Source organism: Serratia proteamaculans, assembly GCF_004684015.1.
GTDB lineage: Bacteria > Pseudomonadota > Gammaproteobacteria > Enterobacterales > Enterobacteriaceae > Serratia > Serratia proteamaculans_F.
Genome location: NZ_SRIA01000001.1, coordinates 57,672 through 115,342, shown reverse-complemented (window position 1 = coordinate 115,342; position 57,671 = coordinate 57,672). Strand labels below are relative to the sequence as shown.

52 protein-coding genes (2 of these 52 cut by a window edge) are annotated in these 57,671 nt (G+C 57.3%); 25 read left to right on the top strand and 27 right to left on the bottom strand.

Annotation, left to right across the window (positions count from 1 at the left end; genetic code table 11):
* The 5 genes from xylA to E5C26_RS00525 all read left to right on the top strand — a co-directional run.
* Window positions 1-674: the 3' portion of a xylose isomerase gene (gene xylA, locus E5C26_RS00545; protein ID WP_135314621.1), read on the top strand. 646 nt of this gene lie to the left of the window's left edge; only the last 674 of its 1,320 coding nucleotides appear in the window; the start codon falls outside the window, past its left edge; the stop codon is at window positions 672-674.
* Window positions 675-718: 44 nt separating this feature from the next.
* Window positions 719-2,170: a xylulokinase gene (gene xylB / locus E5C26_RS00540; protein ID WP_135314620.1), complete on the top strand. Its 1,452-nt coding sequence runs from the start codon at window positions 719-721 to the stop codon at window positions 2,168-2,170.
* 146 nt (window positions 2,171-2,316) lie between these two features.
* Window positions 2,317-3,711, top strand: a complete 1,395-nt coding sequence (locus tag E5C26_RS00535) for an amidohydrolase family protein (RefSeq protein WP_135314619.1) — start codon at window positions 2,317-2,319, stop codon at window positions 3,709-3,711.
* A 100-nt stretch (window positions 3,712-3,811) separates the two neighbouring features.
* Complete coding sequence (locus tag E5C26_RS00530; RefSeq protein WP_135314618.1) at window positions 3,812-4,390, top strand: cysteine hydrolase family protein; 579 nt, start codon at window positions 3,812-3,814, stop codon at window positions 4,388-4,390.
* Window positions 4,366-5,289: a GlxA family transcriptional regulator gene (locus tag E5C26_RS00525; RefSeq protein ID WP_135314617.1), complete on the top strand. Its 924-nt coding sequence runs from the start codon at window positions 4,366-4,368 to the stop codon at window positions 5,287-5,289. The genes E5C26_RS00530 and E5C26_RS00525 overlap by 25 nt, the downstream gene beginning before the upstream one ends.
* Here E5C26_RS00525 and E5C26_RS00520 read toward each other — a convergent pair.
* Complete coding sequence (locus E5C26_RS00520) at window positions 5,284-6,276, bottom strand: acyltransferase (RefSeq protein WP_135314616.1); 993 nt, start codon at window positions 6,274-6,276, stop codon at window positions 5,284-5,286. The genes E5C26_RS00525 and E5C26_RS00520 overlap by 6 nt on opposite strands.
* A 219-nt stretch (window positions 6,277-6,495) precedes the next feature.
* Between E5C26_RS00520 and E5C26_RS00515 the strand changes: the two genes are divergently transcribed.
* The gene (locus E5C26_RS00515; RefSeq protein ID WP_135314615.1) at window positions 6,496-7,743 is read left to right on the top strand and encodes an MFS transporter; all 1,248 of its coding nucleotides are present in this window, start codon (window positions 6,496-6,498) and stop codon (window positions 7,741-7,743) included.
* A 27-nt stretch (window positions 7,744-7,770) separates the two neighbouring features.
* On the opposite strand, the gene darG is transcribed toward E5C26_RS00515, so the two are convergent.
* From darG to fdnG, 11 genes are all read right to left on the bottom strand, one after another.
* Complete coding sequence (gene darG, locus E5C26_RS00510; protein ID WP_135314614.1) at window positions 7,771-8,847, bottom strand: type II toxin-antitoxin system antitoxin DNA ADP-ribosyl glycohydrolase DarG; 1,077 nt, start codon at window positions 8,845-8,847, stop codon at window positions 7,771-7,773.
* Entirely contained in the window at window positions 8,844-9,500 is a 657-nt protein-coding gene (darT, locus tag E5C26_RS00505) for a type II toxin-antitoxin system toxin DNA ADP-ribosyl transferase DarT (RefSeq protein ID WP_135314613.1), read from the bottom strand. The genes darG and darT overlap by 4 nt, the downstream gene beginning before the upstream one ends.
* The gene (locus E5C26_RS00500; RefSeq protein ID WP_135314612.1) at window positions 9,487-10,080 is read right to left on the bottom strand and encodes a DarT ssDNA thymidine ADP-ribosyltransferase family protein; all 594 of its coding nucleotides are present in this window, start codon (window positions 10,078-10,080) and stop codon (window positions 9,487-9,489) included. The genes darT and E5C26_RS00500 overlap by 14 nt, the downstream gene beginning before the upstream one ends.
* Window positions 10,081-10,154: 74 nt before the next feature.
* Window positions 10,155-11,996 carry a selenocysteine-specific translation elongation factor gene (gene selB / locus E5C26_RS00495; RefSeq protein ID WP_135314611.1) on the bottom strand — a complete coding sequence of 614 codons (1,842 nt, stop codon included), beginning with the start codon at window positions 11,994-11,996 and terminating at the stop codon, window positions 10,155-10,157.
* The gene (selA, locus tag E5C26_RS00490; protein WP_135314610.1) at window positions 11,993-13,384 is read right to left on the bottom strand and encodes an L-seryl-tRNA(Sec) selenium transferase; all 1,392 of its coding nucleotides are present in this window, start codon (window positions 13,382-13,384) and stop codon (window positions 11,993-11,995) included. Before selA ends, selB begins: the two co-directional genes overlap by 4 nt.
* Window positions 13,385-13,452: 68 nt before the next feature.
* Window positions 13,453-14,058 carry a glutathione S-transferase gene (locus E5C26_RS00485; protein ID WP_135314609.1) on the bottom strand — a complete coding sequence of 202 codons (606 nt, stop codon included), beginning with the start codon at window positions 14,056-14,058 and terminating at the stop codon, window positions 13,453-13,455.
* 34 nt (window positions 14,059-14,092) lie between these two features.
* Complete coding sequence (locus E5C26_RS00480) at window positions 14,093-14,740, bottom strand: DcrB-related protein (RefSeq protein WP_135314608.1); 648 nt, start codon at window positions 14,738-14,740, stop codon at window positions 14,093-14,095.
* A gap of 139 nt (window positions 14,741-14,879) precedes the next feature.
* The gene (gene fdhE / locus E5C26_RS00475; RefSeq protein WP_135314607.1) at window positions 14,880-15,809 is read right to left on the bottom strand and encodes a formate dehydrogenase accessory protein FdhE; all 930 of its coding nucleotides are present in this window, start codon (window positions 15,807-15,809) and stop codon (window positions 14,880-14,882) included.
* Window positions 15,809-16,444, bottom strand: coding sequence for a formate dehydrogenase cytochrome b556 subunit (gene fdoI, locus E5C26_RS00470; RefSeq protein ID WP_135314606.1), 636 nt, complete (start codon window positions 16,442-16,444; stop codon window positions 15,809-15,811). The genes fdhE and fdoI overlap by 1 nt, the downstream gene beginning before the upstream one ends.
* On the bottom strand, window positions 16,441-17,340 hold the full coding sequence (fdxH, locus tag E5C26_RS00465) for a formate dehydrogenase subunit beta (RefSeq protein ID WP_135314605.1): 900 nt from the start codon (window positions 17,338-17,340) through the stop codon (window positions 16,441-16,443). The genes fdoI and fdxH overlap by 4 nt, the downstream gene beginning before the upstream one ends.
* 12 nt (window positions 17,341-17,352) lie before the next feature.
* The gene (gene fdnG / locus E5C26_RS00460) at window positions 17,353-20,400 is read right to left on the bottom strand and encodes a formate dehydrogenase-N subunit alpha (RefSeq protein ID WP_167796586.1); all 3,048 of its coding nucleotides are present in this window, start codon (window positions 20,398-20,400) and stop codon (window positions 17,353-17,355) included.
* A 171-nt stretch (window positions 20,401-20,571) separates the two neighbouring features.
* Between fdnG and fdhD the strand changes: the two genes are divergently transcribed.
* The 5 genes from fdhD to E5C26_RS00430 all read left to right on the top strand — a co-directional run bounded on the left by fdhD (window position 20,572) and on the right by E5C26_RS00430 (window position 25,844).
* Window positions 20,572-21,381 (top strand): formate dehydrogenase accessory sulfurtransferase FdhD, encoded by an 810-nt coding sequence (fdhD, locus tag E5C26_RS00450; protein WP_240775885.1) that lies wholly within the window; start codon window positions 20,572-20,574, stop codon window positions 21,379-21,381.
* A 127-nt stretch (window positions 21,382-21,508) separates the two neighbouring features.
* Window positions 21,509-22,129, top strand: coding sequence for a superoxide dismutase [Mn] (sodA, locus tag E5C26_RS00445; protein ID WP_135314602.1), 621 nt, complete (start codon window positions 21,509-21,511; stop codon window positions 22,127-22,129).
* 127 nt (window positions 22,130-22,256) lie between these two features.
* The gene (locus E5C26_RS00440; RefSeq protein ID WP_135314601.1) at window positions 22,257-24,185 is read left to right on the top strand and encodes a methyl-accepting chemotaxis protein; all 1,929 of its coding nucleotides are present in this window, start codon (window positions 22,257-22,259) and stop codon (window positions 24,183-24,185) included.
* A 93-nt stretch (window positions 24,186-24,278) separates the two neighbouring features.
* On the top strand, window positions 24,279-24,950 hold the full coding sequence (yiiM, locus tag E5C26_RS00435; RefSeq protein WP_135314600.1) for a 6-hydroxyaminopurine reductase: 672 nt from the start codon (window positions 24,279-24,281) through the stop codon (window positions 24,948-24,950).
* A gap of 114 nt (window positions 24,951-25,064) precedes the next feature.
* The gene (locus E5C26_RS00430) at window positions 25,065-25,844 is read left to right on the top strand and encodes a class I SAM-dependent methyltransferase (RefSeq protein ID WP_135314599.1); all 780 of its coding nucleotides are present in this window, start codon (window positions 25,065-25,067) and stop codon (window positions 25,842-25,844) included.
* 31 nt (window positions 25,845-25,875) lie between these two features.
* Here the strand turns inward: E5C26_RS00430 and E5C26_RS00425 are convergent, their stop codons facing one another.
* The gene (locus tag E5C26_RS00425; RefSeq protein ID WP_135314598.1) at window positions 25,876-26,238 is read right to left on the bottom strand and encodes a YibL family ribosome-associated protein; all 363 of its coding nucleotides are present in this window, start codon (window positions 26,236-26,238) and stop codon (window positions 25,876-25,878) included.
* Between the two features lie 72 nt (window positions 26,239-26,310).
* On the bottom strand, window positions 26,311-27,777 hold the full coding sequence (locus E5C26_RS00420) for an aminotransferase-like domain-containing protein (protein ID WP_135314597.1): 1,467 nt from the start codon (window positions 27,775-27,777) through the stop codon (window positions 26,311-26,313).
* A 138-nt stretch (window positions 27,778-27,915) separates the two neighbouring features.
* Between E5C26_RS00420 and E5C26_RS00415 the strand changes: the two genes are divergently transcribed.
* Window positions 27,916-28,524, top strand: a complete 609-nt coding sequence (locus E5C26_RS00415) for a LysE family translocator (protein ID WP_135314596.1) — start codon at window positions 27,916-27,918, stop codon at window positions 28,522-28,524.
* On the opposite strand, the gene E5C26_RS00410 is transcribed toward E5C26_RS00415, so the two are convergent.
* From E5C26_RS00410 to glyQ, 6 genes are all read right to left on the bottom strand, one after another.
* Window positions 28,521-29,072 carry an MltR family transcriptional regulator gene (locus tag E5C26_RS00410; RefSeq protein ID WP_012004547.1) on the bottom strand — a complete coding sequence of 184 codons (552 nt, stop codon included), beginning with the start codon at window positions 29,070-29,072 and terminating at the stop codon, window positions 28,521-28,523. The genes E5C26_RS00415 and E5C26_RS00410 overlap by 4 nt on opposite strands.
* Before the next feature lie 94 nt (window positions 29,073-29,166).
* Entirely contained in the window at window positions 29,167-30,318 is a 1,152-nt protein-coding gene (locus tag E5C26_RS00405) for a mannitol-1-phosphate 5-dehydrogenase (protein ID WP_135314595.1), read from the bottom strand.
* 58 nt (window positions 30,319-30,376) lie between these two features.
* Window positions 30,377-32,296: a PTS mannitol transporter subunit IICBA gene (locus E5C26_RS00400; protein WP_135314594.1), complete on the bottom strand. Its 1,920-nt coding sequence runs from the start codon at window positions 32,294-32,296 to the stop codon at window positions 30,377-30,379.
* Window positions 32,297-32,843: 547 nt separating this feature from the next.
* The gene (locus E5C26_RS00395; protein ID WP_135314593.1) at window positions 32,844-33,563 is read right to left on the bottom strand and encodes a DUF3053 domain-containing protein; all 720 of its coding nucleotides are present in this window, start codon (window positions 33,561-33,563) and stop codon (window positions 32,844-32,846) included.
* A gap of 391 nt (window positions 33,564-33,954) precedes the next feature.
* Window positions 33,955-36,024 carry a glycine--tRNA ligase subunit beta gene (gene glyS, locus E5C26_RS00385; protein ID WP_135314592.1) on the bottom strand — a complete coding sequence of 690 codons (2,070 nt, stop codon included), beginning with the start codon at window positions 36,022-36,024 and terminating at the stop codon, window positions 33,955-33,957.
* Window positions 36,025-36,033: 9 nt separating this feature from the next.
* A complete protein-coding gene (glyQ, locus tag E5C26_RS00380; protein WP_012004542.1) occupies window positions 36,034-36,948 on the bottom strand; it encodes a glycine--tRNA ligase subunit alpha in 915 nt (304 codons plus the stop codon).
* A 262-nt stretch (window positions 36,949-37,210) separates the two neighbouring features.
* Between glyQ and E5C26_RS00375 the strand changes: the two genes are divergently transcribed.
* Entirely contained in the window at window positions 37,211-38,548 is a 1,338-nt protein-coding gene (locus E5C26_RS00375) for an MFS transporter (protein WP_135314591.1), read from the top strand.
* Between the two features lie 10 nt (window positions 38,549-38,558).
* On the opposite strand, the gene E5C26_RS00370 is transcribed toward E5C26_RS00375, so the two are convergent.
* Complete coding sequence (locus E5C26_RS00370; RefSeq protein ID WP_135314590.1) at window positions 38,559-40,547, bottom strand: autotransporter outer membrane beta-barrel domain-containing protein; 1,989 nt, start codon at window positions 40,545-40,547, stop codon at window positions 38,559-38,561.
* A gap of 198 nt (window positions 40,548-40,745) precedes the next feature.
* Here E5C26_RS00370 and E5C26_RS00365 point away from each other — a divergent pair, with 198 nt between their 5' ends.
* The 8 genes from E5C26_RS00365 to ghrB all read left to right on the top strand — a co-directional run bounded on the left by E5C26_RS00365 (window position 40,746) and on the right by ghrB (window position 48,177).
* A complete protein-coding gene (locus tag E5C26_RS00365; RefSeq protein WP_135314589.1) occupies window positions 40,746-41,309 on the top strand; it encodes a DNA-3-methyladenine glycosylase I in 564 nt (187 codons plus the stop codon).
* Window positions 41,285-41,743 (top strand): N-acetyltransferase, encoded by a 459-nt coding sequence (locus tag E5C26_RS00360; protein WP_135314746.1) that lies wholly within the window; start codon window positions 41,285-41,287, stop codon window positions 41,741-41,743. The genes E5C26_RS00365 and E5C26_RS00360 overlap by 25 nt, the downstream gene beginning before the upstream one ends.
* Window positions 41,744-42,010: 267 nt before the next feature.
* Window positions 42,011-42,673, top strand: a complete 663-nt coding sequence (locus tag E5C26_RS00355) for an OmpA family lipoprotein (RefSeq protein ID WP_135314588.1) — start codon at window positions 42,011-42,013, stop codon at window positions 42,671-42,673.
* Window positions 42,674-42,810: 137 nt separating this feature from the next.
* Complete coding sequence (locus E5C26_RS00350) at window positions 42,811-43,827, top strand: LacI family DNA-binding transcriptional regulator (protein ID WP_135314745.1); 1,017 nt, start codon at window positions 42,811-42,813, stop codon at window positions 43,825-43,827.
* Between the two features lie 183 nt (window positions 43,828-44,010).
* The gene (locus E5C26_RS00345; RefSeq protein WP_135314587.1) at window positions 44,011-44,763 is read left to right on the top strand and encodes a sugar phosphate isomerase/epimerase family protein; all 753 of its coding nucleotides are present in this window, start codon (window positions 44,011-44,013) and stop codon (window positions 44,761-44,763) included.
* 6 nt (window positions 44,764-44,769) lie between these two features.
* Entirely contained in the window at window positions 44,770-45,729 is a 960-nt protein-coding gene (locus E5C26_RS00340; protein WP_135314586.1) for a sugar kinase, read from the top strand.
* Between the two features lie 97 nt (window positions 45,730-45,826).
* Window positions 45,827-47,095, top strand: coding sequence for an MFS transporter (locus E5C26_RS00335; RefSeq protein ID WP_017891160.1), 1,269 nt, complete (start codon window positions 45,827-45,829; stop codon window positions 47,093-47,095).
* A 104-nt stretch (window positions 47,096-47,199) separates the two neighbouring features.
* Window positions 47,200-48,177, top strand: a complete 978-nt coding sequence (gene ghrB / locus E5C26_RS00330) for a glyoxylate/hydroxypyruvate reductase GhrB (protein WP_135314585.1) — start codon at window positions 47,200-47,202, stop codon at window positions 48,175-48,177.
* 44 nt (window positions 48,178-48,221) lie between these two features.
* Here ghrB and E5C26_RS00325 read toward each other — a convergent pair whose 3' ends face one another.
* A complete protein-coding gene (locus E5C26_RS00325; RefSeq protein ID WP_135314584.1) occupies window positions 48,222-48,509 on the bottom strand; it encodes a type II toxin-antitoxin system RelE/ParE family toxin in 288 nt (95 codons plus the stop codon).
* On the bottom strand, window positions 48,499-48,747 hold the full coding sequence (locus E5C26_RS00320; protein WP_135314583.1) for a CopG family ribbon-helix-helix protein: 249 nt from the start codon (window positions 48,745-48,747) through the stop codon (window positions 48,499-48,501). Before E5C26_RS00320 ends, E5C26_RS00325 begins: the two co-directional genes overlap by 11 nt.
* Before the next feature lie 188 nt (window positions 48,748-48,935).
* On the opposite strand from E5C26_RS00320, the gene E5C26_RS00315 reads away from it, so the two are divergent.
* Window positions 48,936-51,002, top strand: a complete 2,067-nt coding sequence (locus E5C26_RS00315) for an alpha-amylase (protein ID WP_135314582.1) — start codon at window positions 48,936-48,938, stop codon at window positions 51,000-51,002.
* A gap of 134 nt (window positions 51,003-51,136) precedes the next feature.
* Entirely contained in the window at window positions 51,137-52,390 is a 1,254-nt protein-coding gene (locus tag E5C26_RS00310; protein ID WP_017891156.1) for a valine--pyruvate transaminase, read from the top strand.
* Window positions 52,391-52,444: 54 nt separating this feature from the next.
* Here the strand turns inward: E5C26_RS00310 and E5C26_RS00305 are convergent, their stop codons facing one another.
* The 3 genes from E5C26_RS00305 to ibpA form a co-directional block, all read right to left on the bottom strand.
* Window positions 52,445-54,103: a putative transporter gene (locus E5C26_RS00305; protein ID WP_135314581.1), complete on the bottom strand. Its 1,659-nt coding sequence runs from the start codon at window positions 54,101-54,103 to the stop codon at window positions 52,445-52,447.
* 167 nt (window positions 54,104-54,270) lie between these two features.
* Entirely contained in the window at window positions 54,271-54,699 is a 429-nt protein-coding gene (ibpB, locus tag E5C26_RS00300; protein ID WP_135314580.1) for a small heat shock chaperone IbpB, read from the bottom strand.
* 109 nt (window positions 54,700-54,808) lie between these two features.
* Window positions 54,809-55,222 carry a small heat shock chaperone IbpA gene (gene ibpA, locus E5C26_RS00295; RefSeq protein ID WP_004950577.1) on the bottom strand — a complete coding sequence of 138 codons (414 nt, stop codon included), beginning with the start codon at window positions 55,220-55,222 and terminating at the stop codon, window positions 54,809-54,811.
* Between the two features lie 305 nt (window positions 55,223-55,527).
* Between ibpA and E5C26_RS00290 the strand changes: the two genes are divergently transcribed.
* Entirely contained in the window at window positions 55,528-55,872 is a 345-nt protein-coding gene (locus E5C26_RS00290; RefSeq protein ID WP_135314579.1) for a YceK/YidQ family lipoprotein, read from the top strand.
* Window positions 55,873-55,905: 33 nt separating this feature from the next.
* Here E5C26_RS00290 and E5C26_RS00285 read toward each other — a convergent pair whose 3' ends face one another.
* A complete protein-coding gene (locus tag E5C26_RS00285; protein ID WP_135314578.1) occupies window positions 55,906-57,186 on the bottom strand; it encodes a DUF3748 domain-containing protein in 1,281 nt (426 codons plus the stop codon).
* Between the two features lie 206 nt (window positions 57,187-57,392).
* Here E5C26_RS00285 and E5C26_RS00280 point away from each other — a divergent pair, with 206 nt between their 5' ends.
* A protein-coding gene (locus tag E5C26_RS00280) for a helix-turn-helix transcriptional regulator (RefSeq protein WP_135314577.1) crosses the window boundary here: on the top strand, window positions 57,393-57,671 show its start. It continues 327 nt past the right edge of the window; 279 of the gene's 606 nt are visible here — the first part of the coding sequence; the start codon lies at window positions 57,393-57,395; its stop codon lies off the right edge, out of view.

Sequence of the window (57,671 nt, the reverse complement as noted above, 5' to 3'; positions counted from 1 at the left end):
TGGTGGAACACAAGCATAAAACCGGTTTCCAGGGCACCTTGCTGATCGAACCCAAACCCCAGGAGCCGACCAAGCATCAATACGATTACGACGTCGCTACCGTTTACGGCTTCCTCAAGCAGTTCGGTCTGGAAAAAGAGATCAAGGTGAATATCGAAGCCAACCACGCCACGCTGGCAGGCCACTCGTTCCACCATGAAATAGCCACCGCCATTGCGCTCGGCATCTTTGGTTCCGTCGATGCCAACCGGGGCGACCCTCAGTTGGGCTGGGATACCGACCAGTTCCCAATCAGCGTGGAAGAGAACGCATTGGTGATGTTCGAAATTCTCAAGGCCGGGGGCTTTACCACCGGCGGGCTGAACTTCGATGCCAAGGTGCGCCGCCAAAGCACCGACAAATACGACCTGTTCTATGGCCATATTGGGGCTATGGATACCATGGCGCTGGCGCTGAAGGTCGCGGCAAAAATGGTGACCGACGGCCAGTTGCATCAGCAGGTATCAAACCGCTATGCCGGCTGGAATGGTGAATTGGGCCAGCAAATTTTGCAGGGCAAACTGTCGCTCGAGGCGCTGGCGCAGTACGCTGAAGGACATGCACTGGCGCCACAGCACGTCAGCGGTCGCCAGGAACAGCTCGAAAACCTGATGAACCGCTATCTGTTCGGCTAACTGACCCCCGCGCGGCACTCGCCGCGCCTTTAAGGATCTTTTCCATGTATATCGGCATCGACCTCGGTACGTCCGGCGTAAAAGTCATTTTGCTCAGTGAGCAGGGCCAATTGCTCGCCAGCCACGGTGAGTCGCTGCCCATCTCCCGCCCGCATCCCTTATGGTCAGAGCAGGCCCCGCAGGATTGGTGGCACGCCACCGATCGCGCCATGCTGGCACTGGGCAAACAACACAGCCTGCAACAGGTAAAGGCCATCGGTCTCAGCGGCCAGATGCACGGCGCCACGCTGTTGGACGCACGGCAACAGGTGCTACGCCCGGCCATTTTGTGGAATGACGGCAGAAGTGGCGCGCAATGCCAGGCACTGGAACAGGCAGTGCCGCAATCGCGACAAATTACCGGCAATCTGATGATGCCGGGCTTCACTGCCCCTAAACTGCTGTGGGTGCAACAACATGAACCCCAGGTGTTTGAACACATCGATAAGGTGTTGTTACCCAAAGATTATTTACGCTGGTGCCTCACCGGCGACTTCGCCAGCGACATGTCGGACGCCGCCGGCACCGGCTGGCTGAACGTGGCGCAGCGCGACTGGAGCGACGAGATGCTGGCCGCCTGCGGCCTGACCCGCCGCCAGATGCCGCAACTGTTCGAGGGCAATCAGGTCACCGGCCAAACCCATACCGAACTGGCCCGGCGCTGGGGCATGTCCCCGGTACCTGTCGTGGCCGGTGGCGGTGATAATGCCGCCGGGGCGATCGGTGTGGGGCTGTACCAGGCCGGGCAGGCAATGCTGTCACTCGGGACCTCGGGGGTTTATTTTGCGGTCAGCGACGGCTTTCTCAGCAACCCGGCCAGTGCGGTGCACAGCTTCTGCCATGCGCTGCCCGACACCTGGCACCTGATGTCGGTGACCCTCAGCGCCGCCTCCTGTCTAGACTGGGTCTGCCAACTGACAAACGTCGAAGACGTCGCCACCCTGCTGCGCAATGTTGAACAGGCCCCCCCGGCGGCGGCTCCGCTGTGGTTTCTGCCCTATCTGTCCGGCGAACGGACGCCGCATAACAATCCGAACGCCAAGGGGGCATTCTGGGGCCTCACCCACCAACATGGGCCGAACGATCTGGCTCGTGCGGTGCTGGAAGGCGTCGGTTTCGCCCTGGCCGAAGGCATGGACGTGCTGCACGCCAGCGGTCTGCAACCCTCCAGCATCACCCTGATTGGCGGCGGGGCGCGTAGCCCGTTCTGGCGGCAAATGCTGGCGGATATCAGCGGTCAACGGCTGGAATACCGCACCGGTGGTGACGTCGGCCCGGCATTGGGCGCGGCACGGCTGGCGCAGATCGCACTGAACCCGCAGCGTCCACTCGGCGAACTGCTGCCTGAGTTGCCGCTGGAGCAGGTACACATCCCAGATGCCGAGCGCCACCAGCAGTACGCTAAGCAGCGCAGTACCTTCCGCGAACTCTATACTCGCTTGTTGCCGCTGATGTAAAACCAGAGGGGGCATTAGCGTTGCCCCCTTATTATTGCCAAATCGAATAGTCTCCAGTGGCAAATGTCACTGCCAACCCGTCGGCTCCTCTCCTAAATTGGTGGCTGTCTTTTGACGCACTTCACCTCTGGATTAAGGAACTGAACGTGGAAAAAAACCAACAACAAAGCCGCAGAGCTTTCCTCAGCCAAACCGGCAAAATTACCACTGCCTGCGCGGTGATCGGCCTGACTGGCGGCGTGGCACAGGCCGCCGTACCGGCTGGCAGCCCTTGTTTACCGGAGGCCCAACCCATGACCCTGACCGACAGCCACTACTGGCTGAGTGACGTGCGGCTGGAAGAGGGTTTCGAGTACGATGGCGACACGGTGACAGGCACCCGCACCGCGCTCTATCAGCTTGAAATCAAAGACGGCAAGATTGCGGCTATCCACCCGAAGGATGCAGCGGCACCCGCCGGCGTCCCGCGCTATCAGGCGCAGGGCCAGTTGCTGCTACCGGCATTTCGCGACATGCATATCCACCTGGATAAAACCTTTTACAGCGGCCCCTGGCAGGCACCGCGCCCACGCCAGGGCAAAACCATCATGGATATGATCGCGCTGGAACAAACATTAATCCCCAAACTGTTGCCGACCTCGCAACAACGTGCGGAAAACCTGATCGCCCTGCTGCAATCCAAAGGCAGCACCGTGGCACGCAGCCACTGCAATATCGATCCGGTCAGCGGGTTGAAAAGCCTGGAACACCTGCAACGGGCACTGGAAAAGCATCAGGCGGACTTCAGCTGTGAAATCGTCGCCTTCCCGCAGCACGGGCTGCTGCATTCCAAAGTCGACGGTTTAATGCGCGAAGCCATGCAGATGGGGGTGCAATACGTTGGCGGACTGGATCCGACCAACGTCGACGGGGCGATGGAGCCGTCACTGGATGCGATGTTCCAGATTGCCCTCGACACCGGCAAAGGCGTCGATATCCACCTGCACGAAACCAGCCCGGCCGGAGTGGCCGCCATCAACTACATGATTACCACCGTAGAAAAGAACCCTTCGCTGCGCGGAAAAGTCACCATCAGCCATGCCTTTGCCCTGACCGCGCTAAACCCGAATGAACTGGAGGAAACCGCCACCCGACTGGCGGCGCAGCAAATCACCATCGCCTCCACAGTGCCGATTGGCGGACTGATGATGCCACTGCCGCAGCTCAGCGAAAAAGGGGTATTTGTGATGACCGGAACCGACAGCGTGATTGACCATTGGTCCCCGTTCGGCACCGGCGACATGCTGGAAAAAGCCAACCTTTACGCCCAGCTCTACCGGGGTTCCGACGAGTTCCATCTGTCGCGCGCCATGGCGATTTCCACCGGCGGCGTGCTGCCGCTCAATGACAAAGGCCAACGAGTGTGGCCCAAAGCCGGAGACAGCGCGGAGTTCGTGCTGATTGACGCCAGCTGCTCCGCCGAAGCGGTGGCCCGTCTGCCGACGCGCCGCGCTACCTTCCATCAAGGGCGGCTGGTGGCCGGTCAGGTCGGCAAAGCCTGATGCTGGTCCGCTAATGCCACCATGATGGCCGTTTTTGGCCTTCTTCCTTGCAGGATAACGGCTCAGTATGGCGTTACACCTAATTGGCGGAGGGCCGAAAATGTCACATAGCGCGTTATTGATCATCGATGTTCAACAATCCTTTCAGCATCGTCCATTCTGGCAAGAGGACGATCTCCCCACTTTCCAACAGGCGTTGAGTCGGCTGATCGAAGGCTGTCGCCAGCAGGGTGTAGCGCTGGTTGATGTCTTCCATGTCTCGCCGCAAGGGCCATTTTCCCTGGCGTCCGGCTGGGTAAAGCGCCTGCCGTTCCTCAACCATCAGCCCGATGTCACCATACACAAACAGGTGCACAACGCGCTGACCGAATCCGGCCTGGATGCCTGGCTGCGCCAACGGGATATCAAGCATTTGATTATCTCCGGCATTCGTACCGAACAGTGCTGCGAAACCACCACCCGGGTGGCGGCCGATCTCGGCTATCGGGTGACTTTCGTGACCGAGGCCACGATGACTTTCCCGATGCAGCACCCCGACGGAGAAGTCTTTACCCCCGAACAACTCAAGCGGCATACTGAGACGGTGCTGGTCGACCGTTTCGCCCGCATCGCCAGTGTGGATGAGGCTCTGGCGCAACTCTCACAGGAGTCACCATGCCGCAGGCCGTCTACTTTCTGATGCTGCCCCAGGTACTGTCGCTGGACGTCAGCGGCCCGGCCGAAACCCTGCGCCTGGCCGGGCAGTTCAGCCTGCATTACATCGGCCCACTGCCGCAGGTCACCTGCTCGGTTGGCATGACGTTGAGTCAGCTACAACCGCTGCCTGAGCGGCTGGAAGACGGCGCTATCTTAGTGGTGCCGGGCGTCAGTGATTCGCAGCATTTCTTCGCCACTGCACCGGCCGAACAGGCCCGCCGCTGGCTGGCCGCACTGCAACCCGATCTGCAGCAGCAGCGTATCACGCTGGTCTGTGTCTGTTCCGGCGCCCTGCTGGCGGCACAGGCCGGTTTGCTCGACGGCTACCAGTGCACCACCCATCACGACGTGATCGAACGCATGCGCCAGCAGGCCCCGGCAGCGCAGGTGAAAGAAAATCGCATCTTTGTTGAAGACCGCAGTGTTTACACCAGCGCCGGTATCACTGCCGGTATCGATCTGGCACTGCACCTGATTAATCGCCAGTGTGGTGCTACCCGGGCGATGGAAATTGCCCGGGAAATGGTGGTGTATTTTCGCCGTTCCGGCGACGACCCGCAGCTTTCGCCCTGGCTCCGCTACCGTAACCATCTGCACCCGGCGGTACACCGGGCGCAAGACGTGATGGCCGCCGAGCCGGAAGCGGAATGGTCGGTGCCGCAGGTGGCGGAAAAGGCCCACGTCAGCAGTCGCCATCTGGCACGGCTTTTCCGCAGCCATGTTGGCATCAGCGTGCGTGAGTACCATGAGCAACTACGGCTGGCGGTGGCGCAGCAGCGCCTGCAGCAAGGCTATGGGCTGGAGAAAGCGGCGTTGGCCGCAGGGTTTTCCTCCGGCCGCCAACTGCGCCGTGCCCAGCAACGTGGCTCAAGCGGGTTATGACACCAGCCGCCGAGGGTCTATTTTCTGCAGGCCCACCGACAGCAGCAGGCTAAGCGCCAGCGCCACGCCGAATACCCAGAAGATATCCAGCAACGGATGAGTGGTCAGTTCCAGGTGCCGGTTGCGCATAAAGTTAACGATAATGGCGTGAAAACCGTAGATCGCCAGCGAATGCCGGGAAAAAACGCCCAACCAGCCAATCGGCTCCGGCAGGCAGTTTTTAAACCAGATAACCAACGATACCGCCGCGATAAACACCAGCGGGCCGCAGTAAATGTAATAGGTATCGGCGAAGTTGCCGTTAATGAACATCTGACTTTTGGTACCCTGAATAATCAACGCCACACAGGACATAAAACCCACTGCCGCCAGCCAACTGACAGCGCGCCCCTGGGTATCCATCATGCCAATCGCCCGTCCGGCCAACGCATACAGCAGGTAATAGAAGGTATCGCCGTAAATATACAGATTCACTGGCAGCAGGTGCGCATTGCCCAGGGTCAGCGAGCTGGTATTAGGGTTGGCGATCACCGCCAGGATCACCAGCACAGCGGCCAAATAGCGGCGCGATACCGGTTTGACGTTGATCAGCGGCGACAGCAAGTAAATGACCGCAATCGCATAGAAGAACCACAGGTGATAGAACACCGGTTTGAGTAGCATGCCGCGCAGCGACGGCCAGAAGCCGATTTTGGTGAACGTCGCGATATAGATCAACGCGATGGTGCTGTAGAACAGGATGCAACAGCCAATGCGGATGAAATGTTTCTTACCGGCGCTCTTCTCGCCGAAAAACAGATAACCGGAAATCATGAAAAACAGCGGAACCGAGACGCGTGACAGCGAGTTCAGCACGTTGGCGATATCCCAGTTGTGTTCCCCCACCGCCACCCCGCTGGTAACGTAATAGGTGGTCGCGTGGATCATCACCACCATCATGCACGCCACCGCACGCAAGTTATCTATCCAGCCAATTTTATTACTCAAAAGATCGCCCGCAATATTGTCATCTTCGTTTGTTATAAAGAGGTTAACCAGCGAAAGTGTGGGTGGCAACCCTGGTGGGTAATATCAGAATGTGCTGAAACAACACCTGATGATTGCCAAGGTGAACAATTGGCGGCAAAATAGCCGCCACAACTCGCTCAGATAGCGCTTCCCGCCCTGACAGTTCCTTATTTTTTCTTCACTTTCAGTACGATAACTATGAAAACAACATTACCACCTGCGGCTCGCTTGGGTCGACAGGCGCTTTTATTCCCTCTTTGTCTGGTGCTGTTCGAGTTCGCCACTTATATCGCCAACGATATGATCCAGCCTGGCATGCTGGCGGTGGTGGCCGATTTCAACGCCGGAGAAGAGTGGGTGCCAACCTCAATGACCGCCTATCTGGCCGGCGGTATTTTCCTGCAGTGGCTGCTGGGGCCGTTGTCGGATCGCCGTGGTCGTCGCCCGGTGATGCTGGCCGGCGTGGCGTTCTTTATCGTCGCCTGTCTGGCGATTTTGCTGGTGACCAGCATCGAGCAATTTATCTTTATGCGCTTCCTGCAGGGGATTGGGCTTTGCTTTATCGGTGCCGTCGGCTACGCCACGATACAGGAATCCTTTGAGGAGTCGGTGTGCATAAAAATCACCGCGCTGATGGCCAACGTGGCGTTGATCGCCCCACTGCTCGGGCCATTGGCCGGTGCAGCGCTGATCCACGTCGCGCCGTGGCAGAGCATGTTCGTGCTGTTCGCGGCGCTGGCGGCGTTTGCCTTTTACGGCCTGTGGAAAGCGATGCCGGAAACCGCAACGCTGCAGGGGGAGAAATTCTCGGCCGCCAACCTGTGGCGTGACTATCGCCAGGTGCTGTCCAACCGCCGCTTTGTCTGCGGTGCGTTGGCCATTGGTTTTGCCAGCCTGCCATTGCTGGCCTGGATTGCCCAGTCGCCGGTGATCCTGATCAGCGGTGAATCACTGTCGACGCTGGATTACGGCCTGCTGCAGATCCCGGTGTTCGGCGCGCTGATCCTCGGCAACCTGACGCTGGCGCGTCTGACCGGCAAGAACAGCGTACAACGGCTGATCAAGCTGGGTGCCGGGCCGATGATGCTGGGGCTGCTGATCGCGGCGCTGGCCACCCAGTTCTCTGCCCACGCCTACCTGTGGATGACCGCAGGCCTGAGCCTGTATGCTTTCGGTATTGGGTTGGCCAACGCCGGGCTGTATCGCCTGACGCTGTTCTCAAGCTCCGTCAGCAAAGGCACGGTTTCCGCCACCATGGGCATGCTGAGCATGATGGTGTTCACCGTCGGCATCGAGCTGGCAAAAGTGGCTTATGTGTGGGGCGGCAGCGGGTTATTCAGCCTGTTCAACCTGGTAAGCGGCCTGTGCTGGCTGACGCTGGTGGCGCTGTTCCTCAGCAAACGCCGCAGCGGCGATGTGACACCGACGGCAACGACAAGCCTGTAATCTTATCTGATGGGGTGCTGAGCCCCATCAGGCATGAGGGAGATATAACGTTTGTAAGCGGGTTAACGCCATATTGATTGCCGTCTTATCGAACAATCCCGCCTTCCGTTGCGCCCAACGCTCACCTGCAGGCCAGTGACGAATACCCTCTGCCAGCGACTCCTCGTCGGCGGAGACATGTTCCTGGCAGACTAACCAATCAATGGTCGAGAGCAATTCCAATCCATAAGGCGATTCAAAGCCATCAATCAACTCCGTTGTCTTCTGCAACGCAGGTAACCAGGTTTTAGCTTCACTTTTGAGATAAGCAAGTACCACATCGCGCTTGGTATCATTAAACCAGATAATATCCAATGGCTTAGCATCACCCAGGCGTTTCTCACAGCGTAAATAACTCCCATCCAAACCGTTAAGCAAATGACGCAGTCTGTCCGCATAAGGGCCATAATTCTGAGCTTTAAACTGGAGATTCAAGGGGTTTTCAACCTGTTGCGCGATGATTGCACGTTCCAGGAACCACGCCAGCTTTTGTATTTCAAGTAAACTGCACTCCATCCCCAGGACCCAATAGCGACGGACCAATTCAGCAATCAATGCCCGCGCTGGAGTGAGTTTTTCAACACCCACGCTTTTTGCCACATTCTGATATTTTTCAATGGGTTCATAAATAATGATATCCACCTGCGGCAAATCACTGAGCTCTTGAATAATCACATCACGAACCGCTGCCCAGTCCAATCCTCCATGCCCAGCCCCAAGAGGCGGGATGGCAATTGAAGCAATCTCTTTTTGCATGATGAAGAGGCGGAGATCGCGTAATCCTTCAACAATCCACTCTAATTGGGACGGGCTGCGCCAATGTTGTTTAGTTGGAAAATTAATAATCCAACGCGGCCCCATTAACTCACCAGTATCGGTAACGAACATTTTGCCAGTTTGCACCGCCCCGGCCTTACATGCCGCTGAATAGGCTTTCATATTGGCCGGGAAACGCTCTTTGAACATCAGGGCAATGCCTTTACCCATGACACCAACGGTATTAACGGTGTTGACCAGAGCCTCTGCAGGCGCATCCAGCAGGTTACCTTGTGTAAAACGAATCATTGGTTTCCCCCACCATTAAAATACCAATCAGGCAAACACTGTATGTTCAGCAAATGACCGATTTCTTTTTGCAATTTTTCTTGTAACACCGGGCTATAACAGACAATCCCCAACAATGCAGTGACGGGCAAATGTTGATGGACCAAAGCCTCAGCCTGATAACGCTCTATTTGCTCAGGTTTATCGAGAACCCGGTGGAAATGGCGTTGCTGTAATAATTCCCAGTCAATTTTATCCAACTGTTCAAGATGGCTATAGTAACCAGCCATAGGGGTATAGGCATGACGATCGGTAAACACAAAAACCCGCTCTAACTGCTGCAACCGATGCAGGCTTGAAACCAGGATGACTATGTCTTCGTTATCCTGCCGGGTTACGCCGCCACGGCCAGTGTGAATATTGTACAGCATCGGTGAGAACGGCGTGAAATAGAAAGGAATATAGTCGTTTAGTGTCCCGCCTGGAGCAACAGGCACTCTGCGTTGTTTGCGGCGTTCAATCAGCTCCATGTTACCAATATTCACCCAGTCAGAAGCTTTTATCTCGCTGCTACCGGCATACAACCCATTAGCCAGGATCCAGGGAAGATTATCCTTGTGAACAATACGCCAAATCAGCGCTTTTTGGGGATTCAGGCTCTTATAGTTCGCCATGTTGCTTCAAAAACATCCATTGGTTAACGGTCACTCGGGGAGTATATTTAGTCTCTGCAAGCAACGCATCTACTTGCTGCTTCGTCTCCTCATCTTTACACCAAATCGTGTTAAACAACGCAGGCTCAACCTTTCCCGGTGCTAAGCACTCCGCCATACAGACACATTTTGATTGGCTATCATGATAGTCACGCCGCTCCATACTCTCCCAATCAATCTGACCGATACCTTCCAGATAATCAAACAGTTGTATATCTTCATGAGAAAGAGGATGACGAGAAACAATATGCCAATTATCGCGTTCTGCAATCTCACGACGGACACTGATGATAATAAATGCTTTGCCCTGGTGTTCGGATTGAACCCTGCCATCAAAAGGGTTATTGGCAAAAAAGTGGAACGGTACCCGGTAGTCCAAACCCAGTTTTTTCCGTTTTTCTAAAATGCCACCGTCTGCAACATCTTCAAATAATTCAGAATTAAGCTCAGCTCGGGTTAATAACCCCAGTTGCAAAATAGAAGATAAATTACTCAGGCTGGTTAAATGATATAGCAGTTGCCCATGTTCAATACTTCCCATGATATTCATCCTTAAATACATTAGATTTACTGATGTAATCTATCAAATATTGAACAACATTGGCTAAAGCAACATCACATTTTAAACAACCCACTGTCGCGCAGCAGATGCTGGTTGCCCTTGCGGCGGGTGAAACCGCTACGATCGAAGAACTCCAGCACCTGGATCGCCAGCTTGCGGCCGACGCCGAGCCGATCGCGAAAATCGGCGGCATTGGCGCTGCCCTGCTCCACATCAAGCTCGCGGATCAGTGCAGCGAACTGTTCAATACGTCGACTTAGGTAGTAACGATCCACCACTATTGCCGTAACATGCCCCAACTGCGCCGCTTTACGCAATGTCGCCCGTATCCGGGCCTCGTCCACGCCCAGTTCGGTCGCCAAATCGCGAACCCACCAGGCTTCGTCACCGAACTGCGGCTCGATGCTTTCCCACAGGGTCAGTTCTTCAGCGCTGAACGCCAGGCCGTGTTCCGGCAGGTGCAACCAACCCCGGGTATTGTGTACTAACCCCTCGGCCAGCAGCCGATCGATCATCATAAATACCAGCGGTTCAGAAAGCTGCGGCAGTGCCATGCGTCGCAGCCGTGCCCGCCCCAGACCGAGCTGATCGGCATGCTGCTGGTGATACTCGGCCAATACCTGCAACAGGCGCTGCTGGCCCTGCTGCACATTGTTCTGCGCCAGTGCCATATCGCCGGCCATCAACAATTCCCGGCCCGCCAACAGAGCAGTCAAACCGCTTTCGGTCAGTTGCCGCGCCCAGGCAAAGGCGGCCAGATCCAGTGCGCCATTAGGCAGATGCAGTGCCAGCACCTGCTGGTCATCGTCGGCCTGCGCCAGCGCCGCCAACCAGGCCAGATACTCCGATTGGCGCTTGCCTCGCTTCGGGGTGGTCAAACTCAATACTCTGGCGCCCCCCAGCGTTTGGCGCGCGCCAATATCCCGCAGCACCAGCCGATCGTTTTCCGCCAGCCACAATGGGCGATCGAGGATCAGCTCTGCCAGCCTTTCATTGAGCAGCGAAATTCGCCCGGTGATATGGCTGGCGGCATGATGCAGATGCAGCGGTTGCCAGTGCTTTATCGGCTGATCGGCATCCAGCGCGACCAGAATGCGCTCGGCTGCGGCCAGCGGCTTTTGCGCCAGCAGCCAATCACCGCGCGCCACCTGTTCTTTACCGACGTCACCGCTGATATTCAGTGCGATACGCTGCCCGGCCTGTGCCTGTTCAACCTGCTGGTTTTGCGCGTGCAGGCCACGAACCCGCACCGGGGTATCGGCACCGGTCAGCCACAGCGAGTCACCCACCGCCACCTGACCGCCGAGCGCAGTCCCGGTCACCACCAGACCCGCACCTTTTACGCTGAATGCGCGATCCACCGCCAGACGGAAACGACGGGTTAACGCATGTTCGTCTGGCTGCAACGCCAACAGATGTGCGCGCACCGCATCAATGCCCAATGCCTGCGGCGCAGCGGTGACGAACATCGGTACCTGCTGCCAGCCCTGTTGCGCCAGCTCGCCACTTAGCTGGCGTCGCACCTCATCCACACGGGCTTCATCCACCCGATCGGCCTTGGTGAGCGCCACCGTTAGCGCCGGCCGACCACTTAACCGCAGAATGGCCAGGTGCTCGCGAGTTTGCGCCATCACGCCGTCGTCGCAGGCCACCACCAGCAGCGCATGGTCGATGCCGCCGACGCCTGCCAGCATATTGGCGAGGAATTTTTCATGGCCTGGCACGTCGATAAAGCCCAGTACCCGGCCATCGGGCTGCGGCCAGTAGGCATAACCCAGATCGATGGTCATGCCACGGCGCTTTTCTTCCGGCAGGCGATCGGCGTTGATCCCGGTGATCGCCTGTAGCAGCGTGGTTTTGCCATGGTCGACATGGCCGGCGGTAGCAATAATCATGCGCTCAGCGCCTCAAGCAGCGCGTCTTCCTGCTCCAGACAGCGCAGATCCAGCCACAGCCTGCCGTCGTTAATTCGGCCAATCACCGGCTGCGGCAGACGGCGCCAGCGTTCCGCCAATGCCTCCAGCGTCGCACCACGGCCGTCCTGCGGCGCGAAGGTCAATGCATAGCTGGGTAACCGGTCTATCGGCAACGAACCGCTGCCAATCTGCGACCAGCACGGCTCGGCACGCAACTGGAAATGTCCGGCAAACTGCGGCGTCAGTGCCTGCAACAGCCGTTCGGCGGCTTCCTGCATCGCCTGTTGTGGACGGGTGAGCAACCGCAACGTCGGCAGCTGTTGCCCCAGCAGCTCAGGTTGTTGGTAGAGGCGTAAGGTGGCCTCCAGTGCCGCCAGCGTCAACTTGCCGACGCGCAGCGCACGTTTTAAAGGATGCTGCTGCAACCGCGCAATCAGCGCCTTTTTACCGACGATGATGCCGGCCTGTGGGCCGCCCAACAGTTTATCGCCGGAGAAGGTCACCAGATCCACCCCGGCAGCCAGCAGCCGTTGGGGCATAGGTTCGGCCGGCAGGCCATACTGCGCCATATCAATCAGCGAGCCGCTACCCAGATCGGTGGCGGTCGGCAGGCCGTGTTCGGCACCAAGCAGGGCCAGTTCGGCTTCATCCACCGCAGCGGTAAAGCCCTGAATGCTGTAGTTGCTGGTATGCACCTTCATCAGCAACCCGGTCTGATCGTTAATCGCGTTGCGGTAATCTTTCAGGTGGGTGCGGTTGGTGGTGCCCACCTCGACCAACTGACAACCGGCCTGACGCATCACGTCGGGAATGCGGAACGCACCGCCAATTTCCACCAGTTCACCGCGTGACACCACCACTTGCTTGCCGGGGGCGATCGCCGCCAGCATCAGCAGTACCGCCGCCGCATTGTTATTGACGATGCAGGCATCTTCCGCACCGGTCAGTTGACACAATAAATCTGCGACGGCGCGATCGCGATGCCCACGTCCCGCACCATCGAGATCGTATTCCAGCGTCACCGCCGCCCCCATCGAGCGCGTCACCGCCTCTATCGCCGGTTGTGCCAGTAAGGCGCGGCCAAGGTTGGTGTGCAGCACGGTACCACTCAGATTGAATACCGGTGCCAATGCCGAACGTTGCTGTTGCATCAACGCAGCGCCAAGCGCCTGCGGCCAGTCGGCACACCAATCAGGCAACCGTTGATGCTGTTTAATGGTTTCACGCGCCTGTAATTGCAGTTGGCGCAACAACTCGCTAATCAGCGTCTGGCCATGTTGCGCCACCAGCGGTTCGATAGCAGGATCGCGCAGCAGGCGGTCAATGGCGGGTAACTGGCTGTAAAGAAGCTGGGATTGTGTGCTCATGGTCGCTCGGTTTTTAGTGTCGTGGTTTCGGCATAAAGCGGAACCCCGCCGCAGCGGGGTGAGGGAAATCAGGGGGGTGAGGTGCGGGCAAAGCTTTCGCGGGCAAACAGCCGTTCGGCCAGTTTGATCAACGCCGGTCGTTCAACGCACCAGTTGGGCATAATACGGCGGAAATTGAGGTAGCCCAGCGCGCAACCGGTGGCGATGTCCGCCAGCGTTAGCGTTTCGGTATTCAGCAGCGTTTTTTCCTGCGCCAGTTTTTCCAGCACGTCCAGCCCGTGCGTCAGCTTGTCGCGTTGGCGCAGGATCCAGTTTTCGTCCTGTTTGCCCGACGCCCGTTTGCTCTCGCGAAACAAGGTGGCTGCGGCTTCGGTCACGCCATCGGCCAGGGCTTCCACCTGACGGATACGCAGCGCTGCCGCGCGATCGGTCGGTAAAAACGCCGGAGCCACCGACAGCAGTTCAAGGTATTCGGCGATCACCCGCGAGTCGTAAAAGACGCTACCGTCGTCAGCCACCAGCACCGGAACCTTGGCGAGCGGATTGAGTTCCACCACTCGGCTGCCCGGCTCATAGGGCGGATCGTTGACGAATTCGAAGGCGATCCCCTTTTCCAGCAGCATCACGGAAATTTTACGGACAAAAGGGCTGGTGTAACTGCCAATAAGCTTCATCAGTCTTCCCCTCGGCTTGCAAACCTCAGCGTTGTTAGTTCACCGTCAGCGTGTCGATAATCTGCTGAACCAGCGCCTGATGCGCCTCCGGCGTTTTGGCCGGCGACAGCATTTGCAACGTCACTACTCGCTTATTAAACACCGTCAGCATGATGGTGGACACCACCTTCTGCCCGTTAATGCTCTGTTCGGTATCCAGACGATGGAATTTCTGTTTACCGACGGTGAAGTTCTCTTCTTTGGTGGTCTGGATGTTTTGATAACGGTCGGCCAGCTCGGTAATGATGCTCTGCGTCAGATCTTTCAGCATTTTATCGCTGCTGTTGAGCTTCATGTCGTCAGGCGGGATCACTTCGGAAGAGACGGTGCTCTGGCGCGATTTGCCGTCCAGAAAGCGCTGAATGGTGGATTTGCTGTCGTTGATGATGCCGCTGTTCTCGGTCTGATCGCTAAAGCCCGATGGCAATTCAAAGGTCATCTTGCCCTTTTGCATCGAGACTTTCAGGCCCGGAGGAGGTGTGGGCTTGGTCTCCACCACCGGCGGTGGCGGTGCCGGTTGTGTGACGACCGGTTTGGTATCCGGCTTTGGCACTTCCGGTTTGGTGTCGTCCTTGTTGTCACAGGCCGCCAGTCCGATGGCCAAAACAGCAACCGCCGTGAATTTCGCAATGGTCTTCAACATCGTCAGTCCCTTTCCTTTCGCTTCGCGCGTCATTGCGTAAACGTAGCAACTCGCCCCGGCGAATACCAGAAGCCCAGTCCGAAATTAATCATCTGATAAATGGTAAGGGCCGAATATATTCAGCCCAATATGCCAAATGTTACGAACCCGGGAACAGGAACGGGTTGATGCTACTGCGGGCAAAACCTTCATCTTCCATTTTGGCGTCGAGCACCAGCGTGGCCAGATCGTCGGCAACCGCCTCAACCTGCGGGTCTTTTTCCTGATACAAAAGCTTCAGGTAAGTGCCGCAGTCACCGCAGCTTTCCGCTTTCACCGCCGCCTGTTCGCTGTCCAGAGACCAGTAGTTGAGATCACGAGTTTGCTCGCAGTTGCTGCATTTGATGCGCACCACGTGCCATTCGCTTTCGCACAGGTTGCAGTGCAAATAACGCAGGCCGCTGACGGTGCCGATATGCACCACGCTGGAAACCGGAATGCTGCCGCACACCGGGCAGAACTGGCGATGTTCGCCATATTCGGCGCGTGCCTTGCCGGGGATTTGCCCGGCCATCTGCGCCCAGTAGAGCGACAGCGCGGCCCAGATAAACGGCGCTTTCTCGCTGCCAATCTTGCCGAAATCCTGGTTAAGCAAGGCGTCGGCCAGCAACTCCAGCTCGTGCGATGAGGCTTTTTCCAGGTTATCCAGCACCGCCAGAATGTGTTCCGGCGCCTGCGGGCGCAACTCGGCAATCAGCGAAGCCAACAGTTTGTGCCAATGTTCAGTGCGTGGAAAAACGCTCAGATCCAGCGGGGGTTTGCCGCTGGCAGCGCCCTGCTGCAACGCTTCGGTCAGATCCAACGTCAGCGGGTTGTCGTGCAGCGCATGATGCTGCGCCTCGGCCAGTTGAGCGGCGAAGTTCAGGTAGTCGCCCAGCGGGTTGTCGGTCGCCAGCTTGCGCAGGCGTTCAGCACGGCGGCTGTAAAGGCTTTTCAGATTCGCGAAAAGTAACGGCGGGATGGTTTCCGCCGTTGTGGACTTCTCACGCTGTGCCCCTAACTGCTCTTTAGGAACAATGCGGATGCTCATCAGGGTTTGTCTTCCTGTTGTTTCTCGCGGACCTCTCGGTACCAACGCGGGTGATGTTTTTTAGCCCAGGCCGCCGGCACCCAGCCTTCCACCATCGCGGTAATGGTGCCTTTTACCCACAGCGCGGCGTAAATATGCACCATAATCACGATGATAAGCCCCACTGCCGCCAGCGAATGCACCAGCAACGCGATGCGGATCAGCGGTATCGGGAAGGATGGCGCAAAGTACGGCCGCCAGATCACCACACCGCTGGCCAACAGCAGCACCAGACTAATGATTGCCGCCCAGAATACGCACTTCTGACCGAAATTATAACGCCCGGTGTCACCCACTTCCTCGTTCATGACGATTTTTTGGATGTTTTTAGCCCAGACGATGTCTTCACGGTTGATCAGATTATGCTTCCAGTAGCGCAGGAACATCAGCAGGAAGGCCGCGAACATAATCACCCCGATAAAAGGGTGCAGAATACGCGCCAACTGCGGCGTGCCGAGAATGTTCATCAACCAGTTGAAGGAGGGGAAAAAGAACCCCAACCCACTGATGGCGGCGAACACAAAGCAGAACGCCACAATCCAGTGGTTAATCCGCTCCGGCGCACTGTAGCGCTGAATACGCTTTTCCTTCTTCATTTGCGCGTCTCCTCATCGTGCAGTTCGTCGTTGTCTTCCTCTTCGACGCGGTTAGGACCGACGCCGACATAGTGGAACACGCTCGCTGCAAAGGTAGCGGCAAAGCCGATGGCCGCCAGGGGTTTCCACACGCCTTTCCAGAACGTAACAGCCGGGCTGATGGTCGGGTTATCCGGTAAACCGTGATACAGCTGCGGTTTGTCGGCATGGTGCAGCACATACATCACGTGGGTGCCGCCCACGCCCGCCGGATCGTACAGACCGGCGTTCTGATAACCACGGGTGTTCAGCTCGCTGACGCGCTCGGCGGCAATCTCCTTCATGGCGTCCTTGGTGCCGAAATGGATGGCACCGGTCGGACAGGTCTTCACACAGGCCGGTTCCTGGCCGACATCAACCCGATCGACACACAGGGTGCACTTGTACACCCGGTTGTCGTCCTTGTTCATGCGCGGCACATCGAACGGGCAACCGGCGATGCAGTAACCGCAACCGATGCAGTGTTCGGACTGGAAGTCGACGATGCCGTTGGCGTACTGGATGATGGCCCCTTCCGACGGGCAGGCCTTCAGGCAGCCCGGATCGGCGCAGTGCATGCAGCCGTCCTTGCGGATCAGCCACTCCAGCTTGCCGTTCTCCTCCACTTCGGAAAAGCGCATCACCGTCCACGACTTGGCGGTCAGATCGGCGGGGTTATCGTACACCCCGACGTTGTGACCGATTTCATCGCGGATGTCGTTCCATTCGGAACAGGCCACCTGGCAGGCTTTGCAGCCGATACAGGTGGTGACATCGATCAGTTTGGCCACTTCTTCCTGGTGGTCACGGGCGCGTGGCGCCGGCGTGAAGCCATTGGTGGCGGATTTACGAATGATGTCCTGAGATTGCATTGCCATAATTCGTCTCCGTTACACCTTTTCCACGTTGACCAGGAACGCCTTGAACTCTGGCGTTTGCGTATTGGCATCACCGACAAACGGCGTCAGCGTGTTGGCGATAAAGCCTTTCTTCGCCACCCCTTCGTAACCCCAGTGGATCGGGATACCGATGGTGTCGACCTCCTGGCCGTGCACCTGCAGGGTGCGAATGCGCTTGGTCACCACCGCCTTGGCCTTGATAAAGCCGCGGTTGGAGCTGACCTTCACCGTATCGCCATGCTGAATGCCTTTTTTCGCCGCCAATTTCTCGCCAATCTCCACAAACTGCTCCGGCTGCGCGATGGCGTTGAGTACCGCGTGTTTGGTCCAGTAGTGGAAATGCTCGGTCAGGCGATAAGTCGTGCCGACGTACGGGAACTTGTCGGAAGTGCCCATTGCCGCCAGATCGTCCTTGAACACCCTGGCCGCCGGGTTGGACACCACGTTCGGGTGCAGCGGGTTGGTGCCGAGCGGCGTTTCAAATGGCTCGTAGTGTTCCGGGAACGGCCCTTCGGCCATTTTATCGGTGGCAAACAGGCGGCCCATGCCTTCCGGCTGCATGATGAATGGCCCGACGTCACTGCCCGGTGCGGCGGCGCTGTAGTCCGGGATATCCACCCCGCCCCACTTGGTGCCGTCCCACTCCAGCAACTGACGTTTTGGATCCCAGGGCTTGCCCTGCGGGTCAGCCGAAGCACGGTTGTACAGAATGCGGCGGTTAAGCGGCCAGGCCCAGGCCCAACCCAGCGTATTGCCGAGGCCGGACGGATCGGCGTTATCGCGCCGCGCCATCTGGTTACCAGCCTGCGTCCAGCTACCGGCGAAGATCCAACAGCCGCTGGCCGTGGTGCCGTCGTCACGCAGGTGGGCAAAGGTGCTGAGTTGCTCACCTTTTTTCGCCAACACTTTGCCGTCGGCGTCGAGAATATCCGCCAGCGCCTTGCCGTTGCTTTCCATCGCCACTTCTTCAGAAGCAGGATTTTCCGGCGTCAGGTAATCCCAGGTCATGTTCAGTACCGGTTCAGGTACCGCACCGCCGTCACGCGCGTACATTTCACGCAGACGGGTAAAGATGCCCGCCAGGATTTCCCCGTCGTTCATCGCTTCACCCGGGGCATCCGCGCCTTTCCAGTGCCACTGCAGCCAGCGCCCGGAGTTGACGATTGAACCGTTTTCTTCGGCGAAGCAGGTGGACGGCAGGCGGAACACCTCGGTCTGAATCTTCGACGGATCAACGTCGTTGAACTCGCCGTGGTTCTGCCAGAAGTTGGAAGTTTCGGTATTGAGCGGATCAATGGTCACCAGGAACTTCAGTTTTGACAGCGAGGCCACCACCTTGTTCTTGTTCGGGAACGACGCCACCGGGTTGAAGCCCTGGCAGAAGTAACCGTTGACCTTGCCTTGTGACATCAGCTCGAAGTACTGCAGCACGTCGTAGCCTTTGTCCCACTTCGGCAGCCAGTCGAAGCCCCAGCCGTTTTCCTTCTGCGCCTTGTCGCCGTAGAAGCTCTTCATCATGCTGACGAAGAATTTCGGGTAGTTGCTCCAGTAGTTCACCTGGCCCGGCAACAGCGCCTTCGGCGTGTTGGCTTTCAGGTAGGTGTCGATATCGGTCTGTTTCTCCGACGGCAACGTCATATAGCCCGGCAGGCTCTGCGACAGCAGGCCCAGGTCGGTCAGACCCTGAATGTTGGAGTGGCCGCGCAGCGCGTTGACCCCGCCGCCCGCCATGCCCATGTTACCGAGCAACAGCTGGATCATCGCCATGGTGCGGATGTTCTGCGAGCCGACCGAGTGCTGAGTCCAGCCCAGGGCGTACAGGAACGACGCGGTTTTATCCGCCACGCAGGTTTCGGCGATGTATTCACAGACCTTGATAAAGTCTTCGGTCGGCGTACCGCAGATATTGTTCACCACCTCCGGCGTATAGCGGCTGACGTGCTGTTTCAGCAGGTTCCACACGCAACGCGGGTCCTGCAGCGTCAGATCGCGCTTGGCAAAGCCGTTTTCATCGAACTGGTAGTTCCAGGTGGTTTTATCGTACTTGCGGTTTTCCGCGTCATAACCGCTGAACAGGCCGTCTTCAAAGGTAAAGTCTTCCCGCACCAGCAGGCTGGCGTTGGTGTAGGCGTGGACGTATTCGCGGTTAATCTTGTCGTTGGTCATCAGGTACAGCAACACGCCCGACAGGAAGGCAATGTCGGTGCCGGAACGGATCGGCGTGTAGAAATCCGCCACCGATGCGGTACGGGTAAAGCGCGGATCGATGACGATCAGCTTGGCTTTATTGTGTATTTTGGCTTCCATCGCCCAGCGGAACCCCACCGGATGCGCTTCCGCCGCATTACCGCCCATGACGATAATCAGATTCGCGTTCTTGATATCAACCCAGTGGTTGGTCATCGCACCGCGACCAAATGTTGGAGCAAGACTTGCTACCGTTGGTCCGTGTCAGACACGTGCTTGGTTGTCTACGGCAAGCATGCCGAGAGCGCGACTAAATTTTTGCGTTAAATAACCGGTTTCGTTACTGGAAGCGGAGGCACACAACATGCCGGTGCTCAGCCAGCGGTTGACGGTCACGCCCTGTTCGTTGGTTTTAACGAAGTTGGCGTCACGGTCTTCCTTCATCAGCTTGGCGATGCGGGTGAAGGCGTCGTCCCAGCTCAGGCGCTGCCATTTATCAGAACCTGGCGCACGGTACTCCGGGTACTGGAGACGGCTGGCGCTGTGGATGAAGTCGACCAGACCTGCGCCTTTCGGGCAAAGCGCGCCGCGGTTGACCGGGTGATCCGGGTCGCCTTCAATATGGAAAATGCTTTCTTTGGCGTTTTTGGCGCCATCACCAAGGCTGTACATCAACAGCCCACAGCCGACGGAACAATACGTACAGGTATTACGGGTTTCACGGGCGCGCAGCAGTTTGTACTGCCGGGTTTCCGCTAACGCCACTTCCGGGGCAAAGCCCAGAGCAGCCACCGTCGTCCCTGCCATACCGCCAGCGCAGATCTTAAAGAACTGCCTTCTGCTGACCTGCATGGGGGTCTCCTTTCACTTGCGATTGTCACATTGTTTCAAATGGCGCTTTCCCCCTGGAAGCGGGAAGCGCTAAAATTACTGTTGTTTTTACGCGGCAATATTACCACAGCGTATATGTGGTTGTTACAAACAGGTGCCACTTAAGTGAACAATACAAATCCAGACCAACATATCAATGACATCAATGAGACCTTGCTCACAGGGGTAACCCGGTCCCAGGTGTATCAACGCGGGCAACTTGCCACCGCACAGCAGGACTGGCTGGCAGAAGAGGTCCCGGTCGCGCTGGTGTATAACGGCATTTCTCACGTGGTGATGATGTGCACCCCCAAAGATCTGGAGGCGTTCGCCCTGGGGTTTTCCCTATCCGAAGGCATCATCGAGTCACCGCGCGATATCTACAGTATAGAGATTAACCAAACTTGTAACGGACTGGAGGTGCAAATCGAGCTCTCCAGCCGCCGTTTTGCCGGTTTGAAAGAGCGCCGTCGCGCCATGGCAGGCCGCACCGGCTGCGGGGTGTGCGGCATCGAACAGTTGGCGGATATTTTTCGTCCGCTGCCTGCACTGCCGTTTACCCAGACCTTTTCCCTCACCCACCTCGACTGCGCGCTGGGGCAGCTCAAGCAGGTGCAGACCGTCGGCCAACTCACCGGTTGCACCCACGCCGCCAGTTGGATTTCACCGCAGGGGGAACTGCTGGGGGGCTGTGAGGACGTAGGCCGCCACGTCGCACTCGACAAACTGCTCGGCGTGCGAGCAAAACAAGACTGGCAGCAGGGAGCGATTCTGGTTTCCAGCCGCGCCAGCTATGAAATGGTGCAAAAATCCGCCATGTGCGGCGTCGAGATCCTGTTCGTGGTTTCTGCCGCCACTTCCTTGGCGGTGGAAATCGCCGAGCGTAGCAACCTGACGCTGGTCGGCTTCAGCAAACCCGGCCGTGCCACGGTGTTCACTCACCCGCAGCGCATTGTGGATTAACCAGTAACCACACATTAAGTAGGGCATTGATAATCATTTTCAATATCATTTAAATAACTATAATGATCCGACTGCTTACGCGGTGCTCACATAATGCGCCGCCCCTATACCCTTGGAGATGATGATTATGAGTTACTCACTGCCATCCCTGCCGTACGCCTACGACGCACTGGAACCGCATTTCGACAAGCAGACGATGGAAATCCATCACACCAAACATCACCAGACTTACGTTAACAACGCCAACACCGTGCTGGAAGCTTACCCAGAGCTGGCTCAATATAGCGTTGAAGACCTGATCCAGGATCTGGATAAAGTGCCTGCTGACAAGCGCACCTTCATGCGTAACAACGCCGGCGGCCATGCTAACCACAGCCTGTTCTGGAAAGGCCTGAAAATCGGCACCACTCTGGGTGGCGATCTGAAAGCAGCTATCGAACGTGATTTCGGCAGCGTTGAGAAATTCCAGGAAGAGTTCGAGAAAGCCGCAGCGACCCGCTTCGGTTCAGGTTGGGCCTGGCTGGTACTGAAAGGCGACAAACTGGCTGTAGTGTCTACCGCTAACCAGGACAGCCCGCTGATGGGCGAAGCCGTTGCCGGCGTTTCAGGCTTCCCAATCGTGGGCCTGGACGTGTGGGAACACGCTTACTACCTGAAATATCAAAACAAACGTCCAGACTACATCAAGGCATTCTGGAACGTGGTTAACTGGGATGAAGCTGCTGCACGCTTCGCTGCGAAGAAGTAATTCGCCCCCAGAAATGAAGATACCCGCTTAATGCGGGTATTTTTTTGACCAAAATCCGCTAAAGTTTGACCGTTCTTTGCCGATGGTTTGTTCAATTGACGTTCGCCCAAAGGAAAGGAAAATCATTATGGCGGCATTGAAAACATTGGCAGGAAAGTTTGTACATCTCACCGTGGGTAAAAAGCTCGGCCTCGGATTTGGCCTGATGCTGTTGCTGACGGCAGTCATCGCCGGTACCGGCGCCCAGTACCTGAATATCATCGAATCCCGCGCCAACCGCATCGATTTCAGCAACCGGCTGAACGACGAGATCAATCAGGCCAAATACAACCGTGCGCTATTCGGCCAAACCTACAAACCGGAATACCTGAAAAATAACCGCACCAATATCGAAAATGCGGTCAAGCTGATCAACCAGGGGCAGGAACTGAACTGGGATGCGCAGAGCCGGAAAGATCTGCAGCGTTTGGTCGGGCTGATTGGCCAATACCAGCAACAGCAAAACGCCTTCGAAAAGGCAGTGGCGGCAAAAGATGCCGTACGCCAAAGCTGGAACATGTCGGAAGTGCAGGACAGCCTGAACCAGGTGGAGCGGCAAATCACCAATGCCGACCTGCAACTGGCCTTTATTCAGTTGAACCAAAAGCTGACGCTGGTGCGCTACGGTGCTCGCGGCCTGTTGCTGAGCCTGAACGCGGGATCCGAAGCCCCGCTGCTGGCGGCGATTGACGATGCACGCAGCGCGGCCAATGCGCTCAGTCGTCGGCTCAGCGATGCTCAGCGCCCCATGCTGCAACCGCTGCTGACCGCACTCGACGACTACAAAAACCGTATCGAAGCTTACCTGCCGGCTTATCAGCAGGAACAAGCGGTCAGTCAGTTGCTGGGCAACAGCGCGCAACAAATCGGCACGCTGGTTAACGCCTTTATGCAGGACGAACTGACACAAACCCATAACGACATCAATTCGGCGCAGTTGCAGATGGGCATCACCACGCTGATCGCCATCATCGCCGGATTACTGGTGGCCTGGCGCATCACGCTGCAAATTACCCGACCGTTGCAAAGTACGCTGGCGCTGGCAGAACGCATCGCCAGTGGCGATCTGCGTCAGGCGCAGACCAGTACCCGCCGCGACGAACTGGGCCAGTTGCTCAACGCGGTGGCGGCCATGAGCCAGAACCTGCGCGATATGATTGAAAAAATCCAGATGGGCGTCAGCCAGGTGTCCACCGCCGCCGCCGAGATTGCCGCCGGTAACACCGATTTGTCCTCGCGCACCGAACAGCAGGCAGCCGCAGTGGAAGAAACAGCCGCCAGCATGGAACAACTGACCGCCACGGTGAAGCAAAACGCCGAAAACGCCCATCATGCCAATCAGTTGGCTACCGATGCCTCACAGACTGCCCAGCAGGGCGGCAAGTTGGTGGAAAGCGTGGTCAGCACCATGCGCGATATTTCCAGCAGTTCGCAGCGGATCGCCGAAATTACCACCCTGATCAACGGTATTGCTTTCCAGACCAACATTCTGGCGCTGAACGCGGCAGTGGAAGCTGCGCGTGCCGGCGAACAGGGCCGTGGCTTCTCGGTGGTCGCCAGCGAGGTGCGCAATCTGGCACAACGCAGTGCCCAGGCGGCAAAAGAGATCGAAGGGCTGATTGCCGAGTCGGTCAACCGGGTACAGACCGGCACCACACTGGTGGAAAACACCGGCAACACCATGGAGCAGATTGTCCTGTCGGTCACCCACGTGCGTGACATCATGGCGGAAATCGCCGCGGCCTCCGACGAACAGACCCGCGGCATCGCCCAGATCGGCCAGGCGATTGTCGAAATGGACCACACCACCCAGCAGAACGCCGCACTGGTGGAAGAGTCCGCCGCCGCCGCCGACTCGCTGGAGGAACAGGCAGAAATGCTGTTGCAGAGCGTCTCGGTATTCCGTCTGGCGGAGCACTCTGCGCCTGCCGCCGTGAAAGCCGTTGCGGGCAAAACCCCGACCGTCAAACAACCGGCCAGCCAAACCGCCGGGCAGGACAACTGGACCACCTTCTGACCCTCTCCCGCCCGAAACCTCTCGGGCGGGTTATTGTTCCCCGCTGCCAACTCGGGCTATGCTGGGCCTTCGACGCGAGACAAGGAGGCGCATATGCATCACCCAGAGGTTTACATCGGCACTATCCAACCCTACGAAGGCGGGCGGCCCAGCGGTATTGCCAAGCGCCTGGTGGACGGAGCCGTCAAGCTGACCCCGCTCGGCCTGGAAGGCGATGAACAGGCGGAGAAAAGTTATCACGGCGGGCCGGACCGCGCGCTGTGCCACTATCCCCGTGAACATTATGACCACTGGCGTGAACAGTTCCCGGCGCAGGCCGAACAGTTTTGCGCACCCGCTTTTGGCGAGAACATTTCTACTCTCGGGCTGACCGAACATAACGTGTTTATGGGCGATATCTTCCGCTGGGGCGAAGCACTGATCCAGGTCACCCAGCCGCGTTCTCCCTGCTTCAAGCTCAACTACCATTTCGATATCGACGACATCTCGGTGCTGATGCAGCAAAGCGGCCGCTGCGGCTGGCTGTACCGCGTAGTGTCTGCCGGGAAAGTCAGCGGCGATCGTCCGCTGGAACTGGTAACGCGCAACAGCGATGTCTCGGTCGCCGAGGCCGTCGGTATCGCCTGGCACATGCCGTTTGATGAAGAGCAGTATCGGCGTCTGTTGGCGGTGCCCGGGCTGTCTGCCAGTTGGAGCAAAACCATGCTGACGCGCATCAGCGAAGGCCGTATCGAAGACTTTAATCGCCGTTTGCTGGGCCGCTAAAATAGACCGGTTGAAAATAAAACCTGACGCAGCCTGCAGCGCTAAACATTTTCACCGACCTATACTGTTCAGCATCGGTCGTTCCGGCAACCTCATTCAGGCAGGAGCAAAGTTATGAACACCCCGTCTCATTCGATTCACCCTGCAGCAGCCGAAGGCTACCAGGCCAACGCCGATCGTTACGTTAAAGGGCGTCCGGATTATCCGCCGGAGATAGCGACCTGGCTGCGCGATACCATCGGCCTGCACGCCGGTATGACGGTGATCGACCTCGGTGCCGGAACCGGCAAGTTCACCCCGCGCCTGCTGGAAACCGGTGCGCAGGTGATCGCCGTCGAACCCGTGGCCCAAATGCTGGAAAAGCTGTCGGCGGCGCTGCCGCAGGTGAAAACATTGGCGGGTACTGCGGAGTCGATCCCGCTACCGGATGAGTCGGTCGACGCGGTGGTTTGCGCTCAGTCCTTCCACTGGTTTGCCACGCCGCAGGCTTTGGCCGAAATCCAGCGTATCCTCAAGCCCGGCGGCAAGCTTGGCCTGGTGTGGAACATGCGCGATGCGCGTGTGAGTTGGGTGCGTAAGCTCAATCAGATTGTCGACCGTCACGAAGGCGACGCGCCGCGTTTTTACACCGGTGAATGGCGTAAACTTTTCCCGTCCAAAGGATTAGAACCGCTGCAGGAACAGGTGTTTATGTTCGGCCACCAGGGCGCAATAGAAGATGTGATTTATAACCGGGTGCGCTCCACCAGTTTTATCGCCGCCTTGCCGCCCGAGCAGCAGGAACAGGTGATCGAACAGATTCGGCAGTGGGTGGCAGAGGAAGGGGAATTGCAGGGCAAGGATACGGTGACCGTGCCTTATCAGACCAAGGCGTATTTCACCACCAAGCTTTGAAAACCGGGCGCCACAAAAGGCGCCCCGGCAATCAGAATGCTTTTCTGGCGTAGCCGGTGACCACTTTAAGGCCCATTTCACGGCCCAGTGCGGTCATCGGGTGCACCACGATCAGGCCGCGCACGTTTTTCTTCAACGTGCCCATATCCGCCTGCTCTTTCTTGGTGATTTCACGGCTGAACGGCAGTTGGCTCAGCTTTTGCGCTTCGGCGCTCAGCTTCTCAACGCGCACACCTTTCAGGCGCTCGATCTCCGCTGCCATCTTCTCTTTTTCTTTGGTGTGCTGTGCGATCAGGTCAAGATTCCCCTGTTGGATAATCAGGGTGTCTTTGTGCTTGAGTGCGTCCAGCAGGTCGCTAAGGCGCTTGATCTCTGCCTTTTCTATTTCTTTCATGGTTTCTGGCCTGTTGTGCCGATACGGCACGCTAATCAATGATGTCCACATTGTAGCAAAATGCGCGCGTGGTTACTCGTCTTGCGCGATGCCCGGCGGCAAGCCGCTCATCTCGCAGGCTTTGGCACCGACACGCGCCAGTGCCTGGCTGTAACGCGCATTAAACGGGTAGCAGCAGGAAAGCCGCAACGCGTTACGATAGCGGCCACTGGGGGAATACAGCGTGCCGGGCGTCAGGCAGATTTGTTCCTCCAGCATCTGGTGGAACAACGCTACGCTGTCGACCCCGGCCGGGAACTCCACCCAAAACACGAATCCGCCCGCTGGCTGCGTAGCCCGGGTACCGCGTGGGAAGTGACGCGCAATCAGCGCCCGCGCCTCGTCTACCTGAGCGGCGTAGCGTTTTCGCAGGTTGCGCAGATGGTGATCGTAGCCGCCGGTTTCCAGAAACATCGCCAGGGTTTCCGACAGCAACTGCGACTCGGACATTGACGATACCGCCTTCAGCTTGCGCAACGCCTCGTTAAAGCGGCCACCACTGATCCAACCGATGCGGAAGTCCGGGGCCAGAGTCTTGGTAAAGCTCGAACAGAACAGCACCCAGCCATCGCGATCGAAAGATTTTACCGCCGGGGACAGCGCACCGCCGAATTGCAGCTCTGCGTACAACCCATCTTCAATCAAGGGCACCTGATGATCGTTCATCAGGCGCGCCAACCGTTTTTTCGCCGCCAGCGGCATGGTACTGCCCAATGGGTTTTGCACCGTCGGCATAGCGATCACCGCGTTCAACCGCTTCTCATTGAGCAACAGCTCCAGCGCATCCAGCGACAGGCCGTGCTGCGGATCGGTAGGAATTTCCAGCGCCTTCAGCCCCAGGCTGGCCAGCAGCGGCAGCAGATAGAAATAGGTCGGTGACTCCAGGCCGACACAATCGCCCGGCCTGGTGGTCACGCGCAGCGCCAGTTGCAGCGCTTCCATGCAGCCGTGAGTCAGCGTGATGTCGCCGGGCTCCAGCAGCATGCCCAACGTCATCGAACGCCGGGTGATCTGCTGGCGCAGCCGCAGGCTACCGGGCGGCAACGCGTACTGGCCAATCAGATTCGGCTGGCGGCGTAACTGTGACGAAAGCATCCGCCCCAACTTGCCGCCGGGATAGAAATCGGAAGTCTGCGGGCAGGCCAGCGAAAGATTGGTGAACGCCGGATTTTGCTGGGCGGCAAACACCGTGTCGATCAATGCCAGTACGTCATCCGCCGGTGGCTCTATCCGGCTGCTGGTCGGTGAGGCGGCTTTCAACGCCGGCAAGGTGTTGCAGACATAAAAACCGGACTGTGGCCGTGCCTCTATCAGCCCGCGATCTTCCAGGGTGCGGTAAGCCGCCACCACGGTGTTGATGCTAACACTGTGGGTTTGCGCGCAGTGGCGCACCGAAGGCAAACGACTGCCGGGCAGCAGGGTGCCGCGGCGTATGGCTTCCGCCAGCGTATCTGCCAGTTGCTGGTAGCGCGTTTCCGGTATGTCATCGAGCAGGGTCACAGTTTGTCTCCAGGCAATGGGTACAGTTTAAAATTGATACAACTGTATCCATGACAATAGCTTGTTTCTGGTTCTGTCACCATCTGCCTGTAGGTTTTATGCTGGTTCCCTTGCTTCTCTGCCTTGTAAGGAACCGTTATGCTGGACTCCGCCTTTATCAGTTATGTCACCGTCATGTCGATCACCCCTGGCCCCAACAACCTGCTGCTGGCATCGTCCGGGGTCAATTTTGGTCTGCGACGCACCCTGCCGATGGTGTTTGGCATTAGCGTCGGCTGTGCGGTGCAACTGGCCCTGACCACTACCCTGCTGGCGCTGATCCTGAGTTCGGCCGCGATGATCCGCTTTCCGTTAGCGGTGATCGGTTGTACCTATCTACTCTGGCTGTCATGGAAATTATTCAGGGCGGCCTCGCCCGACGGTAAACTCCAGGCACAACCGATGCGCTTAATCAGTGGTGCGCTGTTTCAGGCGGTGAATCCCAAAGCCTGGCTGATGGCGATTAACGTCGCCATTCTGTTCACCCCGCGTGAAGGTGCCAGCCTTGGCCATACGTTAATGATCATTGCCGGTTTCACCGCCCTGAACATTCCTTGCGTACTGGTGTGGGCGATATTGGGCGATCGGCTGCGCGATGCGCTGCGCGTGACCTGGAAGCTGCGGTTGTTTAACGGCGTTATGGCGGGCCTGATGGCAGCCACGGCACTGTGGCTGTTATTTGACGAATGGCGCGCGGCCTTTGCTTAATTGCGGCCGAGCGGGGAAAGCCGGGACGGTTGTTTGGCACCGATGCCGGCGATCAGATCGGTGACCGACAGCACCATAGTGGAACGTAACACCTGTTGGTATCGCTGACGCTGCATGGCGATCAGCGATTCTTCCGCTTCGCCGGGCTGCAGGAAGGTTGGTACCGGCGGCAACGCCGCCACGCAATGCAGTTCACCGAACGGCCCGAGGATTTCATCATCGACAAAACGGTATTCCGCCCCGTCGTGGTTCAGTTCTTCGCGCATCGCCATCAGCAGTTCGGCGTCTTCGTATTCGTGGCGTGAGATCACCCCAAGCCCATACATCAGCTTCAGGCGCACCGACAACTCACCCAATGGACCGGCGCCGGACAATAGCGGTTCGACGGCATACTTCACCGCATAGTCATCTTTGCGGAACACCTGCACCACCAGCACGTTCAGCGCTTCCGCCAGCAGCTCTACTGCCGCGATCAGAAAACTGCGCACCGTCTTGCCTGCGTTCAGCCGTTCCAGAACCTTATTTTCAAATGCCTGTGCTTCTTCCATCGTCGCTTTTCGAATGGCCTGGGTGGCGCCGTCAATGCCGAAGTCGGGGTGTAGGGGCGCAACTTGCTGCGCCCGAAGATTCATCATATCGAATCTACTTTTGCATGGCGTTATACACAGCAACCGCCTGTTCTACAACCGAACTTTCCGCCGGCAGGCCGGAAATTTGCGCCAGCGCCGCTTTTGGCCCCAGTTTGGCCAGCAGTTCCACCAACTCTTTGGCCTGCGGATCCTGCTCGCTGCGGTAGCTCATGGCGGCGGCAATACCCTGGATTAGATTGTCATGCGGCAGACCGTACTCCAGCGTGCCGAGCAACGGCTTGATCAGGCGATCGCCGGCGCTCAGCTTGCGCAGTGGCTGACGGCCCACGCGCTCCACGTCGTCGTGCAGATAGGGGTTTTCAAAGCGGCTGAGGATTTTTTCGATGTAAGCGGCATGCTTGGCGGCGTCAAAACCGTAGCGTTTGATCAGCACCGCACCGCTCTCTTCCATCGCGCCTTTCACCACGCGGCGGATCGCCGGGTCGAGAATGGCATCACGAATGGTCAGCAGGCCGGCCTGTTGCCCAAGATAAGCGGTAATCGCATGACCAGTATTGAGCGTGAATAACTTGCGCTCAACAAATGCCATCAGGTTATCGGTCAGTTCCATACCGGCGATCGCCGGTGGCTGCCCCTTGAACTGGGTTTGATCGACAATCCACTCGCTGAAGGTTTCTACCGTCACTTCCAGCGGATCGCTGCTGCCCGCTTCCGCTGGCGGTACAATACGGTCAACCGCCGAATCAACGAAGCCGACATGCTGTTCGACCCATGCCTGATCTTCCTGCGGCAACACATCGAACACGTGCTGTTTTAACTGGCTGGTGCCCCGCACCATGTTCTCGCAGGCGATGATGTTCAGCGGTTGGCTGTTGCCCTGCTGATGACGTTTGATCAGCCCTTTGGCGATAGTCCCGGCAATCTTAGCCAGGATCTGCGGGCCCACGGCGGTGGTCACGATATCCGCTTCGGCGATCAGCGCGACCGCCTCTTCACTGCCGCTGTTCACTGCGCTGACGTTGTTGACCTGCTCGACCCGGGCCTGCTCACCAACCACGTGCACCTGATAACTTTTGCGGCTGTTCAGCAGGTCCAGCACCGTCTGGTTAACGTCGGCAAAGGTCAGTTCGGCCTGCGCGTCCGCCAGCAGCTTGCCGATAAAACCACGGCCAATATTTCCCGCACCGAAATGTAATGCTTTCATATTCCTACCTTTCTAATGTCGAAGGGTGCAGCAAGCTGCACCCCTTAAAATGATTCTGTTATCCGCGTTTTTTGCCGCCCAGCAGATCCAGCACTTCCTGCACGCTGGTAGTATTCGCCAGCCGCTCGATGACGCCGTCGTCATCCAACGCGTTGGTCAGGCTGGTGATCACCTGGATATGTTCGTTATTGCGTGCGGCAATACCGATGACCAGTCGCGCTACCTCGTCCTCTTCATCACCGAAACGCACACCCTGTGGGTATTGGCAGAACACCACGCCGGTGCGCAGTACCCGGTCTTTGGCTTCGATGGTGCCGTGCGGCACGGCGATCGACTCGCCCAGGTAGGTGGAGGTCAGTTTTTCGCGCTCCAGCATCGCAGGAACGTATTCCGGCTCGACGTAGCCGCCTTTGACCAGTTGCTCACCGGCAAAGCGGATCGCCTGTTCTTTGTCGCTGGCCTGCAGGTTAAGGAACACGTTGCTTTCGCTGAGGCGGAACAGGTTTTGCTCGCTCGCTTCAAAGCTATCGTCAAGCCGGCTGATCACTTTCTGTTGGTTATCGGTGGTTTTGTTGGCCGCCACCAGACGTTCGGTCAGATCGCTGTACAGCTTGCTGTCGAGGAAGTTGGTCAGCGAGATATGCTGCGCCTGTGGCGCATGGCGCATCGCTCGCTCGGTCAGGTCGCGGTGCGTGATCACCAGATCCACATCGTCCGGCAGGCTGTTGATGGCGCTGTTGGTCACCGAGATATTTTTCAGCCCGGCATCCGCCACTTTTTTGCGCAGCACCCCGGCCCCCATCGCGCTTGAACCCATACCGGCATCGCAGGCAACGATGATTTTACGTACCGTGGTCAGGTCGCCATCTGCTGCTGCATGAGCCGCCGCGCCGCCTTTAGACTGTGACTTCATTTCCTGCATACGGCGAGTCGCCTCTTCCAGATCGTCCTCTTCTTTAACTTTTGAGGTTTTCAGCAAGAAGCCCGCGACCACAAACGACACCACAAAGGCCGCGCCGATCGCCGCCAGGTTGGCGAAATAAGCGCCCTTCGGCGTCATCGCCAACACCGCCAGAATAGAGCCAGGAGAAGCCGGAGAGACCAGACCGCCATTGAGCATGGTCAGGGTGAATACGCCGGTCATGCCGCCCAGGATCACCGCCAACAGCAGGCGTGGGTTCATCAGCACGTATGGGAAGTAAATTTCGTGGATACCACCGAAGAAGTGGATGATCGCCGCACCGCCGGCAGACTGCTTGGCGCTGCCGCGGCCAAAGAACATGTAGGCCATCAGCACGCCCATGCCCGGGCCTGGGTTGGCTTCAATCAGGAAGAAGATGGATTTACCGGTTTCTGTCGCCTGCTGGATGCCCAGCGGGGAGAAGATGCCGTGGTTAATCGCGTTGTTCAGGAACAGGATTTTCGCCGGTTCAACGAAGATCGACGCCAGCGGCAGCAGGTTGTTGGTCACCATGATATTTACACCGGTAGCCAGGATATGCGACAACCCTTCTACCAGCGGACCAATGGCCATAAACGACAGAATGGCCAGCAACATACCGATAATGCCGGCGGAGAAGTTGTTCACCAACATCTCAAAACCGCTTTTGATTTTGCCGTCGACCCAACGGTCAAAATGCTTGATAGCCCAGCCACCCAACGGACCGGCAATCATCGCGCCGAGGAACATCGGCATGTCCGCACCAACAATCACACCCATGGTAGTGATGGCACCGACCACGCCGCCGCGATCGCCCCCCACCAACCGGCCACCGGTGAAACCGATCAGCAGCGGCAGCAGGTAGGTGATCATCGGGCCAACCAGTTTGGCTAAGGTTTCGTTCGGCAGCCAGCCGGTAGGAATGAATAACGCGGTGATGATACCCCAGGCGATAAATGCGCCGATATTGGGCATCACCATGTTGCTTAAGAAGCGGCCAAAGTTCTGAACTTTGACTTTGATGTCTGGTGAAAACATAAAACACACCCCTATTGTTACGCGCTGACAATAGAGCGCGTGATTATTGTTGTTACGATCCAGCTGTGTTGTGGCTGTATGCGAAATGGACTCTATCACGCTGTTTTTACCGTGCGAACTTCACGGATTTTTTGTGACGCAGATCACCAACACCACCCCACTCAATGGGCATTTATAGTGATATTCATCACATTTAATCGGTGTAGAAAAAATACAACGCGCTAAATTCACCCTAAAATCCCGAAAAAATGCGACCCTTGTCACATTTTTATATCGCGTGTTTGTTTTTAAATTGTGACATTAGTCACAATTTATTTACTGATGGCTACCGAATCCTGGTCTGGGGGTGTTCTTCCCTGTGAGCATTCATCCCGTCGGGAAATAACAGTGCGATGAATGAAAGAAAACTACATGTCGGAAAAGGATGATTAATTGAAGTGTAGTACAGAAGCGAGGAGCAAGAAGTGAGCAAGTTATTGGAAAGTCTGGAAGGGATGGGTTGATGGATGAGGGCAGAAGCCGAAGGACCGGCTTCTGCCTTATACGATTACTGGGTGACGCTTGAGACGGTTTTCTGTGCGTTCAGTAAATCCTGCTGCTTGGCCACCAGATTCGACATCATGGTGTTGTACTGCGTTGCCTGCTGGGAAGTGCGGAATTGCACGCCATTATTGTTAAAACTCACCTGATTGCCCTGTGTACGCAGGAAATCCCCCACCTGCACCAGATCCTGAACGAAACTGGCGGTAACTGGAATAACCGGCATCAGCGCATTGGCCGGCCCAGTGACAATTTTGTCGTAGGCCTGGTTATACACCGCTTTCAGATCGTCAGGTTGCTTCAGCGCTGCCCGGGCAGTATCCGCCTGTGACTTGGCTGACTGGATCTGCTGCCCCAGCAGGTTCAGCGCCCCAACGGACTGTTGCAGCGAATCACGCTTGCTCATGTAGTCCTGTGCGGTGCGGATCTGGTTAATCTGATCCAACGCCGGGGTCAGGCTGGCATCCAGTGACTTGGACAACTGCTGTGAAAAACCGACCAAAATAGCGTAATCACCGGCATAGTTGCCGAACTTCTGTTTCTGATCTTCGCTCAGCGTCGGGATTTTCGCGCCGCTGCGCATCACCGTATTCTGTATGTAATCTATAAACGCCTTGCGTTGTTCCGGCTCTTTATCGCCGCAAGCAGTCAGCTGCATGACCACCAACAATGCCAATACCGGGGCCAACCAACGCGCGAAATTTCTGCTCTGGATCCCTACCGCCATGTGACATAACTCCTGTTATAAACCTGCTTTTTCATCGGACTCCGTCCCTTTTGCTGCACTCCCTGCGCCTATAAGAATAGATCAACTGAGTGCGATACGATACGCGATTCACCTTTCGGCGGTTATTCTTCGGTGAAAGGGGGTAATGCAGGTATCTGAAACCCAGGTAAACGAACCGTGAACAGCGGTGCTTTCCTTGGTTGGATACTCTCTAGAGAGTGCTGGAAAAAAGCTTTACCCCCCAAGTCAGCCCCCAAGTCACCCCCCAAGTCGGCGAACTATTGGCAGCACTAAAGGGGGCAGATTTGCCCCCCCGTTCGCTGCGACAACAGCAATAAAAAAGGCGCTCTAAGGCGCCTTTTCACAGCAAAACCGCTTACAACATAATAAGTTATTGCAGCACGGAAATATCCGCGACCTGCAGGAACAGCTCACGCAGCTTGCTCAGCAGCGTCAGACGGTTCACACGCACCGCTTCGTCTTCTGCCATTACCATGACGTTGTCGAAGAACGCATCGACCGGCTCACGCAGGTCAGCCAGCTCCACCAACGCATCCTGATAGTTGCCTGCCGCAAAATACGGCTCCAGCTTATCGCGCAGCACCACCAGATGGGTCGCCAGTTGGATCTCAGCCGCTTCTTTCAATACCGAGGCATGCACACGGTCATTGAGCGTATCGGTAGATTTGGCCAGGATATTGGAAACGCGTTTGTTGGCCGCAGCCAGCGCTGCTGCCGCTTCCAACGTACGGAAGTGGGTCACCGCTTTGACGCGCGCATCGAAGTCCGCCGGTTTGGTCGGACGACGTGCCAACACCGCCTGAATGGTATCAACCGCGTGGCCTTCTTCCTGATACCAGGCGCGGAAACGGCCCAGCATAAACTCGACAACCTCGTCGACCACCTTGGCGTTGGTCAGCTTGCTGCCGTACAGGCGCACGGCCTCTTCGGTCAGGGTCTGCAGATCCAGCGACAGGTTTTTCTCAACGATGATACGCAGCACGCCCAGCGCAGCACGGCGCAGTGCAAACGGGTCTTTATCGCCTTTCGGATGTTGCCCGATGCCGAAAATACCGGCCAGGGTGTCCATCTTGTCAGCGATCGCCAGTGAACAGGCCACCAGCGACTCCGGCAGTGCATCACCGGCAAAGCGCGGTTGATACTGTTCGTTCAGCGCAACGGCAACGTCTTCCGCTTCACCGTCATGACGCGCGTAGTGCATGCCCATCACGCCCTGAGTGTCGGTGAATTCGAAGACCATGTTGGTCATCAGATCGCACTTCGACAGCAGGCCCGCACGGGTGGCGTGATTAACGTCGGCACCAATCTGGCCGGCAACCCAGCCCGCCAGCGCCTGAATACGGTCGGTCTTGTCGCGCAGGGTCCCCAGTTGCTGTTGGAACAGCACGGTTTCCAGACGCGGCAGGTTGTCTTCCAGACGTTTTTTACGGTCGGTGTTGAAGAAGAATTCGGCATCGGCCAGACGCGGACGCACGACCTTCTCGTTACCGGAGATAATCTGCTGCGGATCTTTGGATTCGATATTGGCGACAAAGATAAAGTTCGGCAGCAGTTTGCCCGCGGCGTCATACACCGGGAAATACTTCTGGTCGCCCTTCATGGTGTACACCAGCGCTTCCGCCGGCACCGCCAGGAATTTCTCTTCGAATTTGGCGGTCAACACCACCGGCCATTCCACCAGCGAGGCCACTTCTTCCAACAGGCTTTCGCTCAGATCGGCTTTGCCGCCAATAGTCGAAGCCGCCTGCTCGGCGTCACGCTTGATCATCGCCTTACGGGTTTCGTAATCGGCGATCACCTTACCGCGCTCCAGCAGGATCTGCGGATATTGGTCGGCGTTGTCGATAGTGAACTCGGCTTCACCCATGAAACGGTGGCCACGAACCGTACGCGCGGAATCGATGCCCAGCACGGTGCCCGGGATCAGTTCTGCACCCAGCAGCATCGTCACGGTGTGCACCGGACGCACGAACTGCACGTCGGAATCGCCCCAGCGCATTAGTTTCGGGATCGGCAGCTTGGCCAGCGAACTGCTGACCATGCCCGCCAGCAGCGCTTGCGCGGACTGGCCTTTAACATGGGCGCGATACAGCAGCCATTCGCCTTTGTCGGTTGCCAGGCGTTCGGCCTGATCGACGGTAATACCACAGCCGCGGGCCCAGCCTTCGGCCGCCTTGCTTGGCTTGCCTTCGGCGTCAAACGCCTGGGCAATCGCCGGACCGCGTTTTTCGACTTCGCGATCGGCCTGTGCAGCGCTCAAATTAGCCACTTTCAGCGCCAGACGGCGCGGAGCGGCAAACCAGCTCACTTCGCCGTGTTCGAGGTTGGCGCTATCGAGCTCGGCGGTAAAATTAGCGGCAAAAGCTTCTGCCAGTGAACGAAGAGCCTTCGGCGGCAGCTCTTCCGTGCCGATTTCCACCAGGAAAGTCTGTTGAGTCATGGCTGCCTCTTAGCTCTTGTTCTTTTTGCACATTGGGAAGCCCAACGCTTCGCGAGAAGCGTAGTAGGCCTCGGCAACGGCTTTGGTCAGCGTGCGGATACGCAGAATATAACGTTGACGCTCGGTCACCGAGATCGCCTTGCGCGCATCCAACAGGTTGAAGGTGTGGCCGGCCTTCAGAATACGTTCGTAAGCCGGCAGCGGCAGCGGTTTTTCCAGCGCCAGCAGCGACTGGGCTTCTTTCTCGTACTGCTCAAAGCAGGAGAACAGGAAGTCGACGTCGGCGTATTCGAAGTTGTAAGTGGACTGCTCCACTTCGTTCTGGTGGAACACGTCACCATAGGTGGTCACACCCAGTGGGCCGTCGCTCCACACCAGATCGTAGACGCTGTCCACGCCCTGGATATACATCGCCAGACGTTCCAGACCGTAGGTGATCTCGCCGGTTACCGGCTTGCATTCCATGCCGCCAACCTGCTGGAAGTAAGTGAACTGCGTCACTTCCATGCCGTTCAGCCACACTTCCCAGCCCAGGCCCCAGGCGCCAAGCGTCGGGTTTTCCCAGTTGTCTTCCACGAAGCGGATGTCGTGAATGGTCGGATCCAGACCCAGCTCTTTCAACGAGCCCAGGTACAGTTCCTGAATATTGTCCGGCGATGGCTTAATCACCACCTGGAATTGATAATAGTGTTGCAGACGGTTTGGGTTTTCACCGTAGCGGCCGTCGGTCGGGCGACGGGAAGGCTGCACATAGGCGGTAGCCATAGGCTCCGGCCCCAGCGCGCGCAAGCACGTCATCGGGTGTGAGGTTCCCGCGCCGACTTCCATGTCCAGTGGTTGAACGATGGTGCAGCCTTGGCGCGCCCAATAGTCCTGCAGTGTCAGGATCAGGCCCTGAAAGGTCTTGGTATCAAACTTTTGCATGTTGAATTCGCACGCGATACAAGTGGATTTAAATGGGATGCGCCAGTATACCCGTTGACCGTAAGATATACAGCCCGAATCAGGGAACAAGTGCGAATCATCAAAGAAGCGGGGTGTTTTTACGCACTGAAATGGGGCAAATGCGCCCCTATGGCCCTGTTTCACTCTGCGGACACATCACGGCCCCTCGCTCTCTCTGGCCTCCGAGACTGGCACTAACCTTGCTAGCTTCCTGATAACCAACATTTCAGGAGGTTCGCTGATGACTACCGCCTTAACCGACAGCCGCTATCGCTACCGCATTTTCGCCATGGTGTTCTTTATTGCGTTGATCAACTACGTCGATCGCGGTGCGCTGTCCTTCGCCGCCAACGATATCTCCCGAGAATTCAACTTCAACAAGGCCCAGTTGGGTGCCGTACTCGGCTACTTCGGCTTTGGCTATTTGTTTGGCTCACTGTGCGGAGGCTTCCTGGCCGACCGCGTCGGCACCAAAAAGGTCTGGCTGATCGCCGGGGCGCTGTGGTCGCTGCTGGAGATCGCCACCGCCTGGGCGGGTGAACTGGGGGTGGCACTGTTCGGGGGCTCGGCAATCATGGGCTTCGCCGCACTGCGCATCATGTTCGGCTTTGCCGAAGGCCCGGCCTATGCGCTGATGAACAAAACCATCGCTAACTGGGCACCGCGCAAAGAACGCGGATTTTCACTGGGCATCGGGCTACTGAGCACCCAGGTGGGGTCGCTGCTAACCGCACCGCTGGCGGTGGGGCTACTGCTGCTGACCGATGACTGGCGCAGCATGTTTATTTTGCTGGGGCTGTTCTCGCTGATCGCCATTTTGCTGTTTGCCCGTTTCTTCACCGACACGCCGCAAGAGCATCCGCAGGTCAACGCCGCCGAACTGGCAGTTATCAGCGCCGATCAGGAGGCAGACAGTCAGCAACCACATCTGCCGTGGTGGGCTTTCTTCACCAACCGCACTCTGGTGTTTAACGCCCTGGGTTACTTCTCTTTCCTCTATGTCACCTTTGTGCTGGTCACCTGGGGGCCTAAATACCTGCAAGACACCTTTAATTACGATCTGCACTCGCTGTGGTATGTGGCGATGATCCCGTGGAGCGGTGCCTGTTTCACCGTTCTGCTCGGTGGCCGCATCGCCGATGCGCTGCTGAGACGCTTCGGCAACCTGCGGCTGGCCCGCAACCTGTTTGCGGCGGTAACGCTGCTGCTGACCGCCACCTGCTTCCTGTTGATCCCCTTTATGAGCACGCCAACCGAAATCATTTTGCTGATGACGTTGGGAAACGCGCTGAACGCGCTGGTGAATAATGTGTATTGGTCGGTGGTGATCGACGTCACACCCAAGGCTTCAGTCGGCGCCTACAGCGGCATGACGCTGGCGATTGCCAATATTGCCTCGATCACCGCACCTATGCTGAGCGGCTGGTTGGCCCAACACCACGGCTATGGCGCGATGTTCTTGGCCACCGCCGTGGTGTCTTTCTGCAGCATGCTGTGCATGACTTTGCTGCAGCCGGAAAGAAAGATCGGGGCTGGCAGTGCGCAACCGAACCATGGCAGCATGCAGCAACCCGTCTGATTATAACTGCTCAAAATCGCGCACTGACGCCGACGTTATACATAAACTGTTCGCCGCTGCTCAGGCCGCCGGTCTGCGAAACGGTGGCGAACGCGGCCACCTGATCGGTCAGCGGCATGTTCGCTCCCAGGGTCACATCCACCCAGTTTTTATCCTGATTGGCGCTGTCGCGGGTAAAAGAGGTCTGGGTGGACTTCAGCCCGCCGCCTGCCCGATAGACATCATCGCCAAACTGATGCTGATAACTCACCTCGGCGTACGGATTAAACAGGCCGAAATTGCTGTCTAACCGCCAGCCCAGCGCACCAATCTGCGAATGGTAGTTCTGATCATTGAACCGCATGGCGGTGCTGTCGTTGCCATCCTCGCTGTAACCGGAGACGTTACTGTAATCCCAGGCGAACTGAGCCATTGGGCCGGTGGTCAGGTAAGAAGTGATAGGGAAGTCATAACCGGCGGTGACCCGTGCGCCCCACTGCTTGCCATCGGTGCTGCCGGTTTCGGTGCGGGTTAACGACCCTAGCTGCATGCTGCGGCGAATATCATCGTAATCCATTGTCGCGTAGTGCAGATCGGCATTCACCCAACCGTGCTCAAACACATCCAGGGCAGTAAAGGCTGAGAACAGCAGGCCGCGCGCCTTGTACTCATAGCGGCTGGAAGGCTGCTGATCGTCATTGGAACCGGAAATCAACGCGCCAATTAACCAGCCGTCGGTCAATTGGTAATCAACCCCGACGGTCAGATTATGGGTGGTGGCGTTGCCGTCACCTGCCGCCAGATTGGAAGAATAGTCATAGTGTTGTCCGGCATAACCGCCGAACACGCCCAGCGCCCCTTGCGGGTTTTCGCCATTGCGTAACTGCTGGAAACGGCTGTCGAGGGTAGCGCGGCTGTCACGTGCCATGGCCGCCGTCGCCTGATTCAGCGCCACCACCTGCGCCGGGCCGTCCAGCACCGCCTGAATGTAATCGGCAATCAGTTGATGCGCCTGCGGGCTGGGGTGGAAATGATCGGCAAACAGGTAGGATTGGCTGCTGTCGAACCCCGGCATGGCGGAACTGCACACCGCGGAAGAAACGCCTGGCGGGCAGGCCATACCGGCGGTATTGGTAAAACCAAACTGCGCCGGATTGGCGATGGCTTCGCTAAACAGCTTGTTTACGTCAACCCGAACGATATTGCCGCCGCCCTGTGCCAGCAGGCGGTCTTCGCTTTGGTTATAAAAATCGGTCAGTTGCCCGGCCTGCGCACTCAGGCTGTCAAAGGCGGCAATCAGCTGTGCGGCAATCGCCTGCTGCACCTGCGGGATGGCACTGCCCTGCGCCGCAGCGGCCGTCAGCGCCTGGTGAATGGCCTGAGTTCGCGAGTCATTGTCCGGTGTCGCCAGCGAATTAAGGGTGGCGTAGGCCGCCTGCACTGCCGCGTTTTGCACCGGAGTCAGCGCCTGCTGGATAATCAGCTCCATCAGTTGCGGCGTAGAGCCAATATTCGGCACCGTCGGAACGATCACCGTACCGGCGCCGGCATTTAACAACGAGTGAACCTGCGCGGCGGCGGCTGCCGCGCTGTTGTAGGCCACACCCGGCGCAGTCGTCGGATTTAACGCCGCCGCCGCCAGGTCATTGCCACCAATCCAGTGGATATACAGGCCATCACCATCGGCCCGGCCATTGACCCGATTGAGATAGCTTTGCACCTGATCCTGTGTGTTATCCGCCGGGTTAAGCGCCGGCACCGCCACGCCACCACCGGCGGCATAGTTGTCACCGCCGTTATCCGAGGCCACCAACGCAGCACCGATACGTTGCGCCAGCACTTCGTCGTATAACAGGTGTTTATTGCTGTCGTAGGTAAAGCGGCCATTGTTGCCGGTGTCGCTTAGGCTGTCGCCAAACACATAGAGTTGGTCATAGGCCAGCACCGGGGTCGTCATACTGCATAATATCGCCACTGCAAGCACCGCCGGGCGGGGCATACGAGTTATTTTTAGAGGCATGAACAGACTCCTGAGAGCCAAGCAAATGAAGGAAAATACATTTTTATCATTGGCCTTTTTGGCTACCGGCCATCTAGTAAATATTGCTGGCTTTTTCGCCACGTCAAGCCGGTTGTTGATAAAACAATCAGGGGCTTGCCAAGTTCGCCACTTCGGGCGATGCTTACTGTAAATAAACACAGCACAAGGACAGTCAGTATGGTCAACGAACGTTGCGGCTGGGTAACAGCGGATCCGTTATATCTCGAGTATCACGACAAGGAATGGGGCGCACCGACCACCGATGCGCATGAACTGTTCGAAATGCTGTGCCTGGAAGGGCAACAGGCCGGGCTTTCCTGGATCACCGTGCTGAAAAAGCGTGAAAATTACCGCCGCGCCTTCCACAATTTCAACCCGCAGCGGGTGGCGGCCATCAGCGAACAAGAGGTGGAAACCTTGCTGCAGGACAGCGGTATCATCCGCCATCGGGGCAAAATCGAAGCCATCATCGCCAACGCCAGGGCCTATCTGGCGATGGAGGCGGCTGGAGAAGACTTCGTCAGCTTTATCTGGGCGTTTGTCGACGGCGAACCGCTGCTCAACCGTTGGCAACAACTGAGCGAGGTTCCGGCAAAAACCGAACGCTCGGACGCCATGTCCAAAGCGCTGAAAAAGCGCGGCTTCAAATTCATCGGTTCCACCACTTGTTACGCCTTTATGCAGGCCAGCGGGCTGGTGAACGATCATCTGACAGGCTGCCTCTGCTACCCAAAGCCATAGCGATCCGCCCTTGCTATCCGGACGATCTGCCGCGACTGATGGCCCTGTGGCTGCCCAGCACTATCGCCGCCCATCCGTTCGTGAAGGAAAGCTACTGGCTGGAAAGCGCCACCCTGGTGCAGGAAAACTACCTGCCGCGCGCGCACAGTTGGGCGTATTGGCATGAAGGGGAAATCGCCGGATTTATCAGCGTGTTGGATCAACGCTTTATTGGCGCGCTGTTTGTTGACCAGGCGTTTCACGGCCGTGGCGTCGCCCAAGCGCTGATGGCGTATGTGCAACAGCGCTATCCTCGGCTAAGTCTGGAGGTCTATCAGCAAAACCTGCGGGCCTGCGCGTTCTACCATAAGCAGGGTTTTCACGTCACACAGCGTTTGTTTAATGAAGAAACTCAAGCCCATACGTTGATCATGAACTGGGCCGCCAGCGTTTGATTTTTGTCACTTCTGGCTAAAAACAGCGCACTCCGCACTGGGGTGCGTTCAATTCAGAATCCGCTGCATGGTATTCCCCTTCGTTTTGCCGGATAACAGGCGCAGCCCGTGAGCCGCTTATAATTTGTCACGTTTTTTTCCGGAACTGCCGGAGGAGATTCGCGTCATAGTAGCGCCGCAATCTGGCGTGCCAGGCGGCCAACGGTTTTTTAGCGTCCCCGAGATTGGACTGACGCACACAGATTTTGATGCCACAAAGGAAAAAACATGAATAAACGCATTGCGATTATTGCCGGCGCGGTGAGCCTTGCGCTCACGCTGTCAGCCTGTACCACCAACCCGTACACCGGGGAATCTGAAGCTGGGAAATCCGGCATTGGCGCAGGGATCGGCGCGGCATTGGGCGCAGGCGTCGGCATGCTGTCCTCATCGAAAAAAGACCGCGGCAAAGGCGCACTGATCGGTGCCGCTGCCGGTGCCGCATTGGGCGGCGGTGCCGGTTATTACATGGACGTGCAGGAAGCCAAACTGCGCGACAAAATGAAAGGTACCGGCGTTAGCGTGACCCGTCAAGGCGACAATATCGTGCTGAACATGCCAAATAACGTCACCTTCGACAGCAGCAGCGCTACCCTGAAACCGGCGGGTGCCAATACCCTGACCGGCGTAGCCATGGTGCTTAAGGAATACCCGAAAACGGCAGTTAACATCATCGGCTACACCGACAGCACCGGTTCCCGTGCGCTGAACATGACCCTGTCGCAGCAACGTGCCGACGGCGTTGGCAGCGCGCTGATCACCCAGGGCGTAGCAGCCAACCGCATCCGCACCTCAGGTGCCGGTCCGGATAACCCGATCGCCTCCAACAGCACCACAGAAGGCAAGGCGCAAAACCGCCGCGTTGAGATCACCCTCAGCCCGCTGCAGTAATCCCGTGCGGGGCGCTCTGCCCCGCCACTTCCTATCCCACGGCGCTCCGCCATTGGGCATTCCGGCTCTGCGCCGGGTGTGTTAGTCTCCTTGGCAATTAACCACAGGGGAGATCGGCTGTGAGCAGTGTTAAGGCAATGCGCGCCTCGGGGCGGGCCACCATCAGCGATGTGGCGAAAACCGCCAAGACCGGTAAAACCAGCGTATCGCGCTATCTCAATGGTGAGCAGCACCTGCTTTCTGACGATCTCAAACAGCGCATCGAACAGGCAATCCACCAGCTCGACTATCGCCCCAGCCAGATGGCACGCAGCCTGAAGGGCGGCCAAACGCGGCTGATTGGCCTGATCATCGCCGATATCACCAATCCCTACTCGGTGGATGTGATGCGCGGTATCGAAGCGGCCTGCCGCCAGCACGGTTTTACTCTGTTGGTGTGTAACACCAATAACGAGGTCAATCAGGAACAACACTACCTGCAGCTGCTCAGCAGTTACCGGGTAGAAGGCATCGTGGTCAACGCCGTCGGTATGCGCGAAGAGGCGCTGTCGACCCTGCAACAATCGATGTTACCTATGGTGCTGATTGACCGCAAAATTTCTGATTTCGCCTGCGATGTGGTGGGCCTCAACAATCACGAAGCGGCAACCGTCGCCACGGAACACCTGCTGCAACAGGGTTTCGAAGCCATTTTGTTTCTCAGCGAGCCGATCGGTACGGTCAATACCCGGCTGGAAAGGCTGCACGCCTTTAACCAGACCATGGCGCAACATGCCGGACTGTTGGCCGAACAGGCCGAAACGCCGCTTAACGACGTTAAACAGCTGGAAGGCGTGATCCGCGACTTTAACGCCCGCCATCGCGGTATGCGCAAGGCGGTTATTTCCGCTAATGGTGCCCTGACGCTACAGGTGGCACGCGCCATGCGCCGCTTGGGTATCCAATGGGGCAGCGATATCGGCCTGCTGGGCTTTGACGAACTGGAATGGGCCGAACTGGCCGGGGTGGGCATCACCACTCTGAAGCAACCTACCTATCAAATGGGCCATGCGGCGCTGGAACTGTTGGTGCAACGCATTCAGGGCCTGAATACCCCCATCAGCGAACAGATGTTCCCCGGTGAACTGATCGTACGCGGCTCCACCACCCGATAATCTCATCCCTTTTCCGCAGGGGCGCGGCCCGTGACGCCCCTTCATCGCATCGTCCAGACTATTTTTTGCTCAGGTTCGTGATTGCGATCATATTTTTACACTCTGTCGCTTTCGCCTGGAACCGGTACCATTTAACGTGTGGTTAACAGCATCGGTGGGACTGACACCACCTCAGGAGCAAAAATGACCAGAGAAATTATCATAGTGACCGGCGCCTACGGCACCGATACCGTCCAGCAGCTCGGTGGCCAGGCCGCTTTACTGCCGATCATCGCCGCTGCAGGTGCCGACGGCGTTGAAATCCGCCGCGAACTGTTTTCTGCTCAGGATCTACAGACCCTGCCGGCTCTGGCTCAGGCCATCGAACAGCAGCATCTGTTTGCCGTTTACTCCGCACCTGAAGCCCTGTTTACCCCACAGCATACTCTGAACCCCAACCTGGCGGCTCTGCTGGCGGAAGCCCAGACGCTGAACGCACGCCAGTTAAAATTATCCCTGGGCCATTATCAGCCGGGCTTTGATTTTACCGAACTGAAAGTGGCACTGGAGCAGCATCCGGTCAACCTGGTGGTGGAAAATGACCAGACCCCGGACTGCGGCATTCTGTCACTGCTGAATGCCTTTTTCCATGCGGCGGAAGATAACCGTCTGCCGGTCAGCATGACTTTCGATATGGCCAACTGGCACTGGGTCGGGCAAGACGCCTTCGCCGCTGCCGAGCGTCTGGCTCGCCACGTCAGCTATGTGCACGTCAAGGCGGCCACCCATGGCCTGCGCGGTTGGCGCGCCGTGGCGCTCGACGACAGTGACGGCCGCTGGCGTGAGTTGCTGACCCGCCTGCCGCAGGATGTACCACGCGGTATTGAATTCCCATTGCAGGGCGACAGTCTGGAAGACGTAACCCGCTACTACGTTAACCTGTTACGCGCGGAGTAAAACATCATGACAACGCTGACAGCAGCGCATAGCGCACCCCTGGATGTCGTCACCCTGGGTGAAGCCATGGCCATGTTCGTGGCAAGCCAAACCGGCGACATGGCGGAAGTAGAAACCTTCACCAAACGCATTGCCGGTGCCGAGCTGAACGTGGCGATCGGCCTGGCACGTCTGGGCCTGAACGTCGGCTGGGTCAGCCGCGTCGGCAATGACAGTTTCGGCCGTTTCACCCTGCAACAATTGAAAAAAGAAGGTATTAACGCCCAGCAGGTCACGGTAGACGGCAATTATCCGACCGGTTTTCAGATCAAATCGAAAACCACGGATGGTACCGATCCCAAAGTGGAGTATTTCCGCAAGGGTTCGGCGGCCAGTCATCTTTCTGTGGACGATTTCAACCGCGATTACTTCGGTTCCGCGCGCCATCTGCACCTGAGCGGCGTAGCGGCAGCCCTGTCCGGTCAGTCGCTGGCGCTGTGTCACCATGCCGCGCGTGAGATGCGGGCAATGGGCAAAACCATTTCGTTCGACCCTAATTTACGACCGGTGCTGTGGTCCAGCCAACAGGTGATGATCGAACAGCTCAATAAGCTGGCGTTTGCCGCCGACTGGGTGCTGCCGGGGCTGAAAGAAGGACAAATCCTCACCGGCCAATCAACGCCGGAAGGCATTGCCGATTTTTACCTGGAGCGCGGCGTACAGGCGGTGATTATCAAAACCGGTCCGGACGGCGCCTGGTTTAAAACCGCCGCCGGCGATCAGGCGGCCGTAGCGGCCATCAAAGTCGACAACGTGGTGGACACCGTGGGGGCAGGTGACGGTTTTGCCGTCGGCACCCTTAGCGCTCTGCTGGAAGGCAAAACGCTGAAACAGGCGGTTCAACGCGGTAACAAAATCGGCTCGCTGGCGATCCAGGCCATCGGCGATAGCGAAGGCTTGCCGACCCGCGCGGCACTGGCTGAATAAATATAACAAACATAATCGGTTAACCGACTTCTCCACACGACGTGTACCTCTGGCCCTACAACCAGGACGCGTTGGGAGAACACTGAGGAATCTGAACATGAACAAAGCGACTATCGCGGCTAAACGCTGGTGGTACATCATGCCCATCGTGTTTATCACCTACAGCCTGGCCTATCTCGACCGAGCCAACTTCAGCTTTGCTTCGGCTGCCGGTATCAATGACGATCTGGGCATCACCAAGGGCATGTCCTCGCTGTTGGGGGCGCTGTTTTTCCTCGGCTATTTCTTTTTCCAGATCCCCGGCGCTATTTATGCCGAACGCCGCAGCGTTAAAAAACTGATTTTCTGGTGCCTGATCCTGTGGGGGGCCTGCGCCTCACTGACCGGCATGGTCAGTAATATCCCCATGCTGGCCGCTATCCGCTTTATCCTCGGCGTGGTGGAAGCCGCAGTAATGCCGGCGATGCTGATTTACATCAGCAACTGGTTCACCAAATCAGAACGCTCACGCGCCAATACCTTCCTGATCCTTGGCAACCCGGTGACAGTGCTGTGGATGTCGGTGGTTTCCGGCTACCTGATCCACGCCTACGGCTGGCGTGAAATGTTCATCTTTGAGGGCATTCCGGCGGTGATCTGGGCCTTCTGCTGGTGGGTGCTGGCCAAAGACAAGCCCGCCCAGGCCAAATGGCTGAGCGACAATGAAAAGCAGGCGTTGCAACAACAGCTGGAAGAAGAACAAAAAGGCATTAAAGCGGTGCGTAACTATGGTGAAGCCTTCCGCTCACGCAACGTTATTCTGCTGTGCGCACAGTACTTTGCCTGGAGTATTGGCGTGTATGGCTTCGTGCTGTGGTTGCCTTCCATCCTGCGCAGTGGCATGCAAATGGGCATGGTGGAAGCCGGCTGGCTGTCGGCGGTGCCTTATCTGGCGGCGACTATCGCCATGATCCTGGTGTCCTGGGCCTCCGACAAAATGCAAAACCGTAAGCTGTTCGTCTGGCCACTGTTGTTGATTGGCGCGCTGGCTTTCTTCGGCTCTTACGCCGTCGGTGCCAATCATTTCTGGGTCTCTTACACCCTGCTGGTGATTGCCGGTGCCGCCATGTATGCCCCTTATGGACCGTTCTTCGCCATCATTCCTGAAATGCTGCCGAAAAACGTTGCCGGCGGCGCCATGGCACTGATCAACAGCATGGGTGCCCTGGGCTCGTTCTTTGGCTCCTGGTTTGTCGGTTACCTGAACGGCGCTACCGGTAGCCCGGCGGCCTCTTATATGTTTATGGCCATTGCCCTGCTGGCAGCGGTGGTGCTGACGCTGGTAGTCAAGCCCGCTCGCAACGAGGCCCAGCCACAACTGGCCTGATCGACCTGAATGACCAGGGTGACGGGCGCTGCGCCCTTCACCCTTTTTGCATTATGTTATGTTGGATCCCCAACGTCCTAATCGTTAGCTTGCTGGAGTTCGTGATGAAGCCTTCTATTGTTCTATACAAAAACATCCCTGCCGACCTGCGTGAACGACTGGAACAGCACTTCACCGTGCACGCCTTCGACGGTCTGACCCCGGATAACCGCGACGAGCTGCGCCAGGCGTTGCAACAGGCGGAAGGGATCATCGGTTCCGGCGGCAAAATTGATGAGGCTTTCCTGCAGCAGGCGCCAAAACTGCGCGCGGCCTCAACCATTTCCGTCGGCTACGACAATTTCGACGTCGACGCGCTGAATGCCCATAACGTGCTGCTGATGCATACCCCTACCGTGCTGACCGAAACCGTCGCCGATACCATCATGAGTCTGGTGCTGGCGACCGCTCGCCGGGTGGTTGAAGTCGCCGAACGGGTCAAGGCCGGCGAATGGCAGGGCAGTATCGGGGCGGACTGGTTTGGCGTCGATGTGCACCATAAAACCATTGGCATCCTCGGGATGGGGCGGATCGGGCTGGCGCTGGCGCAACGTGCGCACTTCGGTTTCGGCATGCCGGTGCTGTATAACGCCCGCCGCACGCACGAAGAGGCGGAACAACGTTTTAACGCCCGCCGCTGTGACCTGGATACCCTATTGGCTGAGTCAGATTTCATCTGCATTACGCTGCCGCTGACCGATGAAACCTTCCATATGATCAGCCGTGAGCAACTGGCGAAGATGAAAAAGAGCGGCATTTTGATCAACGCCGGTCGTGGCCCGGTGGTGGATGAAGCGGCACTGATTGAAGCACTGCAGAACGGCACCATTCACGCTGCCGGGCTGGACGTGTTCGAAAAAGAACCGTTGGACGTATCTTCACCTTTGCTGAAGCTGCCAAACGTAGTGGCGCTGCCGCATATCGGTTCTGCCACCCATGAGACCCGCTATGGCATGGCCGAATGCGCCGTCGACAACCTGATTGCCGCACTGACCGGCACGGTCAAAGAAAACTGCGTGAATCCGCAACTGCTGAAGAAATAACTTTCATGGATGCCAGTGAATTAAAAACTGGCATCCATTCAAAATTACCAAGATTTTTTCGGCGGGTGTCGCCGCATATGGAATACCCGAAGGATATGTATTTCATTATTTTTGATTCTGTAGGGGATCAGATAAGGAAAGGTTTTCATCACGATTTCCCGAGTTCCCATCACCCTGCCGGCCCTGCCCAAAGCCGGATTTGTCACGAGCAAGTTTACCAATCGAAAAACCTCCCTGGCGAATTGGGTCGCAACCTGAGGACTCTCTTGATAAAACCAATCGTACGCATCATCAAAATTGCTTGCGGCTTTCCTTAGCCATTTAATTTTCATCGTTATTCATCACCCCCATCCTCTTGAAGCGAGCCTGCATTTCGTCGTCAGAAACAAAATCCCCCTTTTCCGCTTCGATGATTGCCTGTTGAGTTTCAGCAATCTGCCAGGCTTCACGGCTGATAAAATCCCGAATAGCCTGCCCTGCCAGAAAGGATTTTGTTCTGCCGGTCGCCTTAGCCAAGGCTTCAAGCTGCTCACTGAGATCTTCCGGTAATCGAACGGACATCACGCTCATAGGTCACCTCACACTACAATGTATACATTGTAATATAGATTAAAAAAGCATCGGGTGACAGCCTGGGTTCTCCCCCTGCCATCTCCTCCCGGAAAATTATCTGTTGGGATGAGGCGACTTTTTCATCATTTGTCACACTGGGCATTACCCTACAAGAAAAACGCTTCCTGCCACGCGTAAGGAGAGCCATGAAACGCCTGACCCTTCCCCTGCTGATGCTGCTGTCACCGGCGGCCATGGCGAGCTGGACGCTGCAAAGCTTCCCGGCCTTTGACGAGTCCGCCAGCGGCTTGTTCACCAGCCACGCCACCTTGCCCAAGGGCGAACTGCCGTTGAAGATTTACCAGGACCAACAGTGTTGGCAGCCGACCACCACGGCCAAACTGAATCAAGCCCTGTCGCTGCAACCTTGCGGCGATAACCCACCGGTTAACTGGCGGTTGTTCCGCGCCGGCGAGTATCAGGTACGCATCGACACCCGCAGCGGTACGCCGACGTTGCAGCTCAGCATGAAAACCGCACCGGAAACCGCTACCGCTACGGTAGTGCGCACCTGCCCACGCTGGAACGGCTTGCCGGTCACTCTTGACGTGGCGGCAACCTTTGCCGACGGCGAAAGGGTGCGTGATTTCTATTCAGGCCAAACGGTCGAGGTTAGCCAGGGGAAAGTCACCCTGCAACCGGCCGCAGGCAGCGGAGGATTACTGTTACTGGAGTCGGCAAGCAGCGAGAAAGCCGCGCCGTTCAACTGGCACAACGCCACGGTCTACTTCGCCCTCACCGATCGCTTTGAGAACGGCAACCCGGCCAACGACCACAGCTACGGTCGCCGCAGTGACGGTATGCAGGAAATAGGCACCTTCCACGGCGGTGATTTGGCCGGCCTGACGCAAAAGCTCGATTATCTGCAACAGCTCGGCGTCAATGCGCTGTGGATCAGTTCGCCGCTGGAGCAGATCCACGGCTGGGTTGGCGGTGGCACCAAGGGCGACTTCCCGCATTACGCCTATCACGGTTACTACGCGATGGACTGGACCCGACTCGATGCCAACATGGGCAGCGAGCAAGATCTGCGCACGCTGGTCGAGCAAGCCCACCAGCGTGGTATCCGCATTCTGTTTGACGTGGTCGTCAATCACGCCGGTTATGCCACGCTAGCGGATATGCAGACCTTCCAGTTCGGCTCGCTGTATCTGAAAGGGGCGGAGATCGAAAAAACACTGGGTAAAAACTGGGGGGACTGGCGACCGGCGGCTGGCCAAAACTGGCATAGCTTCAATGATTACATCAACTTCAGCGATAAGGCCGGTTGGGATGCCTGGTGGGGCAAAAACTGGATCCGCACCGATATCGGCGACTATGACTCACCGGGCTACGACGACCTCACCATGTCGCTGGCCTTCCTCCCGGACATCAAAGCTGAAGCGCCCGGTGCCAGCGGTCTGCCGCTGTTTTATCGCCATAAACCCGACACCGCCGCGCGCGATATTCCCGGTGCCACAACCCGCGACTACCTGACTACCTGGCTCAGCCAATGGGTACACGATTACGGCATTGACGGCTTTCGCGTCGACACCGCCAAACACGTGGAGAAACCAACGCTGGCGCTGCTGAAACAGCGGGCCACGGCGGCGTTGGCCGAGTGGAAAGCTGCTCATCCGCAACAGGCGCTGGATAACGCCCCGTTCTGGATGACCGGTGAGGCCTGGGGACACGGCGTGATGAAAAGCGACTATTACCAGAACGGCTTCGACGCGATGATCAACTTTGATTTTCAGGATCAGGCCTCGCAGGCGCTGAGCTGTTTTTCCAACATCGACGCCACCTATCAACAAATGGCTGACAAGCTGCAGGATTTCAATGTGTTGAGCTATATCTCCTCGCACGATACCCGGCTGTTCTTCGCCAGTGACGCCAAGGGGTCGCTGCAGTTGCAACAACGCGCCGCCGATCTGCTGCTGCTGGCCCCCGGCGCGGTGCAGATTTACTACGGTGATGAAAGTGGCCGTCAGCTTGGCCCAAGCGGCTCGGACCCGTTGCAGGGCACCCGTTCCGATATGAACTGGAGCGAGCTTGAAGGCGACAAAGCCCCACTGCTGGCGCACTGGCAGCGGCTGGGTCAATTCCGCGCTCGCCACCCGGCAATAGGTGCAGGTAAACAACAGTCGCAACAAACGGCGCAATACTACGCCTTCAGCCGTCAGCTCGGTGACGATAAGGTGATGGTGGTGTGGGTCGGCGATCGGTCACATTAATTGAGATAAATATGCTGTGAAATAACCATCAGGTGAAGTTTACGCCTGATGGTTATTTTATGAACCGCATTGCGCCGGAAATTGTCAGGCGGTATGGTGGGCGATTACCTGCTAAAAACACTACAGCTGCACCTATGACTTTTTCACTTTTCGGCGACAAATTTACCCGTTACGCGGGCATTACCCGTTTGATGGATGACCTGAACGAAGGCCTGCGCACCCCCGGTGCCATCATGCTCGGCGGCGGCAATCCGGCGCAAATTCCAGAGATGGAAAGTTACTTCAAACAACTGTGCCAGGACATGCTCGACCAGGGCAAACTGACCGAGGCGCTGTGTAATTATGATGGCCCGCAGGGCAAAGACGCCCTGCTGAAAGCGCTGGCCAAATTGCTGCGCGACGAGCTGGGCTGGCAGATCTCGCCACAGAATATTGCACTGACAAATGGCAGTCAGAGCGCGTTTTTCTACTTGTTTAACCTGTTTGCCGGGCGCTATGCCGACGGCAGCCGTCGCCGCGTACTGTTCCCGCTGGCGCCGGAATATATCGGCTATGCCGATGCCGGGTTGGACGAAGGGCTGTTTGTCTCGGCCAAACCCAACATCGAACTGCTGCCGGAAGGCCAGTTCAAATATCACGTTGATTTCGAACACCTGAACATCGGTGATGATATCGGCATGATCTGCGTATCGCGCCCGACCAACCCGACCGGCAACGTGATCACCGACGAAGAGCTGATGAAGCTCGACCGGCTGGCACAGCAGCGCAATATTCCGCTGGTGATCGATAACGCCTATGGCGTGCCCTTCCCCGGCATTATCTTCAGCGACGCGACGCCGCTGTGGAACCCCAACATCATTTTGTGCATGAGCCTGTCGAAACTCGGCCTGCCCGGTTCGCGCTGCGGCATTGTGATCGCCGATGAAAAGACCATCAGCGCCCTGACCAATATGAACGGCATCATCAGCCTGTCACCGGGCAGCATGGGGCCGGCGATGGCAACGGAAATGATTGAACGCGGTGACCTGCTGCGGTTGTCCAACGAAGTGATCCGCCCGTTCTACAAACAGCGCGTCGAGCACACTATCGAGATCATTCGCCGCTACCTGTCACCGGAGCGCTGCCTTATTCATAAACCGGAAGGGGCGATTTTCCTCTGGCTGTGGTTCAAGGATCTGCCGATCACCACCGAGCTGCTTTATCAACGTTTGAAAAAACGTGGCGTGCTGATGGTGCCGGGCCACTACTTCTTCCCGGGGCTGGAGCATGAATGGCCGCATACCCATCAGTGCATGCGGATGAACTACGTGCCGGATCCGGAGAAGATTGAGCGTGGCGTGGCTATCCTGGCGGAAGAGATTGAACGCGCGCACCAGGAAGCGGGCTGATCGTTGAGACGGGGCGCACGAGTGTCGCCCCGTCGTTTTACATCGCCCAGTTTTTTACATCGCCCAGAACAAGACCGCCAGCAACTGCGGTGACATGATGCGCAGAAACATCGCCAAAGGATAAACCGTGGCGTAAGACAGCGCGGCAGCGCCGCTGGTCGGGTGCAGGCCATTAGCGAAGGCCAGCGCCGGCGGATCGGTCATTGACCCTGCCAGCATGCCCGACAGCGTCAGGTAGTTCATCTTGCCCACCGTCCGCGCCAGTACGCCCACGCTGAACAGAGGGATCGCCGTAATCAGCGCCCCATAGCCAATCCATGCCAGGCCTTCGCCATTAATCAGCGTATCGACAAAGTTGCCACCCGACTTCAACCCGACCACCGCCAGAAACAGCACGATCCCCAACTCACGCAACGCCAGATTGGCACTGGGCGGCATAAACCAGTACAGCTTGCCAATGCTGCCAATACGCCCAAGGATCAGTGCCGCCACCAGCGGGCCACCGGCCAGCCCCAGGCGCAATGCCGCCGGGAAACCCGGTATGAACAGCGGAACAGATCCCAACAGCACGCCCAGGCCGATACCGATAAACACCGGCAACATTTGCACCTGTTGCAGCTTCTGCTGGGCGTTGCCGACGATCGCCGCCACCGCTTCGATAGACTCAGGCCGCCCCACCAGGTTGAGGATGTCACCAAATTGCAGCGTCACATTGCTGCCGGCCACCAGTTCGACCCCAGCACGGTTGAGGCGCGAGATCACCACGTCGTATTTTTGCTTCAGGTTCAGATCGCGGATTTTGCTGCCCAACACCTTCTCATTGGTCACCACCGCTCTCACCACCTGCAGCTCTGTACCGCGCGTGGAAAGCGAGACGTCGACCTCTTCGCCAATCACCAGCCGGGCATTTTCCAGGCTTTCGCGCTTGCCCACCAGATGCAGGTAATCGCCCAGTTCCAGCCTCTCGAGCGGGGCCGGCACCATCAGCAAATCGCCGCGTTTCAGGCGAGAACAGATGATGTCCTCACCGTTCAACAAGGGGACACTTTTGATAGCCATTCCCTGCAGATTCGGGTTACGCACCGCCACGTTCATGGTGTGCAACAGTTCGCGCTGGTTACCCAGGCTGCTTTCAAACGCCTGCGCCTCTTGTTCGATATTAATGCGGAAAAACAGGCGTATCAGCCACATCACCAACAGAATGCCGCAGATGCCAAACGGATAGGCCATGGCGTAACCCATACCCATACGATCGACCAATGCCGGATCTGAACCCAAATCGGTAAGGATTTGCTGCCCGGCGCCGAGCGCAGGGGTATTGGTGACCGCCCCGGAAAACACGCCGAGAATGATTGGCAACGGCACGGCAAACAGCTTGTGAACCACCGCCGCGACCAGCCCACCGACCAGCACCAGTAAAATGGCAAAGCCGTTGAGCCGCAGCCCGGAGACCCGCAAGGAAGAGAAAAAACCCGGGCCGACCTGAATACCAATGGTGTACACGAACAGGATCAGGCCAAATTCCTGGATGAAGTGCAGCATGTCGCCGTTAAGATTGAGCTGCCAGCTCTGGGCGAAATGCCCAACGATAATGCCACCGAACAGCACCCCGCCGATGCCCAGCCCTACCCCATAGATTTTCCAGTTACCCATCCACAGCCCGAGAACGGCCACCAACGCCAACATACTGACGGTCAGGGCGATTTCGCTCATAGGTCACATCCTTGCCAGAAGTTTAACAACCGGTTTGCGGTTAAAGGCACACAATTAACAGGGATTCTGGCACAAGCGGGAAAGAGCGACTGTGGCTTGTGCCACAGAAAGCAAAGGGGGAAGCCCATAAGGACTTCCCCCTGAAAATTTAACTGTTTCTCAGTCGGTTATTTAGCTTCCAGCCCTGGCGTAGTGCCGATGGCAATCCGCTGCGGCTGCAGGGCTTCCGGCACCTGGCGCACCAGATCGATATGCAACAGGCCATTTTCAAACTGGGCCTCGGACACCTGCAAATGCTCAGCCAGCGTGAAGGTCAGTGTGAACTCTTTACACACCAGCCCCTGATGCAGATATTCCACCTGTTTTTCCGATGGCGTCGGCTTACCGCGCACGGTCAGGCGTGGGCCTTCGACTTCAATATCCAGTTCGCTTTGTTTGAAACCGGCCAGCGCCAGAGAAATGCGGTAGTGGTTATCGTCGCTTTTCTCGATGTTGTATGGCGGGAACCCTTGCGGCTCCTGGCCGCCCATTGAACTGGCCAATTTGTCAAAGCCGATCCACTGACGCAGTAGTGGGGATAAGTCGTAATTACGCATAGTATTAACTCCTTCTATGAAGCGAGATGAGGTTTAATCGCCCCCTGACGGCAGGCAAGTTAACTAACATTCATTGCACCGGCGGTTCATTCCGCCGATGAAATAAGAATTATTTAATTTCTATCCGGCGCGGTTTTAATGTTTCCGGCACGATACGTTCCATATCGATATACAACAGGCCGTTTTCCAACTTGGCACCTTTAATTTGGATATGCTCGGCCAACTGGAATTTACGTTCAAAGTTGCGCTCAGCAATACCTTGATATAAGTAGGTTCTTTCCGCTGGTTCGTTATTATGAGCACCGCGCACAATCAACAGGTTATCCTGGGTCGTGATCTCGAGTTCTTGCTCGGCAAACCCAGCCACCGCGATGGCGATGCGGTAATGATTTTCATCCACCAGCTCAACGTTATAAGGGGGATAGCCGCCATTACCCTGACTCTGGCCCGCCTCCAGCGCATTAAACAAGCGGTCAAAGCCAATCGCGGAACGGTAGAGTGGAGAAAGATCGAAATTACGCATAAAACAGCCTCCTAAGGCACTTCAGCGAGGTTTAATAATTAGGCCTTCCATCATGGACAGGCTAAATAATCAGAATTCCCTTACGGCGAATTCTTAATTTACTTCTGATAAGAAAATGGGGGTGGCTTTCACCATTTCAAGCGGCGATGATCAAAAAAATGATAATCAGTGCGGCGAAAGTTTTTTTATCCCTTACAATAAACTGAGACGGCCGCCACAGAGCGGGCTCTTGCTCCTTTTAAAACATCCACAAGATGTTATAGATCAGCAGATTTTTGGGGAACAGCACCCTGCAGGATGGAATAATGAAAACGATAAGAGTTATAGCAACCAGTTGCATGCTGTTAGCGACCAACGGCTGCTCCAGCGTGATGAGTCACACCGGCCCGAATCAGGGCTACTATCCGGGCACCCGTGCCAGCATGGATGTACTGAAGGACGACAATACCAGTTGGGCGATGATGCCACTGGTGGCGCTGGATCTGCCATTCTCGGCGGTGATGGACACGGTGTTACTGCCTTACGACTATATGCGCTCCGGCAGTGACGGTACCGCAGACTCGCCGAAAGCGCGCATCTTGCGTGGCGAAGAGCAGAATCTGGCCGCCAGCGGTGACCCTGCCCATGCCGCCACGGCAACCCCACATTAAGCAACGCTGATGCGGGCTGTTCGCCCGCCGTTACTACACCTCGGCCACAAAAATCTGGCTGAATCCACCGACCTCACGCATAAACGCCACTTTGCTGCCATCCGGTGAGAACACAATCGCGTCCCCCGAAGGCGGTAACGCCGTTCGCTGCGTCAGGCGTTGCATCCGTCCGCTGGCTACCTCGCATAACATCAGGCTGTTATCACACACCAGCGCAATACGACCGCCCTGTGGATGCCAACTGAACGCCGATTGAATACCTTGTTCACCCTGCGTGACCTGACGCGGATCGCCGCCGTTGGGTGAGACCACCCACAGCTGTACCACGCCCGCGTCATCCTTCATCAGGCAGGCAATCATACTGCCGTCGGGTGAGCTGCGTAGCCAGTGGCGGGGAGTGGTCGCCACACCGGGGAAACGTCGCTGGCCGGTAAAGGTCAGCCGACGTTGGCGTACCCCCAGCGGGGGGGCAGGTAAATGAGTGGCAGTGCCTTGCAACGGCCGGGCACCGGCTTTGGCGTAATCGGCGTCGTCCTGCGGCAGATCAACAATAAACACCTCAGGCAGCTTTTCACCGCTGCTGGAAATCGTATCGCCAATAAACGCCAGCGCCCAGCGCTGTTGCCGCCCATCAGGCCGGGTATAACCACCCTGGCCAACCCAGCCCTCTTCGTAGGCCCGATTAATTTGGTCGCTGCCCGGCTGCGGTTGTGGCGTGGTCTCGCTGACCAACACGCAGTAATGGCTGCCGTCATATTCACGCGGATGCTGCTTGGGAGGGTTCACACCCTGCAACGGCACAGCCACCCCCACGTTGCGCAGATCCAGCGCCGGGTCCAGCTCATGCATCACATGGTCATTATAAGTAAAGCTCAGGCGGCTGCCGTCCGGACTAAACACGTGCACGTGAGTGCCGCCGCGCAGTGCGCCAGGAGTATAGGGCGCAGTGATATCCATCGCATCGAGGGTAATGGCCAGTTCGCGATCCGGTTCGCTGACAATCACTCCGCGACGATGGTGAAAATCGTAATGCCAAACGCTATCAGGATGCTCCGGGCCGTGAATAAAAGCATAACGGGCCGGTGCATCCGGGCTGACGGTCACCACACCCACGTGAGCACCGTGTTGGGCACGGTACACCACTTCCACCACGCCGCTGTCGACGTTCACCCGTTCAATGCTCAGGCCGGTGAAAGAAGCGCCGCTCGGGCGTACGTCGTAAGCCAGCCACCGGCTGTCCGGCGTCCAGACGTTAATATTGGTTAGCTGATGCCCACGTGGATCAAAAGTCAGCTGTTTTTCCCGATGGCTCATGGCGGCTCCCCTGCTCATGCTGGCACTGAGCCGCCATCTTACCGGATCTTTCACATCACCGACCAACGGCAGATATCACATCTCACCATCAGATCTGGCTGGCTGACTATTTATTCGACCGCAAAAATACATCAGTCGAGAGAACGGGATTTACAATTTGGAAAATTAATTCTAAATTGGATTTTTAAATCTAAAAAAAGATCACCATGCTGAGTCGCTACCACGCCATCGCCGATGCCATAACGCTATTGTTTGCCCCTTACGCCGAAGTGGCACTGCACGATCTCGCCAGCCAGAAGCTGGTTTACATCAGCAATAACCGCTCGCAGCGTGAGCTGGGCGAAGACTCCAACCTAAGCGAGTTACAGGGCGACCAAGGCTTGCAGGTGATCGGCCCCTATCTGAAGCGCAATTGGGATGGCAGCCAACTGCGTTCTATCAGCGCAGTATTGCGCGACGATAACGGTGCCCCCATTGGCCTGTTG

Bases quoted from the DNA above. Each gene is read 5' to 3' on its own strand.
- xylB (WP_135314620.1), top strand. From the start codon at position 719: ATGTATATCGGCATCGACCTCGGTACGTCCGGCGTAAAAGTCATTTTG.
- E5C26_RS00530 (WP_135314618.1), top strand. From the start codon at position 3,812: ATGTCACATAGCGCGTTATTGATCATCGATGTTCAACAATCCTTTCAG.
- E5C26_RS00525 (WP_135314617.1), top strand. From the start codon at position 4,366: ATGCCGCAGGCCGTCTACTTTCTGATGCTGCCCCAGGTACTGTCGCTG.
- E5C26_RS00515 (WP_135314615.1), top strand. From the start codon at position 6,496: ATGAAAACAACATTACCACCTGCGGCTCGCTTGGGTCGACAGGCGCTT.
- darG (WP_135314614.1), bottom strand. From the start codon at position 8,847: ATGATTCGTTTTACACAAGGTAACCTGCTGGATGCGCCTGCAGAGGCT.
- darT (WP_135314613.1), bottom strand. From the start codon at position 9,500: ATGGCGAACTATAAGAGCCTGAATCCCCAAAAAGCGCTGATTTGGCGT.
- E5C26_RS00500 (WP_135314612.1), bottom strand. From the start codon at position 10,080: ATGGGAAGTATTGAACATGGGCAACTGCTATATCATTTAACCAGCCTG.
- selB (WP_135314611.1), bottom strand. From the start codon at position 11,996: ATGATTATTGCTACCGCCGGCCATGTCGACCATGGCAAAACCACGCTG.
- selA (WP_135314610.1), bottom strand. From the start codon at position 13,384: ATGAGCACACAATCCCAGCTTCTTTACAGCCAGTTACCCGCCATTGAC.
- E5C26_RS00485 (WP_135314609.1), bottom strand. From the start codon at position 14,058: ATGAAGCTTATTGGCAGTTACACCAGCCCTTTTGTCCGTAAAATTTCC.
- E5C26_RS00480 (WP_135314608.1), bottom strand. From the start codon at position 14,740: ATGTTGAAGACCATTGCGAAATTCACGGCGGTTGCTGTTTTGGCCATC.
- fdhE (WP_135314607.1), bottom strand. From the start codon at position 15,809: ATGAGCATCCGCATTGTTCCTAAAGAGCAGTTAGGGGCACAGCGTGAG.
- fdoI (WP_135314606.1), bottom strand. From the start codon at position 16,444: ATGAAGAAGGAAAAGCGTATTCAGCGCTACAGTGCGCCGGAGCGGATT.
- fdxH (WP_135314605.1), bottom strand. From the start codon at position 17,340: ATGGCAATGCAATCTCAGGACATCATTCGTAAATCCGCCACCAATGGC.
- sodA (WP_135314602.1), top strand. From the start codon at position 21,509: ATGAGTTACTCACTGCCATCCCTGCCGTACGCCTACGACGCACTGGAA.
- E5C26_RS00440 (WP_135314601.1), top strand. From the start codon at position 22,257: ATGGCGGCATTGAAAACATTGGCAGGAAAGTTTGTACATCTCACCGTG.
- yiiM (WP_135314600.1), top strand. From the start codon at position 24,279: ATGCATCACCCAGAGGTTTACATCGGCACTATCCAACCCTACGAAGGC.
- E5C26_RS00430 (WP_135314599.1), top strand. From the start codon at position 25,065: ATGAACACCCCGTCTCATTCGATTCACCCTGCAGCAGCCGAAGGCTAC.
- E5C26_RS00425 (WP_135314598.1), bottom strand. From the start codon at position 26,238: ATGAAAGAAATAGAAAAGGCAGAGATCAAGCGCCTTAGCGACCTGCTG.
- E5C26_RS00415 (WP_135314596.1), top strand. From the start codon at position 27,916: ATGCTGGACTCCGCCTTTATCAGTTATGTCACCGTCATGTCGATCACC.
- E5C26_RS00410 (WP_012004547.1), bottom strand. From the start codon at position 29,072: ATGGAAGAAGCACAGGCATTTGAAAATAAGGTTCTGGAACGGCTGAAC.
- E5C26_RS00405 (WP_135314595.1), bottom strand. From the start codon at position 30,318: ATGAAAGCATTACATTTCGGTGCGGGAAATATTGGCCGTGGTTTTATC.
- E5C26_RS00400 (WP_135314594.1), bottom strand. From the start codon at position 32,296: ATGTTTTCACCAGACATCAAAGTCAAAGTTCAGAACTTTGGCCGCTTC.
- E5C26_RS00395 (WP_135314593.1), bottom strand. From the start codon at position 33,563: ATGGCGGTAGGGATCCAGAGCAGAAATTTCGCGCGTTGGTTGGCCCCG.
- glyS (WP_135314592.1), bottom strand. From the start codon at position 36,024: ATGACTCAACAGACTTTCCTGGTGGAAATCGGCACGGAAGAGCTGCCG.
- glyQ (WP_012004542.1), bottom strand. From the start codon at position 36,948: ATGCAAAAGTTTGATACCAAGACCTTTCAGGGCCTGATCCTGACACTG.
- E5C26_RS00375 (WP_135314591.1), top strand. From the start codon at position 37,211: ATGACTACCGCCTTAACCGACAGCCGCTATCGCTACCGCATTTTCGCC.
- E5C26_RS00370 (WP_135314590.1), bottom strand. From the start codon at position 40,547: ATGCCTCTAAAAATAACTCGTATGCCCCGCCCGGCGGTGCTTGCAGTG.
- E5C26_RS00365 (WP_135314589.1), top strand. From the start codon at position 40,746: ATGGTCAACGAACGTTGCGGCTGGGTAACAGCGGATCCGTTATATCTC.
- E5C26_RS00355 (WP_135314588.1), top strand. From the start codon at position 42,011: ATGAATAAACGCATTGCGATTATTGCCGGCGCGGTGAGCCTTGCGCTC.
- E5C26_RS00350 (WP_135314745.1), top strand. From the start codon at position 42,811: ATGCGCGCCTCGGGGCGGGCCACCATCAGCGATGTGGCGAAAACCGCC.
- E5C26_RS00345 (WP_135314587.1), top strand. From the start codon at position 44,011: ATGACCAGAGAAATTATCATAGTGACCGGCGCCTACGGCACCGATACC.
- E5C26_RS00340 (WP_135314586.1), top strand. From the start codon at position 44,770: ATGACAACGCTGACAGCAGCGCATAGCGCACCCCTGGATGTCGTCACC.
- E5C26_RS00335 (WP_017891160.1), top strand. From the start codon at position 45,827: ATGAACAAAGCGACTATCGCGGCTAAACGCTGGTGGTACATCATGCCC.
- ghrB (WP_135314585.1), top strand. From the start codon at position 47,200: ATGAAGCCTTCTATTGTTCTATACAAAAACATCCCTGCCGACCTGCGT.
- E5C26_RS00325 (WP_135314584.1), bottom strand. From the start codon at position 48,509: ATGAAAATTAAATGGCTAAGGAAAGCCGCAAGCAATTTTGATGATGCG.
- E5C26_RS00320 (WP_135314583.1), bottom strand. From the start codon at position 48,747: ATGAGCGTGATGTCCGTTCGATTACCGGAAGATCTCAGTGAGCAGCTT.
- E5C26_RS00315 (WP_135314582.1), top strand. From the start codon at position 48,936: ATGAAACGCCTGACCCTTCCCCTGCTGATGCTGCTGTCACCGGCGGCC.
- E5C26_RS00310 (WP_017891156.1), top strand. From the start codon at position 51,137: ATGACTTTTTCACTTTTCGGCGACAAATTTACCCGTTACGCGGGCATT.
- E5C26_RS00305 (WP_135314581.1), bottom strand. From the start codon at position 54,103: ATGAGCGAAATCGCCCTGACCGTCAGTATGTTGGCGTTGGTGGCCGTT.
- ibpB (WP_135314580.1), bottom strand. From the start codon at position 54,699: ATGCGTAATTACGACTTATCCCCACTACTGCGTCAGTGGATCGGCTTT.
- ibpA (WP_004950577.1), bottom strand. From the start codon at position 55,222: ATGCGTAATTTCGATCTTTCTCCACTCTACCGTTCCGCGATTGGCTTT.
- E5C26_RS00290 (WP_135314579.1), top strand. From the start codon at position 55,528: ATGAAAACGATAAGAGTTATAGCAACCAGTTGCATGCTGTTAGCGACC.
- E5C26_RS00285 (WP_135314578.1), bottom strand. From the start codon at position 57,186: ATGAGCCATCGGGAAAAACAGCTGACTTTTGATCCACGTGGGCATCAG.